34 protein-coding genes, 2 rRNA genes and 1 pseudogene are annotated in these 46759 nt (G+C 59.9%); 18 read left to right on the top strand and 19 right to left on the bottom strand.

The window, feature by feature from the left end; genetic code table 11:
* Window positions 1-173: 173 nt before the first annotated feature.
* Window positions 174-2422: pseudogene (locus tag SLW75_RS28140) on the bottom strand (TonB-dependent receptor).
* A gap of 195 nt (window positions 2423-2617) precedes the next feature.
* On the opposite strand from SLW75_RS28140, the gene SLW75_RS28135 reads away from it, so the two are divergent.
* The 5 genes from SLW75_RS28135 (at window position 2618) to SLW75_RS28115 (ending at window position 7484) form a co-directional block, all read left to right on the top strand.
* Complete coding sequence (locus SLW75_RS28135; protein WP_192132428.1) at window positions 2618-3298, top strand: Fe2+-dependent dioxygenase; 681 nt, start codon at window positions 2618-2620, stop codon at window positions 3296-3298.
* Window positions 3299-3301: 3 nt separating this feature from the next.
* Window positions 3302-4108 carry a tetratricopeptide repeat protein gene (locus tag SLW75_RS28130; protein ID WP_410936066.1) on the top strand — a complete coding sequence of 269 codons (807 nt, stop codon included), beginning with the start codon at window positions 3302-3304 and terminating at the stop codon, window positions 4106-4108.
* 223 nt (window positions 4109-4331) lie between these two features.
* A complete protein-coding gene (locus tag SLW75_RS28125) occupies window positions 4332-5570 on the top strand; it encodes an alpha-xenorhabdolysin family binary toxin subunit A (RefSeq protein WP_410936065.1) in 1239 nt (412 codons plus the stop codon).
* Between the two features lie 23 nt (window positions 5571-5593).
* Window positions 5594-6589, top strand: coding sequence for an alpha-xenorhabdolysin family binary toxin subunit B (locus SLW75_RS28120; protein WP_065990206.1), 996 nt, complete (start codon window positions 5594-5596; stop codon window positions 6587-6589).
* 67 nt (window positions 6590-6656) lie between these two features.
* Window positions 6657-7484 carry a hypothetical protein gene (locus SLW75_RS28115; RefSeq protein ID WP_410936064.1) on the top strand — a complete coding sequence of 276 codons (828 nt, stop codon included), beginning with the start codon at window positions 6657-6659 and terminating at the stop codon, window positions 7482-7484.
* 48 nt (window positions 7485-7532) lie between these two features.
* On the opposite strand, the gene SLW75_RS28110 is transcribed toward SLW75_RS28115, so the two are convergent.
* Entirely contained in the window at window positions 7533-8696 is a 1164-nt protein-coding gene (locus tag SLW75_RS28110; protein ID WP_065990209.1) for a type III PLP-dependent enzyme, read from the bottom strand.
* A gap of 483 nt (window positions 8697-9179) precedes the next feature.
* On the opposite strand from SLW75_RS28110, the gene SLW75_RS28105 reads away from it, so the two are divergent.
* The 5 genes from SLW75_RS28105 to SLW75_RS28085 all read left to right on the top strand — a co-directional run bounded on the left by SLW75_RS28105 (window position 9180) and on the right by SLW75_RS28085 (window position 12543).
* Window positions 9180-10388, top strand: coding sequence for a DUF3472 domain-containing protein (locus SLW75_RS28105; RefSeq protein ID WP_410936063.1), 1209 nt, complete (start codon window positions 9180-9182; stop codon window positions 10386-10388).
* A 371-nt stretch (window positions 10389-10759) separates the two neighbouring features.
* Window positions 10760-11260 carry an Hcp family type VI secretion system effector gene (locus tag SLW75_RS28100; protein WP_410936062.1) on the top strand — a complete coding sequence of 167 codons (501 nt, stop codon included), beginning with the start codon at window positions 10760-10762 and terminating at the stop codon, window positions 11258-11260.
* Window positions 11261-11289: 29 nt separating this feature from the next.
* Complete coding sequence (locus tag SLW75_RS28095; protein WP_410936061.1) at window positions 11290-11685, top strand: polymorphic toxin type 44 domain-containing protein; 396 nt, start codon at window positions 11290-11292, stop codon at window positions 11683-11685.
* Complete coding sequence (locus SLW75_RS28090; protein WP_192132445.1) at window positions 11663-12124, top strand: hypothetical protein; 462 nt, start codon at window positions 11663-11665, stop codon at window positions 12122-12124. The genes SLW75_RS28095 and SLW75_RS28090 overlap by 23 nt, the downstream gene beginning before the upstream one ends.
* Window positions 12125-12288: 164 nt before the next feature.
* Window positions 12289-12543 (top strand): hypothetical protein, encoded by a 255-nt coding sequence (locus SLW75_RS28085; protein ID WP_083233145.1) that lies wholly within the window; start codon window positions 12289-12291, stop codon window positions 12541-12543.
* Between the two features lie 239 nt (window positions 12544-12782).
* Here the strand turns inward: SLW75_RS28085 and SLW75_RS28080 are convergent, their stop codons facing one another.
* From SLW75_RS28080 to SLW75_RS28065, 4 genes are read right to left on the bottom strand one after another with little or no spacing between them, the layout of a single operon-like run.
* Window positions 12783-13952, bottom strand: a complete 1170-nt coding sequence (locus tag SLW75_RS28080; protein ID WP_065990273.1) for a betaine/proline/choline family ABC transporter ATP-binding protein — start codon at window positions 13950-13952, stop codon at window positions 12783-12785.
* An 11-nt stretch (window positions 13953-13963) separates the two neighbouring features.
* Complete coding sequence (locus SLW75_RS28075; protein WP_065990219.1) at window positions 13964-14617, bottom strand: ABC transporter permease; 654 nt, start codon at window positions 14615-14617, stop codon at window positions 13964-13966.
* Window positions 14614-15582 carry a glycine betaine ABC transporter substrate-binding protein gene (locus tag SLW75_RS28070; RefSeq protein ID WP_410936060.1) on the bottom strand — a complete coding sequence of 323 codons (969 nt, stop codon included), beginning with the start codon at window positions 15580-15582 and terminating at the stop codon, window positions 14614-14616. Before SLW75_RS28070 ends, SLW75_RS28075 begins: the two co-directional genes overlap by 4 nt.
* A gap of 28 nt (window positions 15583-15610) precedes the next feature.
* Complete coding sequence (locus SLW75_RS28065) at window positions 15611-16324, bottom strand: ABC transporter permease (RefSeq protein ID WP_065990221.1); 714 nt, start codon at window positions 16322-16324, stop codon at window positions 15611-15613.
* A gap of 334 nt (window positions 16325-16658) precedes the next feature.
* Here SLW75_RS28065 and SLW75_RS28060 point away from each other — a divergent pair, with 334 nt between their 5' ends.
* Window positions 16659-18242 (top strand): peptide chain release factor 3, encoded by a 1584-nt coding sequence (locus SLW75_RS28060; RefSeq protein ID WP_065990225.1) that lies wholly within the window; start codon window positions 16659-16661, stop codon window positions 18240-18242.
* A 139-nt stretch (window positions 18243-18381) separates the two neighbouring features.
* On the opposite strand, the gene ggt is transcribed toward SLW75_RS28060, so the two are convergent.
* Together ggt and SLW75_RS28050 are read right to left on the bottom strand one after the other, a co-directional pair.
* Entirely contained in the window at window positions 18382-20049 is a 1668-nt protein-coding gene (ggt, locus tag SLW75_RS28055) for a gamma-glutamyltransferase (RefSeq protein WP_065990227.1), read from the bottom strand.
* Window positions 20050-20171: 122 nt separating this feature from the next.
* Entirely contained in the window at window positions 20172-21071 is a 900-nt protein-coding gene (locus SLW75_RS28050; RefSeq protein ID WP_065990275.1) for a DMT family transporter, read from the bottom strand.
* A gap of 181 nt (window positions 21072-21252) precedes the next feature.
* Here SLW75_RS28050 and SLW75_RS28045 point away from each other — a divergent pair, with 181 nt between their 5' ends.
* Window positions 21253-22131 (top strand): LysR family transcriptional regulator, encoded by an 879-nt coding sequence (locus SLW75_RS28045; protein ID WP_410936059.1) that lies wholly within the window; start codon window positions 21253-21255, stop codon window positions 22129-22131.
* Window positions 22132-22291: 160 nt separating this feature from the next.
* On the opposite strand, the gene SLW75_RS28040 is transcribed toward SLW75_RS28045, so the two are convergent.
* From SLW75_RS28040 to SLW75_RS28030, 3 genes are all read right to left on the bottom strand, one after another.
* Window positions 22292-23188, bottom strand: coding sequence for a LysR family transcriptional regulator (locus SLW75_RS28040; RefSeq protein WP_065990230.1), 897 nt, complete (start codon window positions 23186-23188; stop codon window positions 22292-22294).
* Between the two features lie 160 nt (window positions 23189-23348).
* Complete coding sequence (locus SLW75_RS28035) at window positions 23349-23933, bottom strand: NAD(P)H-dependent oxidoreductase (RefSeq protein WP_410936058.1); 585 nt, start codon at window positions 23931-23933, stop codon at window positions 23349-23351.
* A 213-nt stretch (window positions 23934-24146) separates the two neighbouring features.
* Entirely contained in the window at window positions 24147-24911 is a 765-nt protein-coding gene (locus SLW75_RS28030; protein WP_410936057.1) for a sulfite exporter TauE/SafE family protein, read from the bottom strand.
* A 258-nt stretch (window positions 24912-25169) separates the two neighbouring features.
* Here SLW75_RS28030 and argH point away from each other — a divergent pair, with 258 nt between their 5' ends.
* Window positions 25170-26597 (top strand): argininosuccinate lyase, encoded by a 1428-nt coding sequence (argH, locus tag SLW75_RS28025; RefSeq protein ID WP_410936056.1) that lies wholly within the window; start codon window positions 25170-25172, stop codon window positions 26595-26597.
* Between the two features lie 325 nt (window positions 26598-26922).
* Here the strand turns inward: argH and mmsB are convergent, their stop codons facing one another.
* The 3 genes from mmsB to SLW75_RS28010 all read right to left on the bottom strand — a co-directional run bounded on the left by mmsB (window position 26923) and on the right by SLW75_RS28010 (window position 30876).
* Window positions 26923-27813 (bottom strand): 3-hydroxyisobutyrate dehydrogenase, encoded by an 891-nt coding sequence (gene mmsB, locus SLW75_RS28020; RefSeq protein WP_410936055.1) that lies wholly within the window; start codon window positions 27811-27813, stop codon window positions 26923-26925.
* A 150-nt stretch (window positions 27814-27963) separates the two neighbouring features.
* Window positions 27964-29490 carry a CoA-acylating methylmalonate-semialdehyde dehydrogenase gene (locus SLW75_RS28015; protein ID WP_410936054.1) on the bottom strand — a complete coding sequence of 509 codons (1527 nt, stop codon included), beginning with the start codon at window positions 29488-29490 and terminating at the stop codon, window positions 27964-27966.
* 57 nt (window positions 29491-29547) lie between these two features.
* Window positions 29548-30876 (bottom strand): MFS transporter, encoded by a 1329-nt coding sequence (locus SLW75_RS28010; protein WP_410936053.1) that lies wholly within the window; start codon window positions 30874-30876, stop codon window positions 29548-29550.
* 187 nt (window positions 30877-31063) lie between these two features.
* Here SLW75_RS28010 and SLW75_RS28005 point away from each other — a divergent pair, with 187 nt between their 5' ends.
* From SLW75_RS28005 to SLW75_RS27985, 5 genes are all read left to right on the top strand, one after another.
* On the top strand, window positions 31064-32011 hold the full coding sequence (locus tag SLW75_RS28005) for a LysR family transcriptional regulator (protein WP_410936052.1): 948 nt from the start codon (window positions 31064-31066) through the stop codon (window positions 32009-32011).
* A 414-nt stretch (window positions 32012-32425) separates the two neighbouring features.
* A complete protein-coding gene (locus tag SLW75_RS28000; protein WP_410936051.1) occupies window positions 32426-33277 on the top strand; it encodes a sugar phosphate isomerase/epimerase family protein in 852 nt (283 codons plus the stop codon).
* A gap of 13 nt (window positions 33278-33290) precedes the next feature.
* Window positions 33291-34355, top strand: coding sequence for an isopenicillin N synthase family dioxygenase (locus SLW75_RS27995; RefSeq protein ID WP_410936050.1), 1065 nt, complete (start codon window positions 33291-33293; stop codon window positions 34353-34355).
* Window positions 34356-34429: 74 nt separating this feature from the next.
* Window positions 34430-35248: an ABC transporter substrate-binding protein gene (locus SLW75_RS27990; RefSeq protein ID WP_065990249.1), complete on the top strand. Its 819-nt coding sequence runs from the start codon at window positions 34430-34432 to the stop codon at window positions 35246-35248.
* A 164-nt stretch (window positions 35249-35412) separates the two neighbouring features.
* Window positions 35413-36963, top strand: a complete 1551-nt coding sequence (locus SLW75_RS27985; protein WP_410936049.1) for an amino acid ABC transporter permease/ATP-binding protein — start codon at window positions 35413-35415, stop codon at window positions 36961-36963.
* A gap of 3 nt (window positions 36964-36966) precedes the next feature.
* Here SLW75_RS27985 and recD read toward each other — a convergent pair whose 3' ends face one another.
* The 5 genes from recD to SLW75_RS27960 form a co-directional block, all read right to left on the bottom strand.
* Window positions 36967-39054 carry an exodeoxyribonuclease V subunit alpha gene (gene recD / locus SLW75_RS27980; RefSeq protein WP_410936048.1) on the bottom strand — a complete coding sequence of 696 codons (2088 nt, stop codon included), beginning with the start codon at window positions 39052-39054 and terminating at the stop codon, window positions 36967-36969.
* Entirely contained in the window at window positions 39051-42749 is a 3699-nt protein-coding gene (gene recB / locus SLW75_RS27975) for an exodeoxyribonuclease V subunit beta (RefSeq protein ID WP_410936047.1), read from the bottom strand. Before recB ends, recD begins: the two co-directional genes overlap by 4 nt.
* Window positions 42746-46231, bottom strand: a complete 3486-nt coding sequence (gene recC, locus SLW75_RS27970; RefSeq protein WP_410936046.1) for an exodeoxyribonuclease V subunit gamma — start codon at window positions 46229-46231, stop codon at window positions 42746-42748. Before recC ends, recB begins: the two co-directional genes overlap by 4 nt.
* Window positions 46232-46424: 193 nt before the next feature.
* A 5S ribosomal RNA gene (rrf, locus tag SLW75_RS27965) occupies window positions 46425-46540 on the bottom strand.
* 146 nt (window positions 46541-46686) lie between these two features.
* Window positions 46687-46759 (bottom strand): 23S ribosomal RNA (locus SLW75_RS27960); the annotation flags it as partial.

Below are 46759 nucleotides of genomic sequence, written 5' to 3'. Positions count from 1 at the left end.
CAAGCTCGCTCCCACGGGATAGTGGGCTGACTCGATATTTCGGGTGGTTCACCGGACCTGTGGGAGTGAGCTTGCTCACGAAGAGGCCGGTACATTCAGCCACTTTCTCTGAAGACTGAAAGTAAGCATTCGCGAGCAAGCTCGCTCCCACAAGTGACGTGTCCGAATCCGGATCAGAAGTGGAAGCTGGCACTCATCAGCGCGGTACGCCCGGCGGCCATGTGGGCGTAGTGGGTGGTGAAGACCTGATCGTAATAACGCTTGTCGGTCAGGTTCTGCACGTTCAGCTGCAGGTCAACGTTCTTGGTCAGCGCGTACGTGGCCATGGCGTCGTAGCGCCAGTAGGACGGCACTTCCACCGAGTTGGCTTCGTTGCCGAAACGCGAATCGACGAAGGTCGCGCCGCCGCCCACGGTCAGCTTCGGCATCAGTTCGTAGGTCGACCAAAAATTGAAGCTGTTGCGCGGCGTGCTCGGCATGTGATTGCCCTCGTCCGCCTTGCTGGTTGCGCTGACGATCTCGCTCTCCATGTAGGTGTAGCCGCCGTAGACTTTCCATTTGCCGGTGATGTTGCCGCTGTAGGTCAGCTCCAGACCATCGACACGCTGCTCGCCGTCCAGCACCTGGAACGTCGCGTTGTCAGGATCGGTCACCCGCGCATTGGTCTTCTCGGTGCGGAACAGCGCAGCCGTCAGCGACAGGTTGTCGTCGAAGAAATCCCACTTGGTGCCCAGTTCATAGTTACGGTTCTTTTCCGGATCGAGGTTGGCGTTGTTCGCCGCGATTTCCAGGCCGCCATTGCCGCTGGTCTCACCCGACGGGTTGCTGGACGTCGACCACGCCGCGTAGATGCTGCCGTTCGGCAGCGGCTTGTAGGTCACGCCGACCTGGTAATTCCACAGCTGGCTGGTGTTCTCGCGCTTGAAGCTGCCCGCCACCGAACCGCGGCCACCGGTGCTGTAACCGCTGGAGCGCACGTCGTAATCGTCATAGCGCAGGCCCAGGTTCAACGACCACTGTTCGTTGAATTTCAACGTGTCGAAGACATAGGCGGCACTGGTTTTGGTGTCGGTATCGGTGAACGCGCGGCTGTCGGTGATGGTGCCGTTCCAGTCGTCTTTCGGCGACGGGTTGGACAGGCTGGTGCAGTCGCCCGACGCCAGCAGCGCAGCGTTACAGGTCGAGCCGATGGTCCCGCCGCTGGCGCTGAGCACGTTGTAGCCGCGGTTGTGGGTGTCCTGATACGAAAATTCGAGACCGGTCACCAGACTGTGCTCGACAAAACCGGTGTTGAATTTTGCCTGAAGGTCGGTCTGGTTGACGAAGCCGCTGGAGGTCGAATTGCGGCTCTTCGCCGAGCGCGAGACCAGTCCCCTGGCGACGTTGCCACGGCTGTCGTCCGGGTTGGTGACGATGTAGTCCAGGGTCGAGCGCGACATGCGGAAGCTGTTGGAGATCGTCAGGTTGTCGTTGAGGTCATGTTCGAGGCGGATCGTGCCGCTGTCGTTGACGCTCTTGCGGTAGTCGCGGTCGGTCAGGCCGTAAAAGTTGTTTTCGTTGACGTGGGCCGGCTTGTCGACCACGTACTGGCTGCGGCCGGGGGTGTTGGTCAGCGGAATGCCGTAGTCGGGCATGTCGTCGGTGGACAAGTGGTAGTAATCAACCTTGACCCGGGTGTCGGTGCCCAGACCGAACGCGAACGAAGGCGCAACGCCCCAGCGGCTGTTGTCGACATCGTTGCGGCCGGCGACGTTGGAATCATGCTTCATCAGGTTCAGCCGGAAGGCGGACGTGTCGGTCATCTGCTTGTTGACGTCGAGGGTGTAGCGCTGGGTCTGGTCCGAGCCGAAGGTGTAGCCGCCGTTGAAGGCATCGCCCAGGTGGGCACCTTTGGTGACGAGGTTCAGGCTGCCACCCGTAGAGCCTGCGCCGGTGAACGCCGAGCCCGGGCCTTTGCTGACCTCGACCGATTCGACGTTGAAAATCTCCCGGCTTTGCGCCGCGACATCGCGCATGCCGTCGACGAACACGTCACTCTCCGCGTTGAAGCCACGAATGATCGGGCGATCCGCATTCGGGTTACCGCCCTCGCCGCACCAAAGGTGATGCCGGGGGTGGTGCGCAAGGCGTCAGTCAGGCTCGTGGCCGCGGTGTCGCGGATGACTTGCTGCGGGATCACCGTGACGCTCTTTGGCGTCTCGCGCAGGGGCGCGGTGTACTTTTTCGAGGCCGATTCTTCGGTCTTGTAAGCCGCGTCGGCCCGCTCGCCGTCGATGTTGGTGGCCCCGAGATTCAGGGCATCCGATGAAGGCTCCGCAGCCTGCGCCACATGGGCGGCGGACATCGCGGCAAGGGCGACGCTGACGGCGCCGACGATGGAGCGCTGCGAGTGGGCGGTAACCGGTTGTGCTTGGCGCGACATCTTCCTTCCCCAAGGAAATAATAAGGCGGCGGAATATAGTTGAGACTGCTTCGCATTCGCAGAAAACTTACATTCTTTACACTTTCCCATTACCCAATTTTCACATCGACCCATTCACGCGCGCGGGCGACGTTTTACACGACCAATAAGAATCACTATCATCCGCCGCCTTATTCTTCACGCAGGTCGCGATTCATGCTCCTACATATCCCCGGTCTGTTTTCACCCGAGGAGGTGCTTCGCATCCGACAGGCGCTGGAAGACACCGAATGGGCCGACGGCAAGATCACCGCCGGGCACCAATCGGCGAAAGCCAAGCACAACCTGCAACTGCCGGAAGGTCATCCACTTGCCGTAGAGATTGGCGCGGCGATGCTTGAGCGCTTGTGGCAGAACCCACTCTTCATGTCCGCTGCCCTGCCCCACAAGGTCTTCCCGCCGCTGGTGAATTGCTACACCGGCGGCGGCAGTTTCGATTTGCACATCGACAACGCCGTGCGTCAGGCCAAGGGCAGCGCCGAGCGCGTGCGCACAGATCTGTCATCGACGCTGTTTTTCAGCGATCCCGACGATTACGACGGCGGCGAGCTGGTGATTCAGGACACCTTTGGCACCCGTCAGGTGAAGCTGCCAGCGGGCGATCTGCTGCTTTATCCGGCCAGCAGTCTGCACAAGGTCAACGCCGTCACACGGGGCGCGCGGTACGCCTCGTTCTTCTGGACCCAGAGCCTGGTGCGGGACGATGGCCACCGCACGCTGCTGTTCGACATGGACGCGGCCATCCAGCAACTCAGCCGCGACGTGCCTGATCACCCCTCGCTGCTTCAGCTCACCGGCACCTATCACAACCTGCTGCGGCAGTGGGTAGAGGTCTGAGTGATGAGCTGGAATCTGCGACGTGAAGAGGTGCTCGATGGCGACCAGCTGCGCGCCATGCTGGAAGAAAGTCCGGCGAGTGCCGCACGGGCGATTCTCAGCGCCGCGCAGGCCAACATCGTCGACGCCCAGGCGCTGCTCGGGCAGATCCTGCTCGACGGCGCCGGCATCGAGCAGGACCCGTCGCTGGCGATGACGTGGTTCCAGATCGCCGCACGCAACGGGCATGCGATGGCCCACAACATGCTCGGTCGCTGCCAGGAACATGGCTGGGGTTGCGAGCCAGATGCGGCGAAGGCCGCCGAGTGCTATCGACTGGCAGCGCAGGCCGACCTGGACTGGGGCTTCTATAACTACGGCAACCTGCTAGCCACTGGTCGGGGCGTTAATAAGGATCAGGCACGCGCACTGGCCTGCTACCGCAAGGCCGCACACATGGGTCATGCCAAATCAATGAACATGCTCGGCCGCTATCTGGAAGAAGGCGTGAGCTGCGAGCAGGATCTGCCCGCCGCGCACCATTGGTACCGACGCTCGGCAGAGTCCGGCGACTTTCGCGGTCAGTTCAGTCATGCGGCCGTTCTGGCTGATCAAGGAGACATTCAACAATCGCTGCACTGGTTTGAAACGGCTTTGCGCAATGGCAACCTCAACTTTCTGCGGGTCAGTCGCCAGACGCTGTTGTCGTCACCCCATCCAGAAATTAAAAGACTGGCCATCGACTACTTCACCAAAGCATCGGCCATTGGCACCGCTGAAGATAAAGCAGCCCTGTCTCACTTTCTGAAAAACGCCAAAACGGCTGCATAAACACGTTCTGACACAGGTTTGAATTCAACGGCATTCCCCCGACTTAGCGGGGCGGAAGCCGTGGTGAGCTCTGCCTGTAAGTTCTCCTACAACAGTTGAAGGCACGCGTGCTTTGACATAAGACTCAATCGCCCACTAGTCTCAGATCGCTGCCATTACAGCAGTGATAGAAACTCCGTAACCGGCACCAGGATGGCGCCACTATTAAAGAAAGGACTCTTTCATGAATTATGCATTGAACAATGCCTTCAACACCTCAACTAACAAGGCCGCCGAAGAAGCAGCGCTGGCACCAAGAGCGCTTATTGACGCCTCCCTTGGACAGCACGACGACAGTGTGCGCACCACGGGTCTTATCCTGACCAAAGAGCAGATCATTGATCTGTATCGCTATGAACAAAAAGGCCTGCACTTACCCACCACCGCCGAAGCCGTCAGTGTTTACCTTGGCTATGACCAGCAAAACCCGCCAGGCCGTGGACTGGCAGTCAGCGACTTCACCAAAACGTTCAGTATTATCAAGGTCCATGCCAGTCAATGGGACGGTCTGCGCCAGCGAATCAAACTGATCAGCAGCGAGCTCAAACTCTTCGCGACCTTCATGAACACGACGGGAAAACGCGTGGTTCGGGAGTTGGACACTGTCTCTGCGTCGGACGCACTGAAAGATCTTGGAATTATCACGCTCGAAGACCTCAAGCGGGTCGAAAAGGAAATGGGCACCGCGCTTCCGGACATCACACTGAACGACGATGACAAAGACGCGGTTGAAAGCGTCAGCTATTTCCTGGATCGGATACTGGCTCGCGTCGATACTGAGGAAAAGCGCAGCAATCGCTTGAAAGCGGATCTGGACGCATTTTCTCGGGAACTGTCCAACACGGTTCGGCCCGAAATCTCGCTTCGCCTGGTCGCCATCGACAACAACAACTTCAAAGATGACGTGATCCGGCTTCAAAAAGAAATTGAAGACTTCGATAAACAAATCGACGAGAAGAGCGCCAGCTACAAACAGATGGTCAATGATTCACTAAGCGCTGCGTCCAAACTGAATGTGATTGGTTTGGGCATGGCCATCTACTTTGGTGTAGAGGCCGAAAAAGTCCGAAAGGAAAGAAACGCTCTTAAAAAACAGCGCAATGTTAAAAACACCGAGATGGGCACCAAAAGCACAGTACTTCGACGCCTTAACGACGTTAAAGGCGATATGCAGGACCTCGAATTGCTGACGCTTCAGGCTGATGTGGCAACCCAAAACCTCGTCACCGTCTGGAACAAACTTTATCTGTACATCAAAACTTCTCAAGAAGAGTCAAAACGCATTAACGACGCATTGAAAGTTCGCTTCCTGGCCTACCACTTCGAACAGGTCATCGAGCCATGGGCGCTGATTAAAGACGAGGCGGACGACCTGTATGCCGTATTCGCCGAAGCCGATGCAGAAATCAAAAAATATCGTTAATCAATAATCTTAAGGTTTTCCCAATGAATATCCTTCGTTTCAATACCGATGTAAACGCCGTATCGCCTGACATTGGCGTGGTCAAAGTCTGCATTCAGCAAATGCTCGACCTCACTGCCGTCGCCAATTTTTCGTTCGATCAAACACGCTATCTGCCGTCGATTCATGTAAAAGCGGCAGGACTGTATGGCTCGCTCACTCAAGCCCAGCGAGCACTGGATGAGGCGGCACTCAAGATGGAAGTGAGCGCCTCTCAAGGACTCAAGAAGCTCAATGCCCTGCGCGGCGCGATCACGGAAACAGCCTCCGACGATGATCTGGAGGATAACGCTTACTTCCGGGCGCAAGCGATCATTAGCCTCAAGCGGGGGATGAACGCTGCCGCGAAGGACGCACAGCAACGCTTTAAATCGCTTGCAGATGTGAGGTTCGACCCGGCACTCACCCGCAAATACAAAAGCGGGCTGGACGCCGAGCTGGCGCAATTGAATCTGGCGCAGATCGCCTCCGAAGAAAAAATCGAGGCGCTGGAGGTTTCACGAAAGGTCTTGAACGATGCAATGGCGGTGCTTGAGAAACGCAACTTTGCAGACATCGCCAAGGACACCGTGCTCAGCGTGGAGAACATCTCCGCAGTCGGCATGGCGGCTCCCGAAGCAGAGCTCATCAGGCTCGCTGTCGAGCATATGAAAAAGACCCTGGAAGACATCAGCAAAGCGCTTAACTATCTCACCATGTACGATCAGCGCGAACGCCTGATCAAGCAAATCGCAGCGTTTAAACCCGGCCACGATGAGCGAGCGGCCGACCTGAAGATGACCGCCGCTAAAATCACGGTGATCGACAGCGTTCATGCCCTGTATCAGACCTTCTTTAACGCGCGAGCTGAGTACGCAAAGTTCGATCAGGGGATTACTGCATTTTTCGACCATCTGGAACTGGGTGATAAAGCAGGATATGAGGACCGTTTCGTCTCCATCGCGCCATCGCTGATTGATTACCTGAAAACCATTCGCTGAAAGCTCACTATTCACAGCCGTGACGGCAAGGACGCCGTCACTGCCTGCACAGGACAAGGATGTCGATATGTCAGCACCTCTGTTTAAGTGGGCCCATTTCGATGCGCTCAATCGCTACCGCATTACCTTGCATCAGGCATTCGAGACCACCGAACGAATCAAGGCAGATCTTGGCCTGGCGTCGGATCAGGCGTTCATCCGCCTTCACCAGCCAGCACTTGAACACATGCACATTCAAGTACAGGCACAGCTTCGATACTGGCCCGAGATACTGGAGTGGCCCTACAGGATCTTTTACGAACAGTCGGATCTGGTGGCCGATCTTGAGCGCTTCAGTTCGGACTATTTCCGTGTCGTTGATGCGCTCACCCGCTCTGAACGCAAAAAATTGCTCTCGACACTGGATCTATCTCAACCGCCCTTCGAGTTGAACGGACGCCTGAAAATACTGAGTCCGACAGCAGGCTACCCTTTCGCCATGCAAGTGAAGCAGCAGGTTTTTGATATGTGGATCAAATACGATCGCGCTGCTTTTACGGCCAAAGATCTGTATTCGCGTTCATCGCTTGTTTTGCCGCGACTGGTGGATTTTATGCAGGGAGCCATCAACGCATACGCTAACAATCGGAAGCTCGACCCCATGGGTTCCGACGGCAGAATTGTCGGGGTCAGGGCGATGATCAATGACATGAAGAATCTGCATGCGCAAATCGCAGACGCCACGAGGGACCTTGGTGAGGGGTATGCAAATCTGGCGAGGTTTTTGTCCGGCTCGTTGAGTGACTTCAAAGACCTGTTCACGTCGATTTCGATTGAGCGGTTTGGGGAGATGATTGAATCAGCGATGCCTCGTCTTGAGTTGGCTGAAAAACTGATCAGCCACACAAGGCAGTGAAACAAAAAACCCGCGATCGCTCGCGGGTTTCTTTATGAACGGCAGCGTTTACACGTAGTAAGACTTCAGCGGCGGGAAGCCGTTGAACTCTACAGCGCTGTAGCTGGTGGTGTAGGCACCGGTGGACAGCCAGTACAGGCGGTCACCGATGGCCAGGTTCAGCGGCAAGCCGTACTTGTAGTTCTCGTACATGATGTCGGCGCTGTCGCAGGTCGGGCCAGCGATAACCACTTCTTCCACTTCGCCTTTCTTTTCGGTCCAGATCGGGAACTTGATGGCTTCGTCCATGGTTTCGATCAGGCCGGAGAACTTGCCCACATCCGTGTACACCCAACGCTCGACGGCAGTGCGGGATTTACGCGACACCAGCACCACTTCGCTGACCAGAATACCGGCGTTGGCGATCAACGAACGGCCCGGCTCCAGAATGATTTCCGGCAGGTCATCACCGAAGTCTTCTTTCAGGTAGCGAATGATTTCTTCAGCGTAGGTTTCCAGGCTGTTGGTGCGGGTGATGTAGTTGGCCGGGAAGCCGCCGCCCATGTTGATCAGCTTGAGCACGATGCCGTCTTCTTCTTTCAGACGCTCGAAGATCACTTTCACTTTGGCGATCGCAGCGTCCCAGACGCTGATGTCACGCTGCTGCGAACCGACGTGGAACGAGATGCCGTAAGGCACCAGGCCGAGTTCACGAGCGAGGATCAAAAGGTCCATCGCCATGTCGGTCTGGCAACCGAACTTGCGTGAAAGAGGCCAGTCAGCCGTGGTCGAGCCTTCGGTGAGAATACGCACGTAGACTTTCGAGCCCGGCGCAGCCTTGGCGATATTGCGCAGGTCGGCTTCGGAGTCGGTGGAGAACAGACGCACGCCCTTCTCGTAGAAGTAGCGAATGTCTTTGGATTTCTTGATGGTGTTGCCGTAGCTGATGCGATCCGGGCCAACGCCGCGATCCATCACTTTATCCAGCTCGTAGATCGAGGCGATGTCAAAACTCGAGCCTTTTTCCTTCAGCAGGTCGATAATCTCGACCGCAGGGTTGGCTTTGACCGCGTAATAAACTGTCGCAAATTCGAAGCCTGCACGCAGGTCGTCGTAGGCCTTGCTGATCATCGCGGTGTCGATGACCACGAACGGGGTTTCTTGCTTGTCGGCAAACGCCTTCATTTTCTCGAAGGTGCTTTTCTCGAAATAGTCTTCGACCTGGATCGACATGCGGGGACTCCTGTTGGCAAACGGTAAAAAACAATGGGTGTGAGCGCGCGGCTCGTGAACGTCCTCCGTATCCCCACTTTGGTTCGCCTACTTCCCAAGGCTGCTCGGCCGAAAGCAAAAAGGCCATCCGGTGATACACCACGGTTGGCCTTGCTGTCTCGTCGTCAGTACTTGAGCCGGATGGATCGTTTCCAGCATGGACGTTCGGCGCGAACTGTAGGACCTGAGGGGCCGGAGATCAACTAAAAATGTCGCGTTTCTGCCCGTTTTTGCCAGACGGGAATCCACGCGCGTTCAATCAACCCGTAGTAACCGACCGATGTGACAGGGTGATGTTCACCTTTCCGAAAAAAACACGGTGCCTGGGTGCTCCCGACCGCTCGACGCCCCTCCCTGCCATCTGTCGTCCACTGTCATTTCTGACAGGTTTCAAACGACCGCAAATGCTCAACACTGGTGCCTCATGACGAGAGGATGCGCCCCATGAAAACACCGCCGATCAACCACCCGACTGAACGAGCCGATGTACCGACTTCCGGTCCGTCAATAACGTCCTGGTTCTCGGAAAATGAGGCCGAACTGCTATACGTAGAGCAGTACGTGCCCACAGCCGGGGACAACATCCATATTTACTGGTCAGGCTGTAATTTCTATTTTGGTGAGCGCGGGGGATACGCAGGCATCCAGCACCAAAACGATAACCTGGTGGGGGGCCAGATTTTTACTTACAACAATATCTGTTCGATCTGGGACCTCGCCTCCGATCCGGCTGAAGCCGAGGTCCGCCTGGATTATGGGATTGAAGGCCTGTATTCAGGGCATTTTGGCGGTGAGGGCACTGGCCTGCATACCTCGCACCCGATGCCATGGCACCTGAATCAGTGGTACGCCATCGTGATCAGACGTTGGTTCATTCCCGGCGAATCGGTGACGCGCATGGGCATGTTCATGTACGCCTACGCCGACGCGAAATGGACGCACTATATGTCCGCTTCCGTTCCCGGCCCTGATATCCCCATTTCAGGGACTACCTGCACGGGATTTCTGGAACGTTTCAACGGCGACGCGCTGGGCTACCACGGTTATTACGGCCAGCACTTCCGGATGAGCAAAGACGGTTCGTGGCAAAAACCGTCTCATTACGTGGCAACTGCCGGAGGCGACCCTGACACCTGGAATGCCATGCTGGTGGGTGACGGCGATAACGTTGGCGACGCCAACATCATGCTTATTGCCGGTGGCAGCTATGGCAATACCCACAGCACGATCCAGTTGGAGCCCAACCAGTTTGATCCTAAGCCGAAACCGGCGATGTTGACGGCAGCCATCTTATCCGTATCCGTCGTACCGCAAGTGGGTACCGAAGCAGTGATCGTGGCCTGGAAGAATGACGAGTCGACGCCACCGCAGTTGAGCTACTCAATAGAAATCCGCTCTCTCCCGGGAGATGTGCTCGTGGCGTTCGATGCCGAAGCGCTTCCTCAAAAACGATCGTCCATTTTTAGCACGGCGGTGTTCGCTGCCGGAGATTACGAGGTGACACTCACTGTCACCGACATCTTCAACCAGAGCTCTCTTCCGGCGGAAACCACATTCCGGGTCTCAGCACCGGTGAGGCGTTCCCGCAGCCTGTGGCGCAGAGTGCAAGCATGGGTGCGCAAATGTGCGCGTCGTTTTATGAACACGCGGTAGTCCGCTGCATGACAGGACGTTGCCACCCGCAGCGCCCTGTCAGGGATTCGCCACGAAAGCCACGTGTCCGTCAGACGTCGGCTACCTGATCATCAGAAAGGCCTTACCCGGCGCTCATCCTTCACTCCAGACCAGCGACAACCACCGCCATTACGATTGGGATCTCTCGGTCTTGCTACGAACACGACGTGACGCGCCAACTTGAGCTCTGACTCATGAATGATTTCTACCCGCGCTATATCAATCACGTCCCTTGGCAGTGCGTCCGTAATTTGTAGCGCGACCGATATCGTCGACTGCATTCAGTCTGTAGTCGCCGATGTGATTTAAAGACTCCTTATCTATCGGAACTAAAACTCAAGGAATTGACGATGTCACTAGAAGCCTATTTGCAGATCGAAGGTGTTCCCGGTGAAACCCTGTCAGAGGGCTACGAAAACTGGATCGAACTTCAAGACTTCGATCTCTCTGCCAGCCAAACAGCCTCCGCCACGTCTACCTCATCTGGCGGCGCTACTTCAGGCCGGGCTTATATGAGCGATATGCTTGTCCGAAAAGCGGTTGACAACGCAACCCCTAAACTTCATGAAGCGTGCTGTAGCGGAAAGCACTTTAAACAGGTATCGGTGCATCTATTTCGTGCAGGAGACCCAAAGGTCAAATACCTCGAAATAAAACTAGAAGAGGTCATCATCAGTTCATTCACAATACTAGGCAACGGTGATCACGAAAGTAGCTTTCCGAGCGAACTCGTCGCACTAAACTATGGAAGAATTCAGCTTATTTATGCAAAGCAAAGTCGACAGACAGGACAGGGCGCGGGGCAGATAGCCGGCGGCTGGGATGCCATCAGCAACAAGATATTTTCGTAATTCGCAAGCAAACTTGCAGGAGCAAAAAAATGAATTACGAAATGCCCGCTATAATTCCTCCGGGTGTTAATGTGGACGTCCATATGAAGATCGCGAATGAGCAATGGAACCGAGATCCTGCCACCGGGGCATTCATGAGTTGGTTTTACTACAAGGTTCGTAACCGCAGTCCATGGGATTACAAGCAGCAAAATCCTGCTTGGGAAGACTTCGGAAACTTTCACTATGGTGCCGTGGGTACGGCTGGGCAGCTGAGTGAGCAGCTTTTATTAAGAGCGGCTGGGTATGCCCAAAAACAAGCCAAAACACAAAAGATTGATCATAATTGGGGTTATTGGTTCTGGCTTCCTCCATACGGGGATGAGCCTAAAGACCAGAAGTGGATAAAAATGGGGATCTTGTATGCAAAATCCAAAGGATACTAAATTAAGACTCACCTACAAACATGCATTCTGGTTGCTTGTTGCAGTTTTGATTTTCAATGCATCGTTCGGCGACTTTTTTGAATTCGGAAGCGACGCAGATGAAGTAGTTTTGAAACGGCAGCTCCCTCAGGGCGACTGGCTATACATCAGCCGCTACGGCGCGATGGCGACTGATCGGGACACTTTGCGATTTTTTATCAGCAGACCGCTTGAGGGCGATGATTCAGAAGTGCTGAAACAGCTCAATAACGCGAGCGAATTCATGATCACGGACAGCGCCATGGATAATGTCCACATTCAAAACACGCCCAATGGCGTAGCGATAGAAGTCAAAGGGGCCGTCTATCGCTATTTTAGTAAAGAGTACGTCACTGAAGGCAATCAGTTAAGAAGCTACCGGATTACATTGACACAATCAGACGACAGCTCCAGAAACTGAACTCCGAACCGAAATGCTCATTAGTCCAAATCTACTGAACCCATGAGATGACGGCGGCATGGATTTAACTCGCACGGGGAAGTAATTAGTTTGCTCTACGCAATGACCAGCTCAAGATCCCAGTCTGGATCAACTGACCGAATAGGCTTGTAGGAATTCTAAAAATGAAAAGCCTTAAACTGAGACCCGCACTCTTGCTTACGACGGCCCTGATCGTGAGTTCAGTGGCGATCCTCAACATCGGCTACTACGACACACATTGGGCGGAAGAAAACATCACCGTGTTCTTTATTAAAAAAGAACCCACCCTACAAATGAAATTCGAGAACATGTTCTCGACCGATAGCGATTTCGATCCGGTGCATGAGCTAAGCGATAACGATCGCCATGACTTGATCGATACTGCCGATACCCTCTAGGGTATATCACGCGAATAGAAAACGAAGCAGACAGAGATGGATGCCTCAAGGCATATATAGATTCATTCAAAAAGTAGTTATCGGCATCAGGTTAGAATTTTCGAAACGCGGTTTCTACACTGCCGCGAACCTCACCGCCTATAAAAATCCGCTTCTACAGATGACGTGCATTGCATCTGCAGAAGCGAACCACCTGCGTTAAGCCAGCCCGGGCACGAAAAGCACCCAGGCCATTCGACTCAACTCAACGCAGCCTGCTCCGCCAACTCGGCCGGCGAAACGATGCTGGTCTTCATCCCGCGGGACTGGCCGGAACTCAGATAAGCCGCAATGGACTCCTGCGTCACTTCACCCAGGAACACATTTTCGGCATCCAGCACCGGCAGCCACGAGCGATTGAACTCGTACATGCGCGACAGCAGGATGCGCAGGTGTTCGTCGTAGGCAGCGGTGGCGTTGAACGGGCGCAGGTATTGCTCGCACGTGCCGGCCTGGCGGTGCAGGTCGCGGCGGCGGACGTAACCCATGGCCTTGTTTTCGGCATCGGTGACGACTACGTAGCGGCGGTCGTTTTCGTCCATGATTTCCAGCGCATCGGCGACCGGGGTTTCCGGGCTCACGGACGGCGCGTTGTCCGCCGCGTCCTCGGCTTTGACCAGCAGCAGGCGCTTGAGCGTGCTGTCCTGGCCGACGAAGTTGCTGACGAAATCATCCGCCGGGTGCGCCAGCAGCGTGTCCGGATGGTCGATCTGCAGCAGCTTGCCGGCGCGGAAGATAGCGATCTTGTCGCCCAGCTTGATGGCTTCGTCGATGTCGTGGCTGACCATGATCACGGTCTTGTTCAGCGCGCGCTGCATCTCGAAAAACTCGTTCTGGATCATCTCGCGGTTGATCGGGTCGACCGCACCGAACGGCTCGTCCATCAGCAGCAGGGGCGCGTCTGCAGCCAGCGCACGAATCACGCCGATCCGCTGTTGCTGACCGCCCGACAACTCGCGGGGGTAGCGATGCAGGTACTGCTTGGGTTCCAGCTTGATCATGCTCATCAGTTCGCGGGCGCGGTCGTGGCATTTCTGCTTGTCCCAACCCAGGAGCTTGGGCACGACCACGATGTTTTCTTCGATGGTCATGTTGGGGAACAGGCCGATCTGCTGAATCACGTAGCCGATGTTGCGGCGCAGGGTGACCTCGTCGAGACCGGTGGTGTCCTCGCCGTTGATCAGCACTTTGCCGGAGGTCGGCATGATCAGCCGGTTGATCATTTTCAGCGTCGTACTTTTGCCGCAACCCGACGGGCCCAGGAACACGCAGATCTCGCCTTCATTGACGGTCAGGCTCACTGAATCGACGGCCTTCACTTCCTTGCCGTTGCTCTGAAAAGTCTTGGTGAGGTTCTGCAGCTCAATCATTTGTTTGGCGATCATTTCAGGAGTCCTTTTGGAGTCAGCGAGCGTTGCAGCCATTGCAGAAGCAGGTCGGCGAAGATGGCCAGAATGCTGACCAGTACGGCGCCGACGATCAGCATCGACATATCGCTGCGGCTGATAGAAGCAAGAATAAGTACACCCAGGCCGCCGGCGCCAATGGTGGCGGCGATGGTCATGACGCCGATGTTCATGACCACGGCAGTGCGTACGCCAGCGAGAATCACCGGCACGGCGATCGGCAGTTCAACCATGCGCAGGCGCTGGCCGAAAGTCATGCCGATGCCCTTGGCGGCTTCACGAATGCCGGGCTCGACGCCGGTCAGCGCCAGGTAGGTGTTGCGCATGATCGGCAGCAGCGAGTAGAGAAACACGGCGGTAATCGCCGGCATCGGGCCAAGGCCCTGACCGAACTTCGAATAGAACGGCAAGAGCAAACCGAACAGGGCAATCGACGGGATGGTCAGCAGCACGGTGGCGCTGGCCTGCAACGGTCCGGCGAGGGTCGGGAAGCGCGTCATCAACACGCCCAGCGGCACACCGACGACGATCGCCAGCGTCACCGCGATGCCGACGAGGGTGATGTGTTGCAGGGTCAGGTGCATGACCTGATTCCAGTCCAGATGGGAGAAAGCGCTGAGGAAACTCATGGTTTCTCCTCCTGTTTTGCCGCCGGCGCCGGAGGGACTGGCACGCTGTCGGCGGAAGGATTGATCGGATGCTCGCGCAGGAATTCAGCCGCCACCACGGTAGGACTTTCATGGTCGACGTCGATGCGCGCATTCAGCGTGCGCATGGTCTGGTTATCCAGCAGCGCGGCGAGCGGCTTGAGCAAATCGGCCAGCTGCGGGTGCTTGTCCAGGTACTCTTTGCGGATGACCGGCGCCGCGGTGTAGTCCGGGAAGTAGTGCTTGTCGTCCGCCAGCACCTTGAGCTTGAACGCATTCAGACGGCCGTCGGTGGTGTAGACGAGGCCCGCAAAAACCTGCCCGTTGCGCAGCGCGGTGTAGACCAGGCCAGCGTCCATCTGACGGGTGTTTTCACGGCCCAGGTTCATGCCGTAATGCTTGACCATGCCCACCAGACCGTCGGAACGGTTGGCGAACTCGGTGTCCAGCGCAACGATGTGGCCCTTGTCGGCCTCAGCCTTGAGCACCGTGGTCAGGTCGGACATGTTGTTGACCTGCGGATACTGCTGCGCAATTTTGTCCGGCAGCGCCAGCGCGTAGGTGTTGTTGAACTTGGAGGGGGACAGCCAGACCAGCCCCTTCTTGGCGTCCAGCTCCTTGACGCGCTGATAGGTCTGCTCGCTGTCGAGCTTCTCATCAACATGGTTGTAGGCAACCAGCGACACGCCGGTGTACTCCCACAGCAGATCCAGCTGGCCGCTTTCCTGGGCACTGCGCGCCAGGTTACTGCCAAGGCCGCCGGTGATCTGAACCTGATAGCCCTTGTCGCGCAGGTACTGCGCGGTCAGTTCGGCCAGCATGGTCTGCTCGGTGAACACCCGCGCGCCGATGCGAAGCACGGGCATTTCGGCCGGTGCATCCGCGGCCTGGACGAAACCGGACAGCAACATCCCGACGCCCATGATTAATGTGCATAACTTCTTCATACCAATTCCTTTCTCAGCGGGGCTCGACTTATCGAGCCAGGCCGCGTTCCAGCCAGAGACGGCTTGCCAGGGTCACGGCGCCATCGAGCAACAATGCGAGCAACGCGGTACACGCGGCGCCCAGCACCAGTTGTGGCTGATTGTTCAGGGCGATGCCGGGGAAAATGAGGCTGCCCAGGCTGTTCGCGCCAATGAGGAACGCCAGTGGCGCCGTCCCGACGTTGATCGCCAGGGCCACGCGCACACCGCCGATGATGATCGGCACGGCATTGGGCAACTCGACACGCCACAGCACCTGGCGCGGTGTCATGCCGATGCCGCGGGCGGCTTCTTTGAGAGAACCCTGAACGTTTTTCAGGCCTTCGTAGGTGTTGCGCACGATGGGCAACAACGAAGCGAGGAACAAAGCGAAGATCGCCGGACCGCTGCCGATGCCCAGAATACCCAGAGCGATGGCCAGTACGGCGAGAGGAGGAACGGTGTTACCGATGTTGAAGATCTGCATGAAGCGTTCGGCGCGGCCAACCATGTTCGGTCGGCTAAGGACAATGCCGGTCGGGATCCCGACCACCAGTGCCGCCAGCATCGAAGCCAGCACAAGCACCACATGGGCTTGCAGATAAAACAGCAGATCATCCTGATATTGCCTGATGGTACTGATGCCGATCCATTGGACCAGCAGGGCCAGGAGTGCGATGACAATCACACCTCCCAACAGCCCCTTGCCATAGCGATTTGCCACGGGCGGACTCCTTATTTCAGTCGGCGAACGTCTGGCGTGGAACTGGCCTCTTCAGGCAGCACGCGAACGTTCGCGAAGAGCAGCGGGTGGGTCGCCGGAAAGGTTGATACCTCGGCGAAAACACAAGCCATGAGCGCAGCTTCGTCAAGCTAACTTGCTGATTTTGCAACCCTTGGCGTGTAGCGATACCAGGGAATGGACGTCTCCTTAACCGCAAAGGTTCCCACGTGCGATGGTATCTGGCCACCCTTTATTGACTGAACGGTTCGGTTATTGCTCCGGTTTGGGCTATAATCGCCGCCCTTTTTTTGAATCACCTCTCGGGCGATTTCCCATGACCAGACAGGCCGCCGAAGTCGCGAAACGCCGCACTTTCGCCATCATTTCCCACCCCGATGCGGGTAAGACCACCATCACTGAAAAGCTGCTGCTGATGGGCAAGGCCATTTCCGTCGCCGGTACGGTGAAGTCGCGTAAATCCGACCGCCACGCCACGTCCGACTGGATGGAAATGGAGAAGCAGCGCGGCATTTCCATCACCACCTCGGTCATGCAGTTCCCGTATCGCGATCACATGATCAACCTGCTCGACACTCCGGGCCACGAAGACTTTTCCGAAGACACCTACCGCACGTTAACCGCTGTCGACTCGGCGCTGATGGTGCTCGATGGCGGTAAAGGGGTTGAGCCCCGCACCATCGCACTGATGGACGTCTGCCGCCTGCGCGATACGCCGATCGTGAGCTTCATCAACAAGCTCGACCGCGACATTCGCGACCCGATCGAGCTGCTCGACGAGATCGAAGCGGTCCTGAAGATCAAGGCCGCGCCCATCACCTGGCCGATCGGTTGCTACCGCGACTTCAAGGGTGTCTATCACCTCGCCGACGACTACATCATCGTGTACACCGCCGGTCACGGTCATGAGCGTACCGAGGTGAAAATCATCGAGAAGCTCGACTCCGACGAAGCGCGCGCTCATCTGGGTGATGAGTACGATCGCTTTGTCGATCAGCTGGAGTTGGTGCAAGGCGCCTGTCATGAGTTCAACCAGCAGGAATTCCTCGACGGCCAACTGACGCCGGTGTTCTTCGGTACCGCGCTCGGCAACTTCGGTGTCGACCACGTACTGGATGCGGTCGTGAACTGGGCGCCGAAGCCACTGGCCCGCGTCGCTAACGAGCGCACGGTGGAGCCGGTCGAGGAGAAGTTCACCGGCTTCGTGTTCAAGATCCAGGCGAACATGGACCCCAAGCACCGCGACCGCATCGCGTTCATGCGCATCTGCTCGGGCAAGTACGACAAGGGCATGAAGATGCGCCATGTGCGCACCGGCAAGGACGTGCGCATCGGTGACGCGCTGACGTTCTTCTCGAGCGAGCGCGAACAGCTGGAAGAAGCCTACGCCGGCGACATCATCGGCCTGCACAACCACGGCACGATTCAGATCGGCGACACCTTCAGCGAAGGCGAGGCCTTGGGTTTCACCGGCATCCCGCACTTCGCACCGGAGCTGTTCCGCCGCGTACGCCTGAAGGATCCGCTGAAGTCCAAGCAGCTGCGTCAGGGCCTGCAGCAACTGGCCGAGGAAGGCGCCACTCAGGTGTTCTTCCCGCAGCGCAGCAACGACATCATCCTCGGCGCCGTCGGTGTGCTGCAGTTCGATGTGGTCGCCAGCCGCTTGAAGGAAGAATACAAAGTCGAATGCGCCTACGAGCCGATCACCGTGTGGTCAGCCCGCTGGATCGATTGCAGTGACAAGAAGAAGCTCGAGGAATTCGAGAACAAGGCCGTGGAAAACCTGGCCGTGGACGGCGGTGGTCACCTGACCTACCTCGCGCCAACCCGGGTCAACCTGGCCTTGATGGAAGAACGCTGGCCTGACGTGAAATTCCGCGCAACGCGGGAGCATCACTAAGCACTAAGCACGTGATCGTTCCCACGCTCTGCGTGGGGATGCCGCTCCTGACGCTCCGCGTCACCTGACTCCGGACGCGGAGCGTCCAGGGATGAATTCCCACGCGGAGCGTGGGAACGATCAGTCAGCCGTCATGCCCTCACTTCACCACCATCCCCACGCCCCGCCCACGGGGATCGGACGCGGTTTCGACTTTCGCGCCGTCAATCTTGATCGCCTGCACATTGCCCATCGACCAGCCCTGGTCCTTCACCGTGTAACCCATGGCCGTCAGCTCGTCGGCCACCGGGGTCGCCAGCGGTGCAAATTTCTCGGTGTAGATCGTGTCCTTAGGCAGCAACTGGTGATGAACCCGCTGCGCCGCAACCGCGTCTTTGAGCGGCATGTGGAAGTCATAGATATTGTTCAGCACCTGAAACACCGTGGTGAAAATCCGTGAGCCACCCGGCGTGCCCAGCACCAGCGTCACTGCGCCGTCGCGGGTGACCAGACTCGGGCTCATCGAGGACAACATGCGCTTGCCGGGCTGGATAGCATTGGCATCCCCGCCCACCACGCCGAACGCATTGGCAACGCCCGGCTTGGAACTGAAATCATCCATCTCGTCGTTCAGCAAAAAGCCCCCGCCCTTCACCACCACGCCGCTGCCGTAATCCCAGTTCAGGGTGTAGGTGTTGCTGACCGCGTTGCCCTTGGCATCGACGATGGAGAAGTGGGTGGTCTGGTGCGACTCAAGCCCGGCCTTCACGTTCTCGGTGGGCGAAATTGCCGTCGGGTTGACCTCGTGGGCGCGCTTGGCCAGATAGGCGTTGTCGGTCAACTGACTCACCGGCGCCACTGAAAAGTCCGGATCCCCCAAGTAGTTGGCGCGATCGGCGAACACGCGTTTTTCAATCTCAGCGAGCAAGTGGATGTAGCGCGCCGAGTTGAGCGGCACGTCTTTGAAATCATCAGAAAGCAGCTGCTTCATGCCGATCAACTGCGCCAGCGCGATACCGCCGGAACTGGGCAGCGGCGCGGTGTAGAGCGTGTTGCCGTTGAAGTTCACATGGAGCGGCTTGCGCCAGATCGCCTTGTAATCGTGCAGGTCCTCTTTGGTGATCAGGCCGTTGTCGTGCTGCATTTGCGCCACCAGCAAGTCAGCCGTCTGGCCCTGGTAAAATTCGTTGGCGCCCTTGTTGGCGATGCGTTCCAGGGTCTTGGCCAGCTCCGGCTGACGGAAGGTCTCGCCGGTCTTCATGTCGCCAAAGTAATCCGCGAAATTGGTCTTGCCGTTGAGCTGCTTGATCGCCTCGGCGCCATACATGTACTGCTTGTCGGCGACCTTGAAACCGTTTTTGGCGTAACCAATGGCCGGCGTCAGCAACTCGGCCCACGGCAGCTTGCCGAATTTCTGGTGGGCTTCCCACAGCCCCATCACGGTGCCGGGCACCCCCGACGCGCGTGCGCCCACCAGACTCATGCCCGGAATGACCTCGCCCTTCTCGTCCAGGTACATGTTGCGCGTCGCCGCTTTCGGCGCGGCTTCGCGGTAGTCGAGAAAGTACGGTCGGCCGTTCATGAACAGGGTCATAAAGCCACCGCCGCCAATGTTGCCCGCTTCGGGGTAGGTGACCGCCAGGGTGAACGCCGTGGCGACTGCGGCATCGACGGCGTTGCCGCCTTTTTTCAGAATCTGCGCGGCGACCTGGGCACCGTATTGATCCGGGGACGCGACGGCGCCGCCTTCCAGCACCACCGCATACACCGGCGAACTCGCGGCGAAGATCACCGACAGGGCAAGGGTTTTGAGGGTCACTGCACGCATGGGGCTTCCTTGATGACGAATGCGACAGCTTGTTACTGATGTGCTGTCTGGAGGCTGAAGAGACTAACGGTCCGGCTGCACATTAATGATGAAACTTGCCACAAACGCAAACGGCCAGGCCCCTAAACCGCAGCACGCTCAGGTTGATCCCGGACGGGAAACACCACTGCCCTCTCCCGCCGCAGATTGAGTGCCAAGACACTCGCCAGCACCACGATCGACCCCACGATCACCCGCTGCGAAGGCAACTCGCCCAACATGAACGAAGCAATGGCGATGGCCATCGGTGGCGTCAGGTACAAACTCATCGACGCGCGGCTGACGTCCATGTGCTTCAAGACATACGCCCAAGCCAGATACGCCAGTGCGCTGGGGAACAGCCCCAACACCCCCACTGCCACATTAACCCGCACCGGCGCGTTGAGGATTTCGCCGATCAGCCCCGGCAGATAAACCAGCAGGAACACCGTGCCGGCCCAGACCGTGTAACAGACCATGGTCAGGCCGTCGTACCGATGGCTGTGACGCTTCTGCAGCGAGAAATACACGCTCCAGGAAAACGCCGCCAACAGAATCAGCAGCCCGCGCGCATCCATATGGCCGATGCCGCGATCACCGGTGACGACAATCGCGGCGCCCACCAAGCCGAGCGCGACACAGCCCCAACGCCAGGCGCTGACCCGCTCCTTGAACACGAAATGCGCCAGCAGCGCGGTAAACAACGGCGTCGATTGCACCAGCACGCTGGACGCCCCGGCGCTCACCCCGGCCTGCCCAAAGTTGAGCGCGATGTGGTGCAGGCTGACGGCGAAGAAACCCAACACCGCGAGCAACGGCAGGTCCTTCAGGCGCGGCAACGCGATACGGTGCGACGAGGCGATTAACAGCATGAACACCGACGCGATCAGAAATCGAAGCAGCGCCAGATGCCCGGGCTCGTAGGCCTGCAAACCAATGCGAATGCCGGTCGGCGAGAACCCCCAGCAGGCGACCACAAAGACAGTGGCAAGGGCAACTTTCATCGCCTGCCAAGGCACCGCGCCATTAACCGCGATATTCGAATCAACAACCGGCTCAGCCACCACGCTCATCTCGATACTCCCACCGACAAGCCCGACGCCTGCCCATGGTCGCGAGTATCGAAACATCCTATGCTCACCACAACCGAACAATAATGACGCAATCACTCACTGTTGGTGATGAATGGAACTGGCACAGATCCGCATGTTCAAGACCGTCGTCGACACCGGCAGCATTGCCCGCGCAGCGGAGGTCCTGCACTGCGTGCCGTCGAACATCACCGCGCGGATCAAGGCGCTTGAGGCGGAACTGGGCACCGACCTGTTCTACCGTCAGGGGCGCGGGTTGCGCATCAGCCCGGCGGGGGAAATCTTCCTCACCTACGCCGGCAAGATGCTCAGCCTGGCCGACGAAGCCAAACGCGCGGTGCATCCCGATGCCGCGCCCTCCGGGCCGTTGCGCATCGGCGCTATCGAATCTTCGGCCACGGCGCGGCTGCCGCGACTGCTGGCGCGCTTTCATGCGCGTTACCCGCAAGTATCACTGGAGCTGACGACGGGCACCGGCACGCAACTGCTCGACGCGACGCTCAACCAGAAGCTTGATGGCGCCATTGTTGCCATCGACGTCAAACGCCCACGGCTCAAGCGCACGTCGATGTACCGGGAGGATCTGGTGCTGATTGCGGCCGAGTCGCTGGGCCCGATACGCAGCGCGTCGGATCTGCAGGGCAAATCGATTTTCATGTGGCCCGAAGGCTGCCCTTATCGCGCAGCGCTGGAGCGATGGTTGCAGCACGACGGCCAGACTCAGCCCATCGTCAGCATCGCCAACTACGGCACCATCGTCGGTTGCGTCAGCGCCGGGGCTGGCGTGGCGCTGGTGCCCAAGGGTGTTTACGAGCAGTACCGCAAAGGCTCTGGCTGGGTCGGTTATGAATTCCCTGAACTGACCTCCATCGACAACCTGTTTTACTGGCACGAGAACGCCGAACATCACCCGGCGCGGGAGGCATTTGTGGAGATGTTGCGGGCGGAGTTCAGCGGGATTAGTGAGGCGTGATACCTGCCTGTAGGAGCGTGGCTTGTCCCGCGATCTGCTGCGCAGCAGTAGCAAAACCATTCCAATCAAGTCCTCCAGACAGACCGCGTTTGCAGGGTTTGCTGCCGGTTCCCGGCAGATCGCGGGACAAGCCACGCTCCCACAGGGAATGTAAGCAGGTTCACGCGGCGTACACCGCCAGCTTCTCCTGAATGAAATCCAGAAAGCACTGAATCCGTAACGCCAGCTGCGAGTTGCGGTAGTACACCGCGTGGATCGGCTGGCGATAGCCGCTGTTGGCCTGGGGCAGGATGACGTTGAGGCGGCCTTGGCGGATGTCTTCGTGGGTCATGAAGTGAGACAAGCAGACGATGCCCTCTCCCGCCAGCGCCAACTGGCGCAACGTCTCGCCGCTGGAGGCCGACACCGTTGGCTGGATGAACAGCCGATCCCCGTCGGCGTGGCGCAACGGCCAGTGATTGAGGGTTTCGGTCTGGGTGAAGCCGAGCAGTGAATGCCCGCTCAGTGCTGGAACGGTTGTCGGCGTGCCGTGTTTTTCGAGGTATTCAGGACTGGCCAGAATGTTCAGCGGGCTGCTGCCGAGGGGCCGGGCATGCAGGGTCGAATCGGCCAGTACGCCAATGCGGATCGCCACATCGGTGCTCTGCTCCAGCAAATCAATGATCAGATCGTTACTGTTCAGCTCCAGCTGAATGTCCGGATACAACGTGCGAAACTCGGCGACGTACGGGACGATTGAATGCAGCATGAAGGGCGAGGCCGCGTTGATCCGCAACCGGCCGGACGGCGTCTGCTGGCGCACCGACATGCGCTCTTCCAGCTCTTCCATCTGATCCAGAATCTGCCGGGCCCGCTCAAGGAAATACTTGCCCTCCTCGGTCAGGTCCATGCGCCGCGTGGTGCGGTTGATCAACGTCGTGCCCAGCTTGCCTTCGAGTCGAGACAAGGTGCGGCTGATCGCCGAGGGCGTCTGCCCGACCTGCTCGGCCGCCGCAGAAATCGAGCCGCTTTCGATCACCGTGACAAACACCTGCAACTCATCCGACCTGGCTTTCACTGTTGTCTCCCGCTCACAAGAGACTGGATATTAGCGTGCTTGCGGGCGAGCTATAAGCTGCAAGCTGCAAGCCGTAAGTGAGCCGCGAGCCGTGAGCTTGAAGCTTGCCGCTTGAAGCTTGTAGCTTGTAGCTTGTAGCTTGTAGCTCGCTTCTCGCGTCTCAGATCCCGAACACCGAGGCCAGATGCGCTTCATACCGCTTCACGTCTGCTTCGACGTTCGGCATTTTCATCACGTCCACGGCCAGAAAGGTTGGCAGGCCGGTCATGCCGAGGAACTGGTTGGCCTTGTGGAACGGGAAGTACACGGCATCCACGCCCTTGGCTTCGAAAAAGTCTGCCGGGTCGTCGAACGCTTGCTGCGGCGCGTTCCAGGTGGCGGAAATCATGTACTGCTTGCCGTGCAGCAAGCCGCCGCTGCCATACCGCCGGGACGCATCGGAGCGAGTGCGACCGTCGTTGGCGTACAGGCTGCCGTGACCTTCGGTGAAGACTTCGTCGATGTACCTTTTAACCGTCCACGGCGCGCCCATCCACCAGCCCGGCATCTGCCAGATGATCACGTCGGCCCAGAGAAACTTCTGCACTTCCTCGGCCACGTTGTAGCCGCCGTCGATGAAGGTCTGCTGCACGTCAAAACCGGCACGGTCCAGGAGCGCCATGCCGGCTTCATGCAGCGTGGTGTTGTAGCGGCCGTCGGAATGGGCGAATTGTTTGCCGCCGTTGAGAAACAGTACTTTATTCATATCAAGCCTCGTCCGCCGTCAATGCAGTCCGCCGTTCAGCGGTACCGGATTGAGGGTCTTCAATTGGAATGGACGGCAGAATAGCGGTCAGGCGAGCAGCGAATAAGCAGGCAGCGGGCAAAATACCTTTGCGGGGGAATCACGAATGGGCCAGTGATTAATGAATCCTTGTTATCACGCAGGCGGGTGAGAAAGCCGATCAATGCGGCTGGTTTACCCGGCGATCATCAGGTGCGCGCCCAGCAGCGCCATGCCGATGAAGAACATGCGCTTGAACACCAACGGGCTGATGCGTTGACGCAGCCATTGGCCGAACATCATGCCGAGCAACGCGGGAATCAGCGCCAGCAAGGAAGCGCCCATTTCAGCGCTGCCCACCGCGCCGTTCCAGAACAGGCCGACGCCCAGCGCCAGGGTCGAGACAGTGAAGGACAGCCCAAGCGCCTGCACCAGTTCGTTACGATCCAGCCCCAGGCCCTGAATGTAGGGCACCGCCGGAATGACGAAAACGCCAGTGGCCCCGGTGACCAGGCCGGTGATAAACCCGCACAACGGCCCGAGCCAGCGCTCGGCAGCAGGCGGCACCTTGAGCGTCGGCAGAAACAAGCCGCACAGCGCGTATACAAACAGCGCGCCGCCCAGCGCCCTCGCCATGCCGTGCCCGTTGCCAAGCCCCAGCGCGTAGGAGCCGAACATGGTGCCGATGACGATCGTCAGCAGCAGCGGCCACAACCGCACGCACAGTCCGCGCAGATGCCCGCCGGTCGCCAATTGCCAGAGGTTGGTCAAGGTTGAGGGGATCAGCAGCAGCGCCGCCGCCTGGGTCGGCAGCATCATCACCCCCAGCAGGCCCATCGCAACCGTCGGCAGCCCCATGCCGATGACGCCCTTGACCGTGCCGGCCAGCAGAAACGTCAGCAGCACCAGCACTGACAACGTCCAGCCGAGGTGTTGATAAAGCGATAGGAAACCATCCATGGGCGCATCCTGCGAAAAGGTCGACGAGGGGAAAAATCGGGTGGTGCAATGGGTGCCACTTCAGCACATTCGGGCACCTGCGGTAACAGAAAAATAATCAGCGCCACTCATCTGAAGAGCGGGTTGATGCCAGCTTTCCATTTCTGCCAACCCGACTTGCCATTTGTAACGTTTCACCGGCAGCCGGTTTTTCCTAGGATCCCTTGACGTCGTCGACGCCTGGCTCGCCAGCAATCACGTGTTTGAGGGGGAATGCATATGTCCGATGCAACTGAACGCCTGTGGGGCGCGCGCTTCAAGTCCGCGCCGGCGGAAGCGATGGCCAACCTGTCACGCTCGCCCGCCGTCTATTTTCGCATGACGCCTTATGACGTGGCAGGCTCCAAGGCCCACGCCCACGAGCTTGAGCGCGCCGGTTTGCTGGACGCCGACGAAACCCGCCGCATCATCGATGCGCTGCAATCGATTGACGAGGATTTTGCCGCCGGCACGATTCAGCCAATTCCCGCCGACGAGGACGTGCACACTTTTATCGAGCGCCAGCTCACCGAACGCCTCGGCGCACTGGGCGGCAAGCTTCGCGCCGGGCGCTCGCGCAACGATCAGACGGCCAATGACATGCGGCTGTTTCTGCGTGACCGGATTCGCGTGCTGACCCTGTCGATTCTTGATCTGCAGCAGGCGTTGGTCAGTCAGGCCGAAGCCCATATCGAGACCATTGCGCCCGGTTTTACTCACCTGCAACAAGCGCAGCCGATTGTGTTCGGTCACCATTTGATGGCCCACGCCCAGGCGATTCATCGGGACATCCAGCGCCTGCAGGATTGGGATCAGCGCTTCAATCTATCGCCCCTCGGTGCCGCTGCCATGGCCGGCTCCGCCATCGCCCGCGACCCTCAACGTTCGGCGGCGGAAATGGGCTACGCCGGCCCGTGTGAAAACTCCATCGACGCCGTCGCCAGCCGTGATCACGTGGCCGAGTTTCTGTTCTGCGCGAGCATGCTGGGGATCAATATTTCGCGCATGGCCGAGGAGTTCTGCATCTGGACGTCTCGGCAGTTTCGCTGGGTCGAGCTGGACGATGCCTACGCCACGGGCAGCTCGATCATGCCGCAGAAGAAGAACCCGGACATCGCCGAGCTGGCCCGGGGTAAATCAGGCCGTTTGATCGGTTCGCTGACCGCGATTCTGTCGGTGCTCAAGGCGCAGCCGCTGTCGTACAACCGCGATTTGAGCGAAGACAAACACGCCATCTTCGACGCTCTGGACACGCTGAATCTGGTGCTGCCTGCCTTTGCCGGCATGGTCCGCACGATGAAGGTGCGCAAGGACGAGTTGCTGCGTCAGGCGCCCCTGGGGTTCACCCTGGCGACGGAAATTGCGGACTGGCTCGCCGTTCGCGGCGTGCCGTTCAAGGAAGCCCACGAGATCACCGGACAACTGGTTCAGCTGTGCGAGGCGCAGGACATCGGGCTGCCAGAGCTGACGCCAAAGATGCTCGCCGACACCGACCCGCGCCTGACGCCAGAGGTGTTGGAGAGCCTGACGCTGGAAGCGGCACTGGCGGCGCGCAGCGGCTGGGGCGGAACGTCGCCGGTGCGAGTGGCCGAGCAGATCGCGCGATTCAAGGCGCATTTGGTGGCCCAGGAGCAGTGGGCCAAGAATTACAACGGCCCGCGGGGTTAATTGTGGTGCGACCGCGTGCGCATAGTAGGACCGGCTTTAGCCGGGAATGTCTCGGACAGGACGCCGCGAAATGAGGCTTTTTCTGCTGGTCTCTTAACCGCCGTCTTCCTGTGAACACAGCACCTGTGGGAGTGAGCTTGCTCACGAAGACGGCATTCCAGCCGCTAAATCTTCAGCGGATGTTAATGCCTCTTCGCGAGCAAGCTCGCTCCCACAAGGTAGTGCGGCGCATGCAAAACCTTAGTGGAATCGCGAGCCCCAAGGATGTACTCGATTACCTAGTGGGACCGGCTTTAGCCGGGAAGAGGCCGGCGGATGTGCACCCTCAGTTTTCCTTCTTGATATACCCCTCAACCACCGCCGAGAAGTCCTTGCCTCCGTCACCGCGCAGGCTCATCGCCTGATACAGCTGCTGTGCCAGCGCGCCCATGAGCACCGGTTGGTGTGCGGCTTTGGCGGCTTCGGTTGCCAGGCCCAGGTCCTTGAGCATCAGCTCTGCGCCAAACCCTCCGGTGTAGCCGCGCGACGCCGGGGCGGTTTCGACGACGCCGGGCCACGGGTTGTACATTTCCGAGCTCCAGCACCGGCCGGTCGAGCTGTTGATGATGGTCGCCAGCACGCCGGTGTCGATGCCCAGGCGATTGCCCAGCGCCATGGCTTCCGCCACGCCGATCATGGAAATGCCCAACAGCATGTTGTTGCAGATCTTCGCGATCTGCCCGGTGCCGACCTCGCCGCAATGGACGATGTTGCGGCCCATCTGCGCGAGGATCGGCTTGAGCACCGTGAAGTGTTCAACACTCGCACCGACCATAAACGTCAGCGTCCCGGCCTGCGCGCCGCCAGTGCCGCCGGACACCGGCGCATCGCCGACCACCACGCCTTGTTTCGCCGCTGCCGCCGCCACATCGCGGATGGTCTGTGGATCGATGGTGCTGCAATCCACCGCCGGCACCCCTGCGCTGATGCCAGCCAGTACGCCGTCTTCATTCAGGTAAACCGCGCGAACGTGAGCGGCGGCCGGAAGCATGGTGATGACCAGGTCGGCGCCCTGAGCCGCATGTTTGGGCGACTCGCTGATCCGGCTGCCCAATTCGGCCAGCTCGGACAAGACCTGTTGGTTGACGTCGAACAAATGCAGCTGATGCCCGGCACGGATCAGGTTCCGCGCCATCGGCGCACCCATATTGCCCAGGCCGATGAAGGCGATTTTCATGGTTGTTCTCCTTGTTCAGTTCCAGTGCCACCGGCGACGCAGGCCCCTTGTGGGAGCGAGCTTGCTCGCGAAGCGATCGTTCAGAAAGCGCAACGCTGAATGACGCAACGCGATCGCGAGCAAGCAAGGCCCGCTCAAAGCGCGTCGCACTCAACGCAAATTGATCGTCGTATTCACGCCGTCATTCACGCTGTCGTCATCGAACCAGCGGCTGGTGACGGTCTTGGTCTGAGTGTAGAACTGCACCACCTGTTTGCCGTACGGTCCTAGATCCCCCAGCTTCGAACCGCGCGAACCGGTGAAGCTGAAGAACGGCACCGGCACCGGAATCGGGATGTTGATGCCGACCTGGCCCACATCGATCTCACTCTGGAATTTGCGCGCCGCCGCACCGCTCTGAGTGAACAGCCCGACGCCATTGCCAAACGGGTTGGCGTTGACCAGGGCGATGGCCTGATCCAGCGTATCGACCTCCAGCACCACGAGCACCGGCCCGAAGATCTCCTGAGTGTAGATCTGCATCTCGGTGGTCACGCCCGTGAACAGCGTCGGCCCGACGAAGTTGCCCTCCTCAAAACCCGCCACGGCGATGTCGCGCCCGTCCAGCTCAAGGGTGGCCCCCTCCTGAACGCCGCTTTCGATCAAATCAAGAATCCGCTGTTTAGCGCGCCTGGAAATCACTGGCCCGACATCGGTGCCCGCTTCGCTGCCCGCGTTCACCTTGAGCTTCTGCGCCAATGCCTTCAGATCGGGAATCCACTGCTTCGCCGCGCCGACCATGACCACCGCCGACGTCGCCATGCAGCGCTGACCCGCCGCCCCGAAACCGGCGCCGACCAGCGCGTTGAGGGTCTGCTCACGGTTGGCATCGGGCAGCACGACAGCATGGTTCTTCGCGCCCATCATCGACTGCACGCGCTTGCCGTGTTTGCCCGCCAAGTCGTAAACGTGAGTGCCCACCGCCGTCGAGCCGACGAAGGACACCGCCTTGATGTCCTTGTGGGTGCAGATCCCGTCGACCACCTCTTTGCCGCCATGCACAACGTTGAGCACGCCCGCTGGCACGCCCGCCTCAACCGCCAGCTCCACCAGCAGCATGGTCGACATCGGGTCCTGCTCGGATGGCTTGAGCACGAAGGTGTTGCCGCAGGCAATGGCCATCGGGAACATCCACAGCGGAATCATCGCCGGGAAGTTGAAGGGCGTGATCCCTGCGCAGACGCCGATGGGCTGACGCAGCGTGTAGGTGTCCACGCCACCGGCGACGTTCTCGGCGAATTCCCCCATCTGCAGTGTGCCGATGGAGCACGCGTGCTCGACCACCTCCAGGCCGCGGAAGATATCGCCCTCGGCGTCGGCAATGGTCTTGCCCTGCTCGGCGCTGAGCACGACGGCGATGCGCTTGGAGTGTTCACGAATCAACGCCTGCAACTTGAGCATGATGCGCATGCGGGCGCCAATCGGCGTGTGCCGCCAGGTTGAGAAGGCCTTCTGCGCGGCGGCGACGGCTGCATCGACTTCTGCGGCCGTGGCGAACGGCACGTGGGCCAGCACTTCCTGGGTGGCAGGGTTGACCACGTCCAGCCATTCGGTGGTTTGCGACTCAACCCATTCACCGCCGACCAGCAGCTTCACGCGGGCCACGGTGGTGTTCTGTTTGTTCAGTGACACGTTCATTGCCATTGCTCCATTCAAGGCAGCGCGCCGGCCTGGCCGCGCTGAAAAAAGTCGATTTCAGGCAGCGCGATGGCGAGGGGGATCGCGCTTCATCAGCGCGGTACAGACCAAAGCCACCAGCGCCATGCCGATCAGGTAGGCGATCACGTAGCGCGGACTGCCGCCGCCCATGGCCAGCAATTGCGTGGCGATCATCGGCGCGAATCCGCCGCCCAGAACGCCCGCCAACTGCACCGAGACGGAGATGCCGCTGTAGCGAATTTCCGCCGGAAATTGACGGGCAAACAGCAGAGATTCCGGCGCGTAGAGGATCGGGAAGACCACGCCCACCGCAAACACCATCGCCCACCACACCATCTGCGGTTCGCGGGTGCCGAGCATGGCGAAGAACGGATAGACGAAGGCGCAGAGCAGCAGAAGCCCGGCGAAATACAGACGTTTCTGACCGACCTTGTCGGACAGGTGCCCACACAGCGGCATCGTCACCAGAGAAAGTGCAGCGCCAGCCGTGATCGCGCTCAGCACGTCAGCGCGGGGGATGAGCAACTGGTTGGCGGCGTACGCCAACGCGAAGGTCACCGACATGTAAAACCAGGCATTCTCGGCGGTGCGTGCGCCGATGATGGTCAGGGTTTCTTTCGGGTGCTCGCGGAACACTTTGAACAGCGGCACCTTGACGGCGATGTTGTCTTTTTTGAGCTTCTCGAAATCGGGCGACTCCGGCACTTTCAAGCGAATCAACCAGCCCACGCCCAGCAGCACGACGCTGGCGAGAAACGGAATCCGCCAGCCCCAACTGAGCATGTCGGCCTCCGGCAGTTTGGCGACCATGCCCATCGCCAGCGACGCCAGCACCAGCCCTGCGCCAACGCCGGTTTGCGGCAGGCTGCCGTAGAAACCTTTGCGGCCCTCGGGCGCATGTTCGACGGCCATCAGCACCGCCCCGCCCCACTCGCCGCCGACGGCCATGCCCTGCAAGAAACGCATCGCGACGAGCAGCACTGCGGCCCAATAGCCGATCTGTTCGTAGGTCGGAATCAGGCCGATGATGATGGTCGGAATGCCCATCAGCATCAGGGTGAAGAGGAGCATGGACTTGCGCCCGATCTTGTCGCCGAAATGGCCGAACACAATGCCGCCCAGTGGCCGGCCGAGAAAGCCCACGGCGTAGGTGGCGAACGCCGCCAGCACACCGATGATCGGGTCCAGTGCAGGAAAGAAGATCTTGTTGAAGATCAGTGCGGCAGCTGTGCCGTAGAGGAAAAAGTCGTACCACTCGATGGTCGTGCCAGCCATGCTCGCCGCGCCGGCAAGCCGGTAGGATCGGGCGTTTTTCACGGGACTGGCATCGAGTGCGCCAGCGTCCGCCGTAATAGCGTTCTTCATAAACTCCTCCGCTTATTTATTGTTGTGCAGGGTGTTATGGCGTTTGGGGGTAGAGCGATTTGCCGGGGCGTTTCCTCGTTGGATTCAGGCACTGCATCAGGCATTGAAGGGCTGGTTGGATCCGGCCGCGCTTCGGAGTATAGATGTGCAAACTTCTAATAAGAACGCACATAAAAGCAGGTCCAACATGCAAAAAAACATCACGTCCTTGAGCGCCCTTAATTGGGATGACCTGAAGTTTTTCCTCGAAGTGGCGCGCACGCGCAAGGCCAGTTCCGCGGCCAAACGCCTCGCGGTGGACTACACAACGGTGTCGAGACGGATCAGCTCGCTGGAAACGTCACTGGGCACGCTGCTGTTCGAGAAATCCCGCAACACCGGCTTCATCCTCACTGCAGAAGGCCAGCGATTATTGGGCGCGGCCGAGTCCATCGAAAGCACGCTGCACATCGCCTGCGAGCAGGTGTCCGGCTCCGGCGTCGCATTGTCGGGGCATGTGCGCATGGGCTGCACTGAAGGCTTCGGCAGCTTCTTCATCACCCCGCAATTGAGTCACTTCACCGACACGTACCCGGCCATTTCAGTGGATATCCTGCCGCTGCCGCACTTCATCAGCCTGTCCAAGCGCGAGGCAGACATCGTTATCGCGCTGGAGCGTCCGGAGCACGGGCCTTACGTGTGCTGCAAGCTGTGCGACTACAGCCTGAGGCTCTACGCCACCCAGGATTATCTCGACAACCACGCGCCGATCCTCAAGACCGAAGACCTCGCTGACCATCCGTTTATCAGCTACGTCGACGACCTGGCGTTCAGCTCGGAATTGCTCTACCTCAGCAACCTCCTCCCCGGCGCCCACGCCACCCTGCGCAGCACCAGCGTCATCGCCCAATACGTCGCTGCATTGCAGGGACGAGCGCTGGCGATTCTGCCGTGCTTTCTGGCGGCGCAGGATGCTCGGCTATTACCGGTGCTGGAAGGCGAGGTGGATATCACGAGGCAGTTCTGGATGTACTGCCGGGAGGATTTGAGGAAGCTGAAGCGGATTACGTTGTTGTGGGACTACATTCGCGAGGCCACCGAGCGCAATCAGGGGTTTCTGTTGGGTAAAGCCGGGCGGATGACGTTTGTGGATTAGACCTGCCGAGCCTGTGTAGGAGCGTGGCTTGTCCCGCGATCGGCGACGCAGTCGTCGTCCCGACTCCCGCGGTATATCAGGAAAAAATACATCTGCTGCTCCTGCTGCCGGTACCCGGCAGATCGCGGGACAAGCCACGCTCCTACGGGGTACGCGCAGGATTTGCCGTCTAGAAGGCCCCTCCCCGTCATAGTTCAGAAATCTCTGAACTATGCATTTAAGCTTTCCTATTCTTCCCGTTCATCGGCCGAATCTAAGATCGGCCCCAATAAAGGAGCCCGTCCAGTAGAGACACGGCCCGAAGATTGCCTTTTCTGATGTGACTGCCGCTGTACCCCGTTTCGGCCCGCGCCGCGGCGCAGCCCTGTGTCGGGTAACACGTCAGCCGCACGACGCAATCTTTGAGGACGCTCGATGAAACTGGAAATCTTCCGCACGCTCTGGGGCTACCGCTCCAGCAAGGCCCAGGCGCTGGATGAGCTGCTGGAAGCCGGGTTCGACGGCATGGAAGCACGCCTGCCGCTGACGCCGGTGGAGCGCGCGGAATTCGGCGCCTTCCTGCGCGCCAATCACGTGCCTTACATCGCCACCGTTTTCACCGCCTACGATGTCCTCCCGGAACAATCAGCGACCACCGCTGAACACCTCACCGACCTGGAACAGAAGCTCGCCTGGTCAACCGAGCTGGCGCCGCGTTTCGTTAACGTGCTGGCCGGCAATGACCGTTGGCAATTGCCGCAGCAGGTGGACTTCTTCGGTCAGGCACTGGAGCTGGCGCGCAAGCACGGGCAGACGGTCACTTTCGAAACCCACCGTGCCCGCTCGCTGTTCAACCCGTGGGTCACCCTTGAGCTGATCCGCCAACTGCCCGATCTGCGTTTCACCAGCGACATCAGCCACTGGATCGTCACCTGCGAGCGTTTGCTCGACGACCCGGAAGACGACCTCAGCGCGTTCGTCGAGCGCGTCCATCACATTCAGGCTCGGGTCGGTTACGACCAGGGTCCGCAAGTCCCCCATCCCGCTGCCCCCGAGTACGCCCGCGAGCTGGCCTTCCATCAGCAGCACTGGGAAGCCGTGTGGAAATCCCAGCAGGCGCGGGGTTGTCAGATCAGCACGATGACGCCTGAATTTGGTGCCGACGGCTATCTGCATCATCTGCCCTTCACCAATGTGCCGGTGGCCGATCTCTGGTCGCTGAACGTGTGGATGGGCCAGACCGAACGCGAACATTTCCAGCGCTTCACCCACACAACAAGCCGATAAGGAGCGTTTCGTCATGCCTGATCCGTCGCACGCGGCAGCCCCGAAGGTCGCCAATTTCAGCAGCATCCCGGTGGTCGATATCGCCGGATTGTTCAGCCCCGACATCGCCCTGCGTCAGGCCGTCGCCGACCAACTGGGCAAGGCGGCGCGGGAAGTGGGTTTTCTGTACGTCCGGAATCACGGCATCGCGCCGTCGCTGATCGACGATCTGCGCCAGGCCGCCAAGGAGCTGTTCGCCCAGTCGCTTGACTACAAAATGCAGCACTACATCGGCACTTCACGCAGCCACAAAGGCTTCGTGCCCGAGGGCGAAGAGGTTTACGCCAAGGGCAAGCCGGACCACAAGGAAGCCTTCGATATCGGTTTTGAAGTGGGCGACGAAGACCCGCTGGTGATCGCTAAAACCCCGCTGATCGGCGCTAATGAATGGCCGGACCTGCCCGGTTTTCGCCCTGCGGTGCAGGCGTATTACGCGGCAGTATTTGCCCTGGGCCGCCGCCTGTTCGACGGCTTTGCGCTGGCGCTGGGCCTGGAGGAAGGTTACTTCGAAGGGATGGTCACCCGTCCGCCCTCCAAGCTGCGTTTGATTCATTACCCGTTCGACGGCGCCGCCCAGGACGCGCCCGGAATTGGTGCGCACACCGATTACGAGTGCTTCACCATGCTGCTGGCCGACAAGCCCGGTCTTGAAGTGATGAACGACCTCGGCCAATGGATCGACGCGCCCCCTGTGGATGGCGCGTTTGTGGTCAACATCGGCGACATGCTGGAGGTCATGACCGCTGGTACGTTCGTTGCTACGGCTCACCGGGTACGCACCGTCAGCGAGGAGCGCTATTCGTTTCCGCTGTTCTTCGCCTGCGACTTCCACACCCAGATCAAGCCCCTTCCGCAGTTCGACAAGGGCACGGCCGACTACGAAGAGATCACCATCGGCGAGCACATGTTCGGTCAGGCGCTGCAGACCTACCAGTACCTGCGGCGCAAGGTCGAGAACGGCGAAATCAAGTTGTACGAAAAGGCACGCAAGCCGTCGAGCTTCGGCCACCTGAAGAATCAGACACAGGACGCATCGTGATGCGGTACGTCCCTCTGCCCCGCCCGACTAATCAGCACACCCAGCCCTACCTTCCTGACGTGGAGTCACCGACGATGCGCAACACTCTGAACACTGCTGTCCGCTTGACCGTGCTTGCCTCCGCCATGCTCGGCGCGTCGTTATTGGCTGCCACCGCCGCCCAGGCTGCTACTACCGTGACGCCCGGGCAGTTCAAGGTCGGCATGGAGATCACCTACCCGCCCTTCGAATCCTACGACGAGAAGAAGAACGTCGTTGGTGCCGACCCGGACCTGTCACGCCTGCTCGCCAAGCACATGGACCTCAAGGCCGAGTTTGTCGACACCAAATTCTCCAGCCTGATCCTCAGCCTCAATGCCGGGCACTACGACGCGATCATTTCGGGCATGTACATCACGCCGGAGCGCCAGACCCAGGCCCAGACCATTCCCTACGCCGTAACGGGCGCAGCGATCATGGTGCTCAAGGACAGTCCGCTCAAACCCAAGGTGCCGGAAGACCTGTGCGGGCTGAAAATCGGCTTGGAAAAAGGCACCACGTGGGTCACCCAGTTCAACAAGCTGTCCGCCGAATACTGCGTGCCGAAAGGCAAAGGCCCGGTCGCCGTCAGCGAATTCCCGTCGGCACCGGAGGTCACCCAGGCGCTGCTGTCGGGCAACGTCCAGGCGCAAGTGGAAATCGACGGCGCCGCAGGCATGATCGCCGAACGCACCAAGGGCCGCGTGGTGGTCAGCACCGAGCATTCCATCTATCAGCAGACGCTTGGCATCTACGTGAAGAAGGGCAATGACGAGCTGTATCAGGCCTTGCTCAAGGCCTTCGACGAGACCAAAAAATCCGGCGAATACGCGGCGCTGCTGAAGAAGTACAACCTTGAAGAGCCCGCCAACTGACGGCTGGATGCTTTACCCCTTGTAGGCGTGAGCGTGCTCGCGATTGGCCGTGACAGACGATGAAGGTGGGTCGGCTGTGCCGAAGTCATCGCGAGCAAGCTCACTCCTACAGGGATCGTGTTTGATAAGAGAATCCCGCCGGGCCCCGCCCTGCTGAGGTGCGTATGCAATTCGAATGGTCCTACTTTTTTTCTTTGTTCTCGGTCGCTGACTTCTGGGAGTCCTGCATCACCGTGATCGAGCTCAGCGCCCTGGGCTGGTTCATCGGTATGCTGCTGGGTTTCCTGCTGGCCTCGGCCAAGCTGTCGACCGTGCGCTGGATCAGCGTTCCGGCGTCGATTTATATCTGGTTCTTCCGCAGTGTCCCGCTGCTGGTGCTGGTGGTGTTTACCTACAACCTGCCGCAGATGTTTCCGGTCACCCGCGACGTGCTGTCCAACCCCTTCTATTCGGGCCTCCTTGCGTTGGTGGTCACGGAAGCGGCTTACATGGCGGAGATTCACCGGGGCGGCCTGATCTCTGTTGCGAAGGGCCAGAAAGAAGCCGGCCGCGCCCTGGGCGTCGGTCTGATCGGCATGCAGCGGCTTATCGTCATCCCCCAGGCGTTCCGTATCTCCCTGCCGACGCTGGTGAATGAATACATCACCGTGGTGAAACTGACCTCGCTGGTGTCAGTGATTTCCCTCACCGAACTGCTCACCGTGGGCCAACGCCTGTACGCGCAAAACTTTTTAGTCATGGAAACGCTGTCGGCCGTCGCGGTGTATTACGTGATGATCGTGACGGTGTTCGGCTGGCTGTTTCACTGGCTTGAGCAGCACCTGGAGCTGAGCAATCGCAAGCCGCAGACCCTCGACGACACTGCCCTGACTGACCTGCGCGCCAGCCTGGTCGTGCAGCCCACGGTGGTGCGCCAGCCGACAACAGGACCGGGCTCGGCACCGGCGCTGCAACTGGTCAACATCCATAAAAGCTACGGGCAGCATGAAGTGCTCAAGGGCATCAATCTGGAGGTGGACGCCGGGCAGGTCATTTCCATCATTGGCCCGTCAGGCTCGGGCAAGACGTCTCTGATCCGCACGGTCAACAGCCTCGAAACCATCGACAAGGGCGAGATCATCCTGTTTGGCGAGGGCTACATTCACGCCGGCGACAACCCCAACGCGCCGCAGATTCGCCGGGGCGTACAGCGCATTGGCATGGTGTTCCAGAACTTCAACCTGTTCCCCCACCGCACCATCCTCGACAACGTGACCCTCGCGCCGCGGTATCACGGCCGCGACCGCGACGTCAGCGAGCAACGCGCCTACGTCCTGCTCGACAAGGTCGGGCTGCTGGCCCACGCGCACAAATACCCCCATCAATTATCCGGCGGTCAGCAACAGCGCGTGGCGATTGCCCGGGCCCTGGCCATGGACCCGCAGATCATGCTGTTCGACGAACCGACGTCTGCGCTGGACCCGGAGCTGGTGGGCGACGTGCTCAAGGTCATCGCCGACCTGGCAAAGGAAGGCATGACCATGCTCATCGTGACTCACGAAATGGACTTCGCCCTGTCGATTTCCGACCGGGTGATCTTCATGGAAAACGGCATCGTGCAGGTCGACGCAGCACCGCAAACGATTCTTGCCGACCAGTGCGGCGCGCGCGTGCGCACGTTCATGGGGCTGGATCACGCCGTTACGCAACCAGCGCCTGCGCTCAAAGAGGCGTGAGCCTCACAGCCCCAACATCAACCCGCTCAGGCGCCTGACCTTGCGCCGCAGGGCTTCTTCAAACACGCCCTGACGCGGCTCGATCAGGCTGAACCAGTGCTTGGCCCGGGTGATGCCGGTGTAGATCAGCTCCTTGGTCAGCACCGGGTTCAGCGCCTCGGGCAGGATCAGCGCCGTGTGGGCGAACTCCGAGCCCTGGGACTTGTGCACCGTCATCGCGTACACCGTTTCCACGTCATTGAGCCGGCTCGGCAGCACGAAACGCACCCCGCCGCTGCCGTCGTTACGCGGGAACGCGACCCGCAGCGCCTGACGGTTCTCCTCGATCGGTCCCTCGGGCAGACGCAGGGCGATGCCGATGTCGCCGTTCATCAAACCCAGCCCGTAGTCGTTGCGCGTCATCAATACCGGGCGGCCCTCGTACCACTGATGATCACTCTCGATCAGCCCGGCGCTGAACAGCGTTTCAGTGATCCTTCGGTTCAGCCCTTCCACGCCCCACGGCCCTTTGCGCACGGCACACAGCAGCTGGAACTCATCGAACGCGTTCAGCACCTGCCGCGCCCACTCGACGCTGCGCGGGTCTTCGATCTGCGTCAGGTCTTGCGGCCGCTGCGCGTGCATCACGCCCAGATAATGACGGTAGCCTTGTGGGCCATCGCCGTGACCGTCGAGCAACAGCCGCGACAGCGCGCGGTCCTGCTCACCCTTGAGCACCAGGGAAAACAGATCCGGGTACTGACGAGCCGCGAGCAATGCACGCGCTTCCTGGTCCTGCTGCTGATTGACCAGTTTGGCCAACTGACCGATACCGCTGCCCGCGACGAAACGCCGGGAGTGGCGCAGCATCACCACTTGCTGAGCCAACGCGTGATGCTGATCATCGCCCTGCTGCAAACCGCTTCTGGAAAGATCTTCGCCACTGACCGATTCAAGCCACGCCTGGGTCTGCGGGCTGTACATCCCCGCCTCCGCGTCACGGCACAAGTCGCCCAGCACGGCGCCGGCCTCAACCGACGCCAGTTGATCCTTGTCGCCCAGCAGCACCATGCGCGCATGGGGCGGTAATGCGTCGAGCAGGTTGGCCATCATTTCCAGGTCGATCATCGAAGCTTCGTCGACCACCAGCACGTCCAGCGGCAACGGGTTGCCCGCGTGATGACGAAAATGCCGTGTGCCCGGACGGCTGCCCAGCAAGCGGTGAACCGTGGTGACTTCGCTGGGGATTTTCTGCCGCACGTCTTCCGGCACTTGCAGCGACTGCACCTGATGACTGATCGACTCGGTCAGCCGTGCCGCGGCCTTGCCGGTCGGTGCCGCCAGACGAATGCGCAACGGCTTGCCGCGCTCAACCGCCGGCGATTGCAGCAGCGCCAGCAAACGCACGACTGTGGTCGTTTTGCCCGTTCCGGGGCCGCCGGTGATGATGCTGAACGCCCCCCGGGTTGCCAGGGCGCAGGCCAGCTTTTGCCAGTCGATCAACGCGTCAGGCGCGGGGTTGGCCGGGCCGAACAGCGCATCCAGCCGCTGGGGCAAATCGCTGAACCCCGTTTCCACCTGAGCCAGCCGACGACGCAACGCCGCATCGATCCGCCGCTCATAAGTCCAGTAGCGGCGCAGGTACAGGCGCCGATCGGATAAAACCAACGGCCTCTGCGCCGCCGCTTCAGAGACATCCCCCGCGTGAGCAACCAGCGCGCTGGCTTCCAGCGCCTTGCACCACGTTGCGCCGTCCAGCGATTTGAGCAGTGAGGACGGCAACAGCATCGGCGTCGACAACACATCACCCTCGGGCGGCAACGACAAGGCGAAGTCCGGCTCTTTCAGGGTTTCGTAGAGGTCCAGGCAGACGTGGCCGTGACCCAACTGGTGACTGGTCAGCGTGGCCGCCAACAGCACCAGCGAATCGGCGGCAGGATCAAGGTCGGCCAGGAACGCCACGAAGGCTTTGTCCAGCGCGCGCAACCAGCCGCGTTCGACCCAGCGCTGCAGCAACAGCAGCAAATCCTCCACGCGGCTGAGGGGTTTCAGGTCGGCCAGGCTGTCGGCGTCCAGCGCCGTGGGCATCAAGTGAGCGAAGGTGCGGTTCATACGAGGTCTCCTGACAGCACGTCTTCCGTAATCGGCGCTCGGCCCTGAAACAGCAGATCGAGACTTTCGATCAGCGCGCGGGGCGGTCGGGTAAACCACGCGCCCTGACTCACTGCGCGACTGCCGCGCACGAACAGGTAGACCGCTCCGCCCATGTGCTGGTCGTAATCGTAGTCGGCAAGACGCGCTTTGAGCTGACGGTGCAAGGCCAGCAGATAGAGCACGTATTGCAGGTCGTAGCGGTTCTCCAGAATCGAGTTTTCCATCGCCTGCTCGGTGTAGGCATCGTCGTCGACGCCCAGCCAGTTGGATTTGTAGTCGGCGACGAAGTAACGACCTTCGTGCTCGAACGTCAGGTCGATGAAGCCCTTGAACATGCCGTTCAGCGAAACCGTTTCTGCCGCCGCGCGAGGCGCGCCGTTGTGGGTGTAGCGGCGCACCAGCGCGTCCATCTGCGCCACATCGACCTTCGAGCAGGCGAACCAGAATTCCATTTCGACGCGGTACTGGTTCGGCTGATCCAGCCCGCACAAGGCCATGGGCTGTACGTCTGTGCCCAAACGCAGCGGCAGGGTCAGCAGATGCTGCAGCCAGTCGGTCAGCGTGTTGATCCAGCCTTTCCAGTCGCGCCGGTTGCAGCGTTGGGCGACGACTTTCTCCAGCGACAGCGGATCAGCCGCCGCTTCGGCAAAGCCCTTCTCACCGGCCCATTCCAGCAAGCCGTGCAGAAAGGTGCCGGGGTTGGGGCCGCGCGGGAATCGGTGGATATCGCCGCCGCTGACCATCACCTCTCGCGGCGCATCCGGGTCAAGACGCTCATCGTCGAATAGCTTCTGCGCTTGCGGGCTGTCTGGCGACTGATCGCCGCTGTCGGTGATGGTGTCACCGATGCGCAGCGCGCTGTAGGACGCAATCCACCAGTTTTCCCGAGCGCTGCGCCGGGGCACGCGCGGCTTGCTCAACGCGACCTCGCTGCGCGGCGCGCTGAAGGACTCGGTCGTGGGCAGCGGCACAGGCTCAACCTTAACGGCGGGATGACCTTCTGCCAGCGAACGCAGCCACTGCCCCAACGCCACCGATTCAGCCAGCTTCTGCCCGCCGCCAAGCAAGTAGCCCAACGCCGAACGATGGAGTATCGAGGCGCTGTTGCTGCCGCGTTTGAGATCGGCAACGCCCAGCCAGCACGCGTGTTGCGCGCGGGTCAGGGCCACATACAACAGACGCAGGTCCTCTGCCAGACGCTCGTCATCCGCCTGCTCGATCAGTGCCGGCGTGGGCTTGAGACTGATCTGCGCGTGGCCATCGGCGTCGTGAAAGTGCAGCGGCAATCGGCTGCCGTCCACTGGCTTCGTCGAGCAGATGAAGGGCAGGAACACCAGCGGGTATTCCAGGCCTTTGGATTTGTGGATGGTCACGACCTTGACCAGTTGTTCATCGCTTTCGAGGCGCAGGATCTGCTCTTCTCCCGCTTGACCTGACAGCGCCAAGTGCTCGCTCAGATGACGAATCAGCGCCTGCTCGCCATCCAACTCGGCGGCGGCCTGCTGCATCAGTTCGCTGAGGTGCAGCAGGTTGGTCAGCACACGCTCGCCATCGGTTCGCTGAACCAGCGCCTGCGGCAGTTTGAAGTCGTGCAGCAGCCGACGCAGCATGGGCAGCACGCCTTGGGTGCGCCAGATGCGCCGGTAATCGCGGAACTGCATGACGCGGTTTTCCCACGCCAGTTCGTCCTGATTCAGCAGCTCAAGTTCGGCCAGCGGTAACGCAAGGGTGATGCAGGCCAAGGCCGCGCGCAGGGTTCGCTCGGCGTCAGGCTCGGCGCAGGCTTTGAGCCAGGCGAGCAGGTCATGGGCCTCTTGCGCCGCAAACACCGAGTCCTTGTCCGAGAGGTACACACTGCGCACGCCCCGCGCCGACAACTCGCCTCGCACGGCCTGAGCCTCCTTGCCGTCACGCACCAGAATCGCGATGTCGGCGGGCAACAGGTTCTTCAACGGCTCGCCAGCTTTCGCAAAGCCCGCTTGCCCTTGTTGACCGGCGTTGAGCAAACGGACGATCTCACTGGCGCAGCTCGCGGCCAGTTGCGCTCGATACACCGTGCCCGACACCGGCTGATCGGTTTCCAGCTGCCAGACGTTGAGCGCCGCGAGGACCTCACCGTCGACCTGCAACGTCTCTTTACGGCCCTGAGACCCGACTGCCAGAAACGGCACGGGGTTGTCCTCAGGCGTACGGAACAAGAACGCGCCGCGACCGGCCTCGCTCGTTTCCGCGCGCGTGAACACGTGGTTCACCGCATCGACCATCGCGTGGCTGGAACGGAAGTTGGTGCCCAGCGTGTGCAAGCGTCCGGTCGTGGCCTGCCGGGCGCGCAAGTAGGTGTAGATGTCGGCGCCGCGAAAGGCGTAGATCGCCTGCTTCGGGTCGCCGATGAGGAACAGGCCAGTGCTTTCGTCGTTGGCCTCAAGCCGGTAGATGCTGTCGAAAATGCGGTACTGCACCGGGTCGGTGTCTTGAAACTCATCGATCAGCGCGACCGGAAACTGCTCGCGGATCAGGGTCGCCAGGCGCTCGCCGCCACTTCCGCGCAATGCCGCATCCAGGCGCAGCAGCATGTCGTCGAAACCCATTTCCGCGCGGCGTCGCTTCTCTTCTTCAAAGCGGGCGCCGACCCATTGAGCTGCGTGTTCGAGCACCGCCGCATCGGGCGTTGGCAGCGTGTCCAGCGCCACCTTGAGCTCGACCATCGCCTCGAACGCCGGGTGCGACGGCGGATTGTTCTTCCACGCTTCGGCGATGCCGTCGGGCGTCAGCCGGGTGAAACCGGTGCCAAGGCCGAGTTGCTCCTGCTCATCGTCATTGGCCCAGGCAATCAGCTTGTCGAACCAGGGCCTGAAATAACGCTCCTGCATCTTGCGACCGTCGACCACTTTGCACGCGACGCCGTCGATGCAGATCGCATGCAGCTCGGCGGCCCAGTTGGCCCAGGGCGCCTTGAGCTGGCGGAGGGTTTCGCGCCGTTCCTGGATCGACTGCTCGATGAGCTCGGTCGGGGTTTCGGTTACGCTCCCCCGCTCACTGCCGAACAACGCGCGCACCCTTGGCAGCAACGCCGCAGGGCCACTCCAGTTCTCGCGCACCCAGATCAGCGCGTCACCGCTCATGGGGTAGCAGAACTTGCGCCAGTAATCGCGCAGCACTTCGCTCAGCAAATCGGTGTGATCGGTTTCCAGACTCTGGGTGAACAGGCTGCCGCTGTCGAAGGCGTGCTCGCGCAGCATCCGCTGACACCAGCTGTGAATGGTCGATACCGCCGCTTCGTCCATCCACTGCGCCGCGATGTCCAGACGGCTGGCGCAGGCGGGCCATTGCTCAATGGCGAACTCGTCCCGCAAGCCAGCGATCAACGCGTCGGGCGCTTCAATTTCTTCTCGGAAGAACCGCGCGGCTTCAGCCAGTCGCGTGCGAATGCGGTCGCGCAGTTCCTTGGTCGCCGCGTCGGTGAACGTCACCACCAGAATCTGCGGCGGCAACAGCTCACGGCCAAACCCTGAGTCCTCGCTGCCATGCCCCAACACCAGACGCAGGTACAGCGCCGAGATGGTGAACGTCTTGCCGGTGCCGGCGCTGGCTTCAATCAGCTGGCTGCCTTTCAGCGGGAAGCGCAGGGCCAATGGTTGTTGTGCATCACTCATGCGCCGGCCTCCTCGCGAGAAAGTGCCTGCCAGGGCGCTTCAAAAATCGGTTTGTACAGCGCCTCGCACCAGCCCACGAATTCCTCGCTGCCCAGCAACGCGTCGAAGTCCGGGAACTGACGCGCCAGGGCGGTGCTTTCGGCACGCTCACCCTTGCTGTTCTGGCCATCGCCTTCATAGGCCTTGCGCGCGGCAGCTTCGGCTTTGGCCTCATCGTTCTGACCCAGCCAGGCAAACGCCGTCTTCACCGCAATCGGCAGCGGTCGTTGCATGCCTTGATGCCAGGCCAGCAGCAGGTCATTCAGCGTGCGCGTGGCGGTGTCTTTGTCCAGCGGCGGCAGCAAAAGCGTCTCGTCGCTGGCCACCAGCGCCGTGGTCAACGGCAGATCGCACGCGCAGGCCACCAAGTGGTTCACCCACGGCTTGGTCAGACGATGCCACTTGCGCGTCTTCTTGCTGGCGATGGCATTGGGAATAGCGGTGATCGCGAGTAACTGGTTCTGAGGGTTCTGATAAAGCCCATCGACCCAGCCATCGAGCTCGACGCCCTGATGCTGATAACTGACCGGCAGCGCGCTGTGCAGCCGCACCGGCCAGCGAACCAGTAGCTCGTGATAACGGGCGACGAGGTCGGGCAGCGGTTCGATCAATTCATCCTGAAGCAACGTGCCGAAGCCGGCCATCGGCAGCAAGCCGCTTCCCTGCAAGCGCGTTGCCTGAGCATGTAGGGATTCCTGAATGTGCTCAGGATCTGTTAGCGCTGCTTGCAACAGGCTGTCGCTGAGGCCATAGCGCTCAAGCGCGTCGAGCACGAAAGGCTCCTCGTCCGCCAATGGCGCCTCGGCGACCTCAAAGAATATCTTCAAGCGCTGACTAAAGAAGTGCTTCACCGGATTGCGCAGAAAATCCTGCAACTGCATCAGGCTCAAGGGCTCTTCCTGCTGGTGCTTTTGCAGCGCTTTTGTTTCACCCGCTTCCATGACGGCTTCGTGCAGCACCTGCCACTCACGGGCGAAGCTGAAGAACTCGGGGTTCTCCTGGAAGTATTTGGCACTGAACGGCTGCAGCGGATGTTCAACGGTCAGTTTGTGCAGCAACTGTTGCCCCGGATCACGCTTTTTATCGTCCTCGGGCTCGATGGCATCGGCCAGTCGCCAGCCGCTGGACAGATGATCGCGCAGCTGCCCGATGAGCACCGAAGCCGGCCGCTCGGAATTGTCGCGAATGCTGCGCCCCACCCAGCTGATGTACAGCTGATCACGTGCAGACAGCAGCGCTTCGAGCAAGAGATAACGATCATCCTCACGCCGGGAACGGTCGCCGGGACGGTAGTCGCTGCCCATCAGATCGAAATCCAGCGGCGGCTGCGCTCGGGGGTAATCGCCGTCATTCATGCCCAGCAGGCAGACGATTTTGAAAGGAATCGCGCGCATCGGCATCAGCGTGCAGAAGTTGACCGAACCGGCCAGAAAGCGCTGGGATAGCCGCCCTTGATCAAGCCCGGCCAGCCAGGCTTCACGCACGACCGTCAAGGGCAGCTCTTCTTCCAGGGCAACGGTCTCGCAGGTCTGCAGCCAGGTTTCGCGCAGGGTTTCCAGCTGACTGAGCAGGTAGTCGTCATGCTCGCTGTCAGCCATGAAGAACAGCTGCATGATCGCCTGAAGGCGCGCGCCCCACATGGCGGGTGTGGCGGGCCAGGAGAGTTCGTTGTGCGCGACCTGAAGCGCATCGATCAGGGACACCAGAGGGCCAATCAAAGCCGCGTCCAGCCCGCCGATTTCGTCATACGGCTGAATGCCGTCGTAAGCCGCACCCGCACCGACGGCGTAGCCCAGCAGCATCCGACGCAGGCCAAAATGCCAGCTGTTCTGCTCAAGCTGTTCCGGCAGACCCAGCCCTTCGCGCTGGTCTGCATTGAGCCCCCATCGCACACCCGCCCCTTCAATCCAGCGATGCAGGGTTGGCAGGTCACGCTCATCAATGCCGAACCGCGCGCGTAATGCGGGAACGTCCAGCAGATCGAGGATTTCACTGACCGGGAATCGACTGTCCGGAATTTTCAGCAGATGCTCAACGGCGATCAGCAGCGGATCACGGCCGCGTTGGCCCTGGTCGGCGAGGGTGAAGGGGATAAAGCGGCGATCGTCACGGTCCAGCTGGCCGAATACCGCACGGATGTGGGGAGCGTAGCTGTCGATGTCCGGCACCATGACGATGACGTCCCGGGGACGCAGGTCCGGATCCTTGCTGAAGCGCGCGAGCAGTTGGTCATGCAGGACCTCCACTTCGCGCTGGGCACTGTGGGCGACATGAAAGCGAATGGAGCGGTCATTCTTGATGTCCACGGGCGGCCAGACGTCACGGGTCTCGCTCAAAGGGCGCAGTTCGAGGATATCGTCCTGGAGTTGGTTCAGGAGTGTCGTGGGCTCGCTCTCGCTAAACAGGTCGATGCGCCCGTCGCGAAAAATCGATCGGTAGCTGTTTGGGTCGTCATGACTGTCCAGCAGATTGATGTAATCACGACCCTGCTTGCCCCACGCCGCCAGCAACGGGTGAGCGTGCTGGTGCAGCGCGTCAGGATTCAGCACCACCGGCATGCCGGGTTTTCGCGACTGACGCTTGTATTCGTGACGCAGGAGATCCTTGTCAGCCACGATGTCTGCCCAGTGATGGCGGCAAGGATTATGAACGCAGAGCAGGACCTGACTGAAACGAGCCAACCCGGCAAGCGCCTCTAGTGCCTGGGCCGGCAATGAGGAAATACCGAAAACGATAACCCGCGCGGGCAAACCGGCCGGCGCCTCGGTCAGGCTGTTGATGCGCTCGATGTAACGCTGATGCACACCGGCACGGCTCTGGGCCATGCCCTCTGCCCCGACATCATGGAGCAGCGCACGCCACAGTTCGGCTTGCCAGCAGTTCTCTGCTTTCAGCGGCTTTGCCTCTCCCCGACCGGTCCTGAGTTGGTGCTTGCCAGCAGCCCAGTCTTCCAACCAGTCGGCGCGATACACCTGATACTGGTCGAACAGGTCAGCGAGTCGCTCGGACAGTTGGTAACGCTTGCGCAGGTCCGTATCGGCCGTCAGGAATCGTTGCAGTGGCTCGAAGTGTGGCTGATTGATCAGGCCTGGGAGCAATCGCATCAAACGCCACGTCAAGGGAGCTTTATCGAGTAACGAGGTCTCCGGGATCTCGGCCTTGCCCAACACCGCCCGATACAGCTGCCACATGAAGCTACCAGGCAGCTGCACATCAATCGCAGCGGCGATGCCGCAACTCCCTTGATCATCGTCCTGTGCATCTTCGGCCAACGCGAGCTTCAGCCATTGAGCAATACCGTTGCTTTGTACCAGCGCCACTTCGTTCTCAAGGGGCGTCAGCGGGTAACGCCGCATCCATGACACCACTAGGCCACGCAGCTCATCCAGGCGATTCCCATGGACCACCATAAATCCGGGGTTAAGATTGGATGTCACCGGCATAGCTGCGCCCCTTGGTCTTTCAAAAGAGGGAGAAGACTACCAGAGGGAGCGGACTTGTTAGCGTTCGATGTTGCTAGGGCGACTGGCGAACATTCCCTTATGGGTGGTGATGCAGCGATAAGAGGTTGGCAGCTTTTTCCGCACGCAAAAACAAAACCCCATCTGCTTTCGCAAATGGGGTTCTGGAATTTAATCTTGACGATGACCTACTCTCACATGGGGAAAGCCCACACTACCATCGGCGATGCATCGTTTCACTGCTGAGTTCGGGATGGGATCAGGTGGTTCCAACGCTCTATGGTCGTCAAGAAATTCGGGTACTGACTCGTTCCTGAGAACGCTTCAGCAAATCGGGCATGTGATCAAGGTACCGCTTGTGTGTTCGCAAACTTTCGTCTTCATGCGTCTTCACACACGGCAATCTGCTGTCTTTGTGCAGATTGCTTGGGTGTTATATGGTCAAGCCTCACGGGCAATTAGTATTGGTTAGCTCAACGCCTCACAGCGCTTACACACCCAACCTATCAA

Source organism: Pseudomonas sp. W5-01, assembly GCF_046540435.1.
Classification (GTDB): Bacteria; Pseudomonadota; Gammaproteobacteria; order Pseudomonadales; family Pseudomonadaceae; genus Aquipseudomonas; species Aquipseudomonas graminis_B.
This window is presented reverse-complemented; position numbering and strand designations above follow the sequence as displayed.

Excerpts from the sequence above, each read along its gene's own strand:
- SLW75_RS28135 (WP_192132428.1), top strand. The coding sequence starts at position 2,618 with ATGCTCCTACATATCCCCGGTCTGTTTTCACCCGAGGAGGTGCTTCGC.
- SLW75_RS28130 (WP_410936066.1), top strand. The coding sequence starts at position 3,302 with ATGAGCTGGAATCTGCGACGTGAAGAGGTGCTCGATGGCGACCAGCTG.
- SLW75_RS28125 (WP_410936065.1), top strand. The coding sequence starts at position 4,332 with ATGAATTATGCATTGAACAATGCCTTCAACACCTCAACTAACAAGGCC.
- SLW75_RS28120 (WP_065990206.1), top strand. The coding sequence starts at position 5,594 with ATGAATATCCTTCGTTTCAATACCGATGTAAACGCCGTATCGCCTGAC.
- SLW75_RS28115 (WP_410936064.1), top strand. The coding sequence starts at position 6,657 with ATGTCAGCACCTCTGTTTAAGTGGGCCCATTTCGATGCGCTCAATCGC.
- SLW75_RS28110 (WP_065990209.1), bottom strand. The coding sequence starts at position 8,696 with ATGTCGATCCAGGTCGAAGACTATTTCGAGAAAAGCACCTTCGAGAAA.
- SLW75_RS28105 (WP_410936063.1), top strand. The coding sequence starts at position 9,180 with ATGAAAACACCGCCGATCAACCACCCGACTGAACGAGCCGATGTACCG.
- SLW75_RS28100 (WP_410936062.1), top strand. The coding sequence starts at position 10,760 with ATGTCACTAGAAGCCTATTTGCAGATCGAAGGTGTTCCCGGTGAAACC.
- SLW75_RS28095 (WP_410936061.1), top strand. The coding sequence starts at position 11,290 with ATGAATTACGAAATGCCCGCTATAATTCCTCCGGGTGTTAATGTGGAC.
- SLW75_RS28090 (WP_192132445.1), top strand. The coding sequence starts at position 11,663 with ATGCAAAATCCAAAGGATACTAAATTAAGACTCACCTACAAACATGCA.
- SLW75_RS28085 (WP_083233145.1), top strand. The coding sequence starts at position 12,289 with ATGAAAAGCCTTAAACTGAGACCCGCACTCTTGCTTACGACGGCCCTG.
- SLW75_RS28080 (WP_065990273.1), bottom strand. The coding sequence starts at position 13,952 with ATGATTGAGCTGCAGAACCTCACCAAGACTTTTCAGAGCAACGGCAAG.
- SLW75_RS28075 (WP_065990219.1), bottom strand. The coding sequence starts at position 14,617 with ATGAGTTTCCTCAGCGCTTTCTCCCATCTGGACTGGAATCAGGTCATG.
- SLW75_RS28070 (WP_410936060.1), bottom strand. The coding sequence starts at position 15,582 with ATGAAGAAGTTATGCACATTAATCATGGGCGTCGGGATGTTGCTGTCC.
- SLW75_RS28060 (WP_065990225.1), top strand. The coding sequence starts at position 16,659 with ATGACCAGACAGGCCGCCGAAGTCGCGAAACGCCGCACTTTCGCCATC.
- ggt (WP_065990227.1), bottom strand. The coding sequence starts at position 20,049 with ATGCGTGCAGTGACCCTCAAAACCCTTGCCCTGTCGGTGATCTTCGCC.
- SLW75_RS28050 (WP_065990275.1), bottom strand. The coding sequence starts at position 21,071 with ATGAAAGTTGCCCTTGCCACTGTCTTTGTGGTCGCCTGCTGGGGGTTC.
- SLW75_RS28045 (WP_410936059.1), top strand. The coding sequence starts at position 21,253 with ATGGAACTGGCACAGATCCGCATGTTCAAGACCGTCGTCGACACCGGC.
- SLW75_RS28035 (WP_410936058.1), bottom strand. The coding sequence starts at position 23,933 with ATGAATAAAGTACTGTTTCTCAACGGCGGCAAACAATTCGCCCATTCC.
- SLW75_RS28030 (WP_410936057.1), bottom strand. The coding sequence starts at position 24,911 with ATGGATGGTTTCCTATCGCTTTATCAACACCTCGGCTGGACGTTGTCA.
- argH (WP_410936056.1), top strand. The coding sequence starts at position 25,170 with ATGTCCGATGCAACTGAACGCCTGTGGGGCGCGCGCTTCAAGTCCGCG.
- mmsB (WP_410936055.1), bottom strand. The coding sequence starts at position 27,813 with ATGAAAATCGCCTTCATCGGCCTGGGCAATATGGGTGCGCCGATGGCG.
- SLW75_RS28015 (WP_410936054.1), bottom strand. The coding sequence starts at position 29,490 with ATGAACGTGTCACTGAACAAACAGAACACCACCGTGGCCCGCGTGAAG.
- SLW75_RS28010 (WP_410936053.1), bottom strand. The coding sequence starts at position 30,876 with ATGAAGAACGCTATTACGGCGGACGCTGGCGCACTCGATGCCAGTCCC.
- SLW75_RS28005 (WP_410936052.1), top strand. The coding sequence starts at position 31,064 with ATGCAAAAAAACATCACGTCCTTGAGCGCCCTTAATTGGGATGACCTG.
- SLW75_RS28000 (WP_410936051.1), top strand. The coding sequence starts at position 32,426 with ATGAAACTGGAAATCTTCCGCACGCTCTGGGGCTACCGCTCCAGCAAG.
- SLW75_RS27995 (WP_410936050.1), top strand. The coding sequence starts at position 33,291 with ATGCCTGATCCGTCGCACGCGGCAGCCCCGAAGGTCGCCAATTTCAGC.
- SLW75_RS27990 (WP_065990249.1), top strand. The coding sequence starts at position 34,430 with ATGCGCAACACTCTGAACACTGCTGTCCGCTTGACCGTGCTTGCCTCC.
- SLW75_RS27985 (WP_410936049.1), top strand. The coding sequence starts at position 35,413 with ATGCAATTCGAATGGTCCTACTTTTTTTCTTTGTTCTCGGTCGCTGAC.
- recD (WP_410936048.1), bottom strand. The coding sequence starts at position 39,054 with ATGAACCGCACCTTCGCTCACTTGATGCCCACGGCGCTGGACGCCGAC.
- recB (WP_410936047.1), bottom strand. The coding sequence starts at position 42,749 with ATGAGTGATGCACAACAACCATTGGCCCTGCGCTTCCCGCTGAAAGGC.
- recC (WP_410936046.1), bottom strand. The coding sequence starts at position 46,231 with ATGCCGGTGACATCCAATCTTAACCCCGGATTTATGGTGGTCCATGGG.